We start from the raw sequence: 57,671 nt of genomic DNA, 5'->3' as shown, positions 1-57,671 counted from the left end.
CGGCGCTGGAAGCGCATCTGCGCGCGGTGGTGTCGTACCTCGATGCCGTGCAGGAGGCCGACGGCTACCTCGGCACGTATGCGCCGCATCGACGCTTCATGGTGCCGCAGCCGCCGAAGCCCGAAAGCTGGAACGGCGAGCCGGCGCTGCGCACCTGGGACGTCTGGACGCACAGCTATCTGCTGCTCGGCCTGCTCGATGTGCACCGCGCATTTCCGGATGCGGGCGCGCTCGATGCCGCGCAACGGATCGGTGCGCTGTGCTGGCGCACGTTCTGCGTCGACGGCATCGACATCACCAGCGTCGGCAACCACCACGGCATGTCGGCGACCGTGCTGCTCGATCCGGTCATGGATCTGCATGCACTGACCGGCGATGCGGATCTGCTCTCGCTCGCGCATCGCATCGTCGAACAGATGGACGCCAATCCGCGTCTGGCGCTGATCGAACGCGCGCTCGACGGCGCCGATCCGTCCGAAATCGCGACCGGCAAGGCCTATCAGCTGTGCTGGAATCTCGTCGGCCTGGCGAAACTTGCGCGCGTCAGCGGCGATCCGCGTCATCGCGATGTGCTCGACGCGCAGTGGCGGGCGATCGTCGACCACCACCTGAGTCTCGGCGGCGGGCCGTTCGGCGGTATCGGCCATCGCTCACGCGAAGTGTTCAATCCGGCGTTCGTGTTCGACCCGCAGGCCTACGTGGAAACCTGTTCGATCCTCGCCTGGCTGCAGCTCAACCGCGAGCTGCTGGCGATCACCGGCGACGCGCGCTACGCCGACGAGATCGAACGCACCGCCTACAACGATCTGCTCGGTGCGCAGGCGCCCAACGGCGAGGACTGGTGCTACTACTCCTATGCCAACGGCCAGCGCATCCACACCAACTACTGGCGCTGCTGCAAGTCCAGCGGCGCGATGGCGATCGAGGAACTGCAGGGCGTCGCCTATGCGGAACGCGACGACGGGCCGGTGGTGAACCTGCTCGGGCCGGGCGAGGCGACGTTCGATCGCATCGACGCCGGTCGCGTGCGCGTCGTGCAGGACACGCGCTACCCGTTCGATGGCGCCGTGCGCTTCGCGCTGGACGTGGAGCGCGCGGCGGACTTCGTGCTGCACATCCGGATTCCGGCATGGGCGCAGGACGCGACGCTGTCGATCAATGGCGCGCCCTCCGACGCGGCGCTCGTGGCGGGTGACTACGCCAGCCTCGCGCGCACTTGGCGCAATGGCGACGTGGTGACGCTCGATCTGCAGATGCCGCCGCGCGTGCATCGCCGCAGCTATCGCAACGTGCAGATCTCGCGCGCGCCCGATGGCAGTCCGGTGCGCCAGCAGGTGCTGCACTACGCCTGGATCGCATTCGGACGCGGCCCGCTGGCGTATGCGACCGGTCTGATCGACGGCTACAAGACATCGGAAATCGTGCGTCTGCCCGACGACGATGCGCAGATCCGCCTGGAGGCCCTCGCGCCGCAGGGCGACGATCCTGTCGTCGGCTTGCGCCTGCATCTCGATGACCGCGCACCGATCGATTTCGCCCCGTATTACGGCCTCGGCGCGCGTGCCGACCGTATCTGGCGGCTGACCTGGCTGGGCCTGGCGCCGACCGGCGACGGCGCGGACAGCGGAGATTGCGGAGCGCTTTGAGATGATGCCCGTGCGCAAGCAAGTTTCTGTGGCGCGAGAACATAGACAGGACGGATGGGTTGCGATGCCGTGCTTGCGCAGACTGCGCGCGGGCACCGCCGCAGCCACGAAAGGATGTCGGACGACATGACGGGTTCCATCTTCGACAGCGGTCGCAGCGGGCCGGCAGGACCGCTCAGCGGCGTGCGCGTGCTCGATCTCAGCGCGTACATCGCCGGCCCCTACGGTTGCGCGCTGCTCGCCGACCAGGGCGCCGACGTGATCAAGGTCGAGCCGCCGGACGGCGACAACCTGCGCAACTATCCCTCCACGCTCGCCGACGAAAGCCGTGCCTTCATCGGCGTGAACCGGAGCAAGCGCGGCGTCACCCTGAACCTGAAGGACGACGACGACCGCGCGGTGCTGTATCGCCTTGTGCGCGAGGCCGACGTGCTGGTGCACAACTTCCGCCCCGGTGTGCCGGAGCGGCTGGCGATCGATTTTCCCACGCTGTCGGCGCTGAATCCGCGGCTGATCTATTGCGCGGTCACCGGATACGGCGAGACCGGTCCGCTGAAGGACAAGGCCGGCTACGACCAGGTGCTGCAGACGATGACCGGCATGTGCGCGCTGCAGGGCAAGCGCGGCGGTGCGCCCGAGATCATCTACGGCTCGGTGGTCGACTACTACGCGGCCGCATTGCTCGCCGCCGGCGTGTCGTCCGCGCTGTTCGAGCGCGAGCGCAGTGGCGAAGGCCAGTTCGTCGGCGTGTCGCTGCTGCGCAGCGCGCTGACCATGCAGTCCGCGCGCATGGTCTGGGCCGAAGGCGAGGCGCTCGACATCGGCCGGGACATGCGCTCGGGCGGCGTGACCGGCCTGCATCCCACGCGCGAAGGTTGGCTGTATGTGTCGGCGAACACGCTGCGGTTCTGGCAGGCGCTGTGCGAGCTGACCGGCCTCGACGCGCTGGCCGCCGATCCGCGCTACGACAGCGTGCGCAAACGCGCCGTGCATGCCGACGAGATCCTGCCGCAGCTGCATGCGGCGCTGGCCACGCGCGACGCGCTGGAGTGGGAAGCGCATTTCGGCGACGCGGTGCCCTGCGCGGCCGCGCGCGCGGTCGAGGACATGTTCGAACACCCGCAGGTGCTGGCCGAGGAGATCGTCGCGAGCATCGACCACCCGCGCTTGGGCAGCTATCGCGGCGTCTCTCGGCCGATCCGCTTCGGCCGTACACCGGGGCCGGCGCCGTTCGCGGCCCCGGGACTCGGTGAGCACTCGGATGCCGTCAGGGTGGCCCTCGACGACGCCGGGCGCGACAATGACGGGCCCGCCTGATACGCGGCGCGCGTCCCGAACCCTGAGGTGTCCATGTCCGCTGCAACATCCGCGTCCAAACTCGAACAGCTGCGCGAGCTCTCCGTGGTCGTCGCCGACACCGGCGATGCCGACGCCATCGCCCGCCTGAAGCCGGTCGACTGCACCACCAACCCGACGCTGGTGCGCAAGGCGCTGGACCTGCCGATCTACGCCGATCTCGTCGAGCGCGAGCTCGAACGCGCCGAGGATCTGGACGGCGACATCGACACCATCGCGCGCAAGGTGGTCGACCGTTTGACGATCGGCGTCGGCCGCACGCTGTCCAGCCTGGTGCCGGGCCGCGTGTCGACCGAAGTCGATGCCGACCTGTCGTTCGACACCGAGGCCACGATCGCCAAGGCGCGCCAGTTCATCGAGATGTACCAGGACGCCGGCGTGTCGCGCGAGCGCGTGCTGATCAAGATCGCCGCGACCTGGGAAGGCATTCGCGCGGCGCGCGAGCTGCAGCGCGAGGACATCGACTGCAACCTGACGCTGATCTTCAACCGCACCCAGGCGATCGCCTGCGCGGAAGCGGGCGTGTTCCTGATCTCGCCGTTCGTCGGCCGCATCCTCGACTGGCACGTCGCGCGCGGCGACACGCCGGCGACGATCGACGACGATCCGGGCGTGCGCTTCGTGCGCGAGGTCTACACCGAGTTCAAGCGTCGCGGTTCGCCGACCGTGGTCATGGGCGCGTCGTTCCGTTCGACCGCGCAGATCGAAGCGCTGGCCGGTTGCGACCGTCTGACGATCGCGCCGGATCTGCTGGAAAAGCTGGACGCCGAGCATGGCGATCTGCCGCGCAAGCTCGATGCGGACGAGGGTGACGGCGAGATCGCGCCGCCGGTCGATGCCGCGCGCTATGCGGCCGACCTCGCCGCCGATCCGATGGCAGCCGAGAAGCTGCGCGACGGCATCGCCGCGTTCGCCAAGGATCTGGACGCACTGCGGGCGACCATCGCCCAGCGCCTGCAGGCCCGCTGACATGCGCCTGCGTGTGCGGGACGGTGTGCGCGTCGCCGTGTGCGGCGCGCTGCTCTCGATGCTGGTCGCCTGTGCGCTGCCCGCGCGCGAGGCGTCGCCCGGCACGGCCGTGGTCGTACCGGAAAGCCGGCCCGGGGTCACGATCGGCTATCTCGACGCGCCTGCGTTCGACAGCCGCGCGCTGCTGCCGGCGCCACCCGCGCCGGGTTCGGCTGCGCAGGCACATGACGATGCGATCGCCGCGCGCAGTCTCGCGCTGCACGACACCGCGCGCTGGCGTCAGGCCACGGTCGATGCCGATCTGACGTTCCCGGCCGCCGAGCCGCTGTTCGCCTGCGCGCTCGGCGTCGAGATCAGCGCCGACCGCACCCCGCATCTCGTGCGCCTGCTGCGGCGCAGCCTCGCCGATGCGTCGAATGCGGGCCGCGCGGCGAAGGATCACTGGCAGCGCGGCCGTCCCTTCGTGCGCAACGCCGCGCCGGTGTGCACGCCGGAAGACGTGGCGCGGCTGACGACCAGTGCCTCGTATCCGTCGGGCCACACCGCAATCGGCTGGGCATGGACGCTGGCGCTGGTCGAACTCGCACCCGAACGCAGCGACGCACTGCTGCAACGTGGTCGCGCGTTCGGCGAAAGCCGGCTGGTCTGCAACGTGCACTGGCACAGCGACATCGTCGAAGGCGAACGCGTCGGCGCGGCCACCTTCGCGCGCCTGCAGGCAGCGCCCGAATTCCGCGCCGACCTCGACGCCGCACGCGCCGAGATCGCCGCGCAACGCGCGGCAGGCGCGACGCCCGCGCATTGCGATACCGAAACCACTGGCCTTCGGCAGTCGCCGATCCCGGCCGCGGACGCGCGCGACTGACCGTGTCGAATCCGACGCATCCCGACCCGCGCCCGCAGCCGCCCGAACCGCCGCTGCCCAGCGACTGCTGCGACAGCGGCTGCGCGGTCTGCGTGCACGACACCTATTCCGAAGAGCTGCAGTACTACCGCGAGCAGCTCAAGGCGTGGCGGGCGCGGCATCCGGATGCAGACACCGGCGCCTGAGCGGCGCTGCGCGTTCTGCACGTGCGTACATCCGACGCACATCGGGTCCAATGTTCAAGCCTGCGCTGGGTGATCCGCTCGAATGCGTATCCAGGCGAGCGTGGGCATCCGGATATGCGTCAAGCATTGCAAGCCTGCGCGCCCCTGCTACCAGCGCAGATTGAAATGCGCGACTGTCGCGTAATCACGCTCCACGGTCCCATGGACGCCGGCGCGTGCCATCGATCCGAGCACGGCTTGCAGATCGGCATCGGTCAGGTCTGCGACATGCAGACTCCAGCTGAGATGGCGGACGCCGGCTCCAGTGCGCTGTCGGATTGCCGTCTTCAGTTCCCGCACCAGCATGCCGACGCTCTTGCGTCCTTGGCCAGACGTGCTTCGCTGCTGCGTCGATCCGGCCGCCTCACTCACGCCTGTGCCGTCGCAGTCGTCGGCGTAGCTCAAGCGGGAATGCGGTCGATGTCATAGCGAATTTTTTTCCAGTCATGACGTGTCAACAGCAGCGAATATTCGATAGACAGAGTGCGGCGCTCGAGAGGATATCCGAGCCCTCCGATCGATGTAGCGCTCCAAGGCTCATCCCGACATCGCACACGCCCGGGCCTGCGAACCGCGCACATTCTCGGGAAAACGCATGACGGATCATCCGGCTCACGCCACGAATCCATGCGTTCGACAGCCTCGCGCGGATCCTGCAGGGCGCTTGCGACCGCATGCTAATCTCGCGCGGAAGATGAGGCGGAACGATGGCAGACAGCAGTCCGATTTCCGAGATTCTGATCGTCGACGACGACACGAGCTTCGCCGCTTCCGCCGCTGAGCTCGCACGCGCGGAAGGCTATTCCCCGCGACTGGCGAGATCGGTCGCCGAGGGACGCATCGAACTGGATTCAGGATCCGATCTGCTGCTCCTCGATCTGAAGTTGCCGGACGGCTCCGGCCTGGAACTGCTTCCATGGATCGATCCGGCGCTGCACCGTCGCGTCGCGATCCTGACCGGAAACCCGAGTTTTGAAACCGCAACGCGTGCGGTCGGTGGCCTGGTCAGCGATTACCTGGTGAAGCCCTTCGACCCTGCGGTTTTCATTTCGCTTCTGCGCGAATCCCGCAACATTGCGAAGCATGTCGTCATACCGAGTGACGAGCCGATCCCCGGTGTAATCGCGACGAGCGCTGTGATGCGGGAGTCGACGCGTCTGGCCCGGACGCTGGCAGCGACCGACGCCTCGATTCTGCTGACCGGCGAGTCGGGAACAGGCAAGGCACTGTTTGCGCGCGCCATCCACACGATGAGCGGTTGCAGCGGCGCGTTCGTCACGCTGGACTGTGGTTCGATGCCGGCGCAGATGCTGGCGGACAGTCTCATCGGCGGCGTTCCGCACGCGGGAAACCAAACGCGTACGGACGCTCCGGGCGCAATCGACCGCGCTGCGGGCGGCACCTTGTTTCTGGCGGATATCTCCGAGATGTCGTTCGAGCTGCAGGGCTACCTCCTGCGCCTGCTGGAGAACGACGAAGCGCATGTCGGACAGCCTCGTCCAGGGTCTGCGCCCCGCATCATCGCGTCGACACGTCTCGATCTTCAGACCGCACTGGCGGATGGACGACTCCGGGACGATCTCTACTACCGCATCGCCGAGGTGCACATTCCGCTGCCGCCCCTGCGCCAGCGGGGCGACGACATCGTGCTGCTCGCGCGGCGCATGACCCAAGCGTTCAACCTGCGCTACGACCTCGACAAACGCCTGTCATCTCAAAGCATCCGCAATCTGCTCGCCCATCCCTGGCCGGGCAACTTCAGGGAGCTGCGCAACGCCGTCCATCGCGCGTACCTGCTGGCGTCCGGCGAAGAGATTCTGGTGGTGACGGAGGTGCGGCGATTGCCGCCGCCGGTCGAGACCCGCAATACGGTGGCGTTCTCTCTGGGTACGCCATGGGCCGAGATGGAGCGACGCATGCTGCTGAAGGCACTCGCGCATTGCGACAACGACAAGACCGCAGCCGCACGCTTGCTGGGCGTGAGTGTTCGCACGGTCCACAATCATCTGTCCCGGATGCGAGACGATGTCGGGGATTGAGGCTCACGAATCGCCGGACGCGGTCTGGCAGCACGATCTTCGCAATGCGGTGAACGCAGCAGCGCTTGCGATCGCAGCTGGAAAGCATCTGCTGGCAGAGGGGCACCACGAGCGCGCCATGGAGACGATGGATCGCGCGGAACTGGCGTTGCGTCGCATCGCTGTACTGGTCGACACGCTGCCTGCTGCGGGCGATGCGTCACCGGGCGGCACCGCGCTGGTCTGAGTGTCTTCGCAATCAGGCGCCGGTCTTTCTTTTTCGATCGATCGCTTCTTCGGCCGGTCAGCGCGTTCCGTTGTTTCTGCGGCTGACCCTGCGTAAAGACGGGCGACCGGCGGCGCTCTTGCGTGCCTGCACGGCTGTCAGGCGCTTGCTCCCAGGGTGATCGAAGCACGGCGAGCAGCGCGAAACGTCTGCTCCCCAGCGACACAGACACCGTGCGAGCGCGTCGAACGCGCAATTATCTGAAGGCTTGAAATTCTTGCCGTGGCCTGCAATTTGTGCGCCCGCAAAGACGGTGATGGCGTCATTTTGGACTCCGGTCACAAGCCGAATCACGACGGACACCGGGCGTGAAGCGTAGTCGGATGAAAGTGCGGATGCCGGTACCCCGGTCTGCGCACGCACCAGCACGGCAGCCGTGAAATAAATGCACGCCACCTCGTTCGACGCCGGGTGTCGCACGAAAGCCGCTGGAATTTCGCGGATTGAACGTCGATATGATCCGCTTCGCGGGTCGACGGGCGATGCGGGGAAAGCCCCGCGTTCGCCGGGAAATCGACAGTCGGAACGATGATCGGACGGGGCATCCGATCCTTGCGCCGCGAGAAGTGTCGTTGAAGCCGATGCGCTCTGGCGCTTGCGGCGCGATCACCGGAGTGCGTGATGCCGCAGACATACGATTGGCTGGAAGACATCCCGTTCTGGGAGACGTCATCGGGCGGGCAAGAGTCGCGAATGTTCTCGCTGGAAGATTTTCTGGCGCGCAGCAACCGGCCCACGGACGGCGCCTGGTTCGCGCATTTCAAACGCTGGAGTGGTGCGAGGCAGACGAGCCGTCTCGAACGCTACGACGCGCGCTCGATCGGCACTGTCTGCGGCGTGGAGATGGTCGTGATCCTGCGGGAGCGGGTCAGTACAGCCCGGAATTGACGACACGCTGGTCCGGCTGACATCGCAATCGACCAGTGCGTTTGCGTCGGGACGTCAGCCCCGCCGCACGCCCACCGCAGACTACTCCGCGGCGTGCGCGTGCAGCGCATCCGATGCGCGGACAGCGGTGTAGCCCTCGCGCCGCGCTCGCATCAGTTCGATCCCCCGAAGCCCTCCATGATTTCGCGCAGGCGTGCCAGCGATACGGGCTTGGACAGGTGCGCGTCGAAACCCGCTGCCTGCGTCCGCGCCACATCGGCCGCAGTCCCGTATCCACTGATGGCGACGCTGCGGAATGCATTGTCGGGGCGCAGCTCGCGCGCGCGACGCATGAAATCCAGCCCCGACATCGCACCCATGCTGATGTCCGAGAGCACGACGTCGTACGTGTGCGCCGCGAGCAGACGAAGTGCATCGACAGGATCGGTGACGGCATCGACGCTCGCACCATCCAGTTCGAGCACCTGGGCCAGGGAGGTCATCGATTCCAGGTCGTCGTCCACCATGAGGATGCGTCTGGGCAGGTGGCGCGGCGGTGCTTCGGCGCCGTCCGTTTCGTCGCGGCCCGAGCCCGTCAGCGGAAACCAGACCGTGAACGTCGAGCCCAGGCCCTTGCCCGGCGACGCCGCACGCACGCGTCCGCCATGGGCCTCGACGAGCTCGCGAACGAGCGCCAGCCCGATGCCCAGTCCTGCGTGGGACGAGGTGTACGCAGGACCGATCTCGTCCTGACTGAACAGTTCGAAGATGTGCGGCAGAAACTCCTTCGAAATCCCGATGCCCGTGTCGGTCACTTCGAGACGGGCCTCATCGCCCTCGGACGTCACCGAGATCCGGATCTGGCCGCCCTTGGGGGTGAACTTCCTGGCATTGCTCAGGAGGTTCCAGACCACCTGCTCCAGGCGCACCGGGTCGCCATCACACACCACCGCGTCCGCGACCTCGGTCACCAGGGTGATCCCGTTGCGCGCGGCGTCGGGGATGGCGGCCTTGCCCAGCAGTTCGACGATCTCGGCCAGATCGGTCGGCTGGCGTCGAAGCTGCAACTTGCCGGTATTGATCCGCGAGAAATCCAGCAGGTCGTTGACGATGGTTTCCTGCGCCGCCACCGCACGGATCAACGTGCCGCCGATCTTCTGCACAGCCTCGATTGATCGACATTCGGGCAAGCGGACGAGCAGCTCGGCATTGACCTGGATCAGGTTCAGCGGCTGCTTGAGCTCGTGCGACATCACGGCCAGGAATCGGTCCTTGAGTTCCGCGCTGGCCTTGAGCTCCGCGGCCGTTCTGCGCGCGGTCTCGATGGAGGCATCCTGGTTCACTTCCCGGATCTTCGATGCGGACACGTCGCGTGCGAGCGTGACGAAACCGCGACCGCTGCCCGTGTGCAGCGGCGTCGTGACGCCACTGCAGAAGAACGTCGTGCCGTCGCGGCGCAGCTGCCAGCGCTCGTCCGCCGCGCGTCCTTCCAGCAGCGCCACTCTGCGTTCCTGGTCGGGCACACCCTGCGCCCGATCCTCGGTCGTGAAGAGCCGGTCGATGGTCTGGCCCAGGATCTCGGCGGATGTGTAACCGAACGTGGCTTCCGCGCCCTCGTTCCAGGTGGTGATGATCCCGATTTCATCGGTACTGATGACGGCGAAATCGCGGCTGGCCGAGATCGCATCACGCAGCCGCTCTTCCGTCACGGTCACGCGGTGTTCCGCCCGGCGCAGTTCGGTGACATCGACGAACGTCAGCACGGCGCCGCCGATCTTGTTCTGGCTCGTGCGGTAGGGCTGGATACGCGCGAGGTAGTGACACTCGTCGATGCTCGCGACACTGCGCTCGATCGGCACCAGTTTCTCGAAGGCGGCCGTCGCGTCTTCGACGATGTTGTCGTATCGCAGCCGGTTCTTGACGTCCATCAGCGGTCGCCCGATGTCCGTGGCGATCAGCGAGAACAGCTTCCGCGCCTGCGGCGTGAAGCGTTTGACGCGCATGCCGGGATCGACGAAGACGGTCGCGATCTCGGACGCTTCCATGAGATTGCGCAGATCGTCGTTGTGCCGCTCCGCTTCGTCGACCTTGAGCCGCAGCTCGTAGTTCACGGTGGTCAACTCTTCGTTGACCGACTGCAGTTCTTCCTTGCTGGTCTCGAGCTCCTCCTTCGCGGACCGCAGCTCTTCATTGATGGCCTGCAGTTCCTCGTTGGAGGCCTTGAGCTCCTCGTTCGACACCGCCGAGCGGTCGAGCGTGTCCTGCAGATGCGTCTTGAGCGAGCGGTTCTCTTCTTCGAGCCGCTGCACGCTCTCTTCGAAGGCCGCGTTGTCCGTGGCCGTCGAATCGGGCAGGTACGACGCGGACTCCGCCTGCTCGTCGAAGAGCACCAGCCAGAACGTCTCGCCGGTTTCGGGATTGCCGATCGGCTGGACCGACAGCTTCATCACGGAACGTTGCCCGCTGGCGTCTGCAGCGCGGCGGAACGTGCTCTGGACGCGCGCCTGCGTTTCGCCTGCGCGGAAGAACGCGGTGCGCAGTTCCAGCCGGATGTCGGCCGCGACGTTGTTGAGCAGGTTGCGCGACGGGATGCCCTCGCCGAACGCGATGTAGCGCCCGGCGCCGGGGGAGACGCGTTCGATGTAGAGCTCGCCGTTGACCAGGACGCTGGGCGGTGAGGCGGCTGCCAGCGCAAGCTCGTGCATCGCCGCGAGCGGCTTGTCGCGACCGCGTGCGCCGGCGCGTTCCATCTGCACAAGCGGCGCGGTGGGCGCGGGCTCGTCCGCATCGAACGTCGGCGACGGGAAGCGTGCACGCACGTGGCTGGCGCCGCCGGCGCGCAGCCGATAGATGCGGTGCTCCTTGCTGACGGGCTCGAAGGCGCCCTCGGATGCATCGATGGATTCGGCATTGCCGAGGAACAGATACCCGCCCGGCTTCAGCGCGTACGCGAACATCTCCAGCACGATCGCCTGTGCGCTGCGATCCAGGTAGATCAGCAGGTTGCGGCAGCAGATCAGATCCAGTCGGGAGAACGGCGGATCGCCCAGCACGTTGTGGCGGGCGAAGACGACGAGTTCCCGGATCGACTGGCGGACGCGGTAGCCGCCGCCATCTTCGCGCTCGAAATAACCGAGCAGACGGGGCTCGGAAATGTCGGCCACGACGTTGGCCGGATAGCTGCCCAGGCGCGCCGCGCTGAGGGCCGCTTCGTTGATGTCGGAGGCGAAGATCTGGATGCGCGGCGGATTGTGCATCCGGTCCGCATATTCCTGCAGCAGGATCGCAACCGAATAGCTTTCCTCGCCCGAGGCGCAGGCTGGAATCCAGATTCGCGCCTCATCACCCGGGGCCACCCGATTCATGATGTCGGGGACGATGCGCTTGTCGAGCGCCTCGAATGCCTGCTGGTCGCGGAAGAAGCTGGTGACACTGATCAGCATGTCGGCCAGCAGCAAGGGCATTTCGTCGGGGTGGTCGCGCAGGTAGTCGCGGTAGGCCGACAGATCCCGCAGCCCGTGCACCTGCACGCGACGCTCGAGACGGCGCAGGACCGTCGCCCGTTTGTAATGGCGGAAGTCGTGGCGCATGCGGATACGCAAGGCGACGAGGATGTCCTGGAATGCGCGTTCCGGCGACTCGCGTTCCTCCAGCGCCTGGTCAGACGGTTCCGCCGCAGGCAGCCGCGCAATTCGAGGGAAGGCCGCCAGATCGATCAGGCGCGTGCCGATCTCGGCTGCGGTCAACACCAGATCCACTGCATCGGTGTCGATCGCGGCGCGCGGCATGTCGCCGTATTCGGCGTCTTCGGGCAGTTGCGCGATCGTCAGTCCCCCACATTCCTTGATGTGCGAGAGGCCGAGCGAGCCGTCGCGGCCGGTGCCCGACAGCACGATCCCGACGGAGTTTTCGCGATGCACTTCGCCCAGCGTGCGGAAGTACAGGTCGATGACGGTGGACGGACGTCCGGTATCGCCTTCGGACGGCTGCACGTGACCGTCTTCGGTCATCAGGTTCATGCCCGGCGCGATGACGTAGACGTGGCCGGCTTCCAGGCGCGTCCGCTTGCTGACCTGGGTGACCTTCATCGGCGTCGCGCGTTGCAGCACTTCGGCCGCGCTGCTCTCGTGGTCGGGCGACAGATGCAGCACGACAACGACGGCGACTGCGGCGTCGCCACCCAGCGTATCGAGCAAGGCCAGCACGGCAGGCAGCGCGCCCGCCGAGCCCCCGATACCGACGATCAGGGGGCTGGGAGCGGCCGTGCCGTCACTGGGCCCCGGCGGCAAGGCACCGCTTGGGTCATTCGCGTCTAGATGCATCGAAAACTCACTGTCGGGCCGGCAGGCAGCGCGTACCGTCGTCATTCGCGGATGCAATCGGACGGCGCTGTCGTTCATGGAATCAGCATGCAAGATACCAGCCGGATCATCGTGGTCGGCGCTTCCGCAGGTGGCGTCGCAGCGCTGTTGCGTGTCGTGCCCCACCTGTCGCCGACGATCGCCGCGCCCATCCTGCTCGTGCTGCACATCGGCGCGCATCGGAGTCAGCTCGCGGAACTCCTCGATGCCCGGGGGCCGCTGCACGCGATCACGGCTGAACACGGGGCGCTACCGCAGCCGGGGACGATCCACATCGCGCCGCCGGACCTGCATCTGACGCTCGAAGGCGGCCGGATGCAGCTGCACTGCGGTCCCAAGGAACACCACGCGCGCCCGGCCATCAATCCGCTCTTCCGCTCGGCCGCTCTGGACTACGGACCGCGCGTCGTGGGCGTGGTCATGACCGGCGCGATGGACGATGGAACCGAGGGGCTGCAGGCCATCAAGGCCTGTGGCGGCACTGCGGTCGTGCAGGATCCCGACGACGCCGCGGAGCCGGCCATGCCGCGGAGTGCACTCGCCAACGTCGAGGTGGATCACGTGCTGCGTCTGGATGCGATCGCCGGTGCGCTCAATGCGCTGTCCCGTCCTCTCAAGAGCCTGCCTCCAATCACGACGCCGCAGTGGTTGCCGGCCGAACACGCGATCAGCCTGGCGGCATCCGAAGCGCAGCGACTGGCGACTTCCGGTTCGGTCTCCGGACCCATGTGTCCGCGCTGCGGGGGCGTGCTGCTTGAAACAGACGAGGCGTACCCGGCGGGCGTCCTGTGTCACACGGGGCACGCCTTCGGCGCTGCACACAGTCCGTAGAAAAGTGCGTCAGTGGACGTCGGCTGCAGCGCCCGCGGAAACGTCCGTGTGCGCATGGCCGGCAGCGGACTCCGGTGCGTCCCACGGGGTGCAGGCAGACGACCCGACCGCTGCAGTGCTCAAGCGCAGCGTGATCAGCGCGCCGGTCGACGCGTCGCCTTGATCAGCCGCTCGCGCAGCGCCTCGCGATCCTCGACGGCCACGCCGGCCAGATCCGCCAGCCACACGCCGTCGGCGGCCATGCGCACCATCGTCAGCGCGACGCTGTCGTCGGTGTCGCGATGACGATCGACGCGGGCCTGGAACCATCCGGCCCAGAGCGCGCGCAGGCCGGGATCGGTCAGCCAGGACATCGACAATGCCGCCCAGGCGCCGCCATCGGTGTCGGGGTCCATGTCGAACACCGCTTCGACGTAGGCGCGCGAGAAGCGGCCGTGGGATTTCGGATCGGCGGCCAAGCGGGCGTCGAGATCGCGGTCGACGGTCTCCAGCAGTTCCTCGAACACCGCGGTCACCAGCGCCTGCTTGCTGGGGAAGTGGTGCAGGAATCCGCCCTTGGTCACGCCGGCCGCTTCCGAGACCGCCTGCACGGTGACCGATGCCACACCGCCTTCGACCGCCAGCCGCGTCGCGGCGTCGAGCAGGGCGCGGCGCACCTGTTCGGGCTGTTTCTTCCGCTTGTGGGGATTGTCCATGGCGCAGGTCGGGGTCGGTGGATCGGAGCCGGCAGGGCGGCGGACAGCATAGGCGTTCGGGTCGACTGGCGTGCCCCGCCGGGACTGTGCCCGCGCCGCGGGCTGCGCACAGCGCGCCTGAGAGCGGGCTGTACGCGGTCGGGCATCGTCACACCATTCGGGCACTTCCAAACATACCATTCGTCCGGTTTCCTTAGGACGACCCGACGATGAAGCCCACCCTGATTCCGCACAGCCCGTTCATGCCTTACGACAAGGACGTGTCGTTCTACAGCACTTCGTTCGGCCACCTGACGCCTTGGGAGTTCTCGGGCTGGAAGTCGGAATCCATGTCCTGGAAGACGGGCTGCTATCTGCATGCCGGCCTCAATCCGAACTTCCGCAACCGCGTCACCGGGCCGGACGCGTTGCGTCTGATCCAGGACGCGGGCATCAACGATTTCACCCGCTTCTCGATCGGCGCGTCCAAGCACGGCGTGATGTGCAACGCGCTCGGCAACACGATGGCCGAGGGCATGATCCTGCGGCTCGGCGAAGACGAGTTCGAGCTCATGGGCCACGGCCCCTATGTCGACTATCTGGTCGAATCGGGCGGTTACGACGTCAAGTCCGAGAACCTGGATGCGAAGACGTTCCTGTTCCAGATCGCGGGCCCACGCTCGCTCGACGTCATGGAGGCGCTGACCGGTGAAAGCCTCAAGGATCTGCGCTTCCTGTGGCACCGCCCGAGCCGCATCCGTCGCGACGGTCTGCTCAAGCGCGACATCGACATCCGCGTCTACCGCCTCGGCGTCTCGCGCACGCTCGCCTACGAAGTGCATGGCGACATCGCCGATGCGCAGGCGGTGTACGCGGCGATCCTGCAGGCCGGCGCGCCGTTCGGGATCGAGCGCCTCGGCATGCAGGGCTACGGCCTGAACCACACCGAGGGCGGCTTCGCCCAGTCCTTCATCCACTATCTGCATGCCTGGACCGAGGACGGCGAATTCATGCACTTCCTCGGCGAGCAGTTCGGCGAGATCACCGCCGTTCTGCCCGGCAGCGCTGGCCCGGACATCACCAAGCGCTATGCCAATCCCTACGAGCTGGGCATCGGCCACCTGATCACGTTCGATCATGATTTCCGCGGCCGCGAAGCGCTGGAGAAAATTGCCCGGTCACCACGCCGTCAGATCGTGACGCTGGAGTGGAACCAGGACGATGTGCTCGAAGTCTACGCCTCGCAGTTCCGCCCGGACGGCGACGTGCAGTTCATGGATTTCGCCGCCAATCCGATCTGGCAGGGGTATCTGTCGCAGCACTTTGCCGATGACGTATTCGTCGGTGAGCGTCTCGTCGGCATGTCGAGCGGCCGGATGTTCAGCTACTACTACAGGCAGATGATTTCACTGGCGATCGTCGAGACCGCGCACGCGAACCCGGGCGACGCGCTCGAAGTGCTGTGGGGCGAACCGGGCACGCGACAGAAGCGCATCCGCGCCGTGGTGCGGCGTTTCCCCTACATCGATCTGCCGTTCAACCGGAACATCGACACCAGCGTCGTCCCGCCCGCGGTCGAACAGGAATCGTGATGCAGAAGGTCATCGTCATTTTCGGTGCGGGCACCGGTCTGGGGCTGTCCGTCGCGCGCCGCTTCGGTCGCGAAGGCTACGCCGTGGCACTCGTCGCGCGACGCCTGGGGCCGCTCGACACGCTCGTATCCGCGCTCGAATCCGAAGGCATCACCGCTGCCGCATTCCAGGCCGATCTCGCGCAGGAAGAACAGATCTGGCGCGCCGTCAGCCAGGTTGAGGACCACTACGGGCACATCGACGCGATCTACTACGCGCCGGCCACGGCCAATGCGTTCGATCCCGCGCTCGACATGACACCGGCCATGCTCCGCGCGCAGCTGGAGTTCCTGTTCCTGGGGCTGGTCGCGAGCATCCAGGCCGCGTTGCCTTCGATGCGCAGCCGCGGTGGCGGCGCGATTCTCGCCGGCTTCGGCGGCACCGCGTCGCAGGGCCTGCCTTTCATGAGCGGGCCCGCGCCTGCGCAGGCGGCGGTCCGCAACTATCTGCAATCGCTGCATGGCGAACTACAGCCCGACGGCATCCACGTCGCGATGGCCAACATCTCAGCCGTCATCCGCGACAGCGCGTATCACCAGTCCATGGATGCGGCACCGGCGGCCGTGCCCGGCGACTTCGAGATGCCGATCGTCGATCCGGCCGACATTGCCGACGACCTCTGGCATGCCGCATCAATGCGCGAGGGGCTGGAATTCTTCTATCCGGCCCCGGCGCCTGCCGCGTAATCACGACCCCTCGCCGCACCACATTCTTCGAGTCTTTCCATGCCCACCCACAACCGCTGGCTCGTCCTGCTGATCGTCTCGACGGCACTGTTCCTGATCACCATCGACGTCACCGTGCTCTACACCGCGCTGCCGCGGCTGACCCACGACCTCGGCGCGACGAACGCGCAGAAGCTGTGGATCGTCAACGCGTATCCGCTGGTGATGGCAGGCCTGCTGATGAGCACCGGCACGCTGGGCGACCGCATCGGTCACCGGCGGATGTTCCTGGCTGGTCTCGCGGTGTTCGGCATCGCGTCGCTCGCGGCGGCGTACGCACCGAATCCGCAGCTGCTGATCGCGGCGCGCGCGCTGCTCGCAGTCGGCGCCGCGGCGATGATGCCGGCCACGTTGTCGATCATCCGCATCGTCTTCACCGATGATCGCGAACGCAATCTCGCGATCGGTGTGTGGGCGGCTGTGGCATCGGGCGGCGCGGCGTTCGGGCCGGTCGTGGGCGGCGTGCTGCTCGAATACTTCTGGTGGGGCTCGGTGTTCCTGATCAACGTCCCCGTGGTGTTGCTGGCGCTCGCGCTGACGCCGAAGCTGGTCCCTGCGATCCCGGGAAATCCGGACCGCACCTGGCAGATTTCGGGCGGCCTCGTCGTCATGGTGGGTCTGGTCGGCACGATCTACGCGATCAAGGAATTCGGCAAGCTCGAACCGTCGATGCTGACCGCGATCATCGCGGGCGTCGTCGGACTCGGCTTCCTCGTGTGGTTCGTGCGCATGCAGCGGGCGATGGCTGCGCCGATGGTCGACTTCGCGCTGTTCCGGCATCCGGTGTTCCGCGCGGGCGCGATCGGCGCGGCGATCTCGATGTTCGTGATGATCGGGGTGCTGCTGGTCTTCACCCAGCGCGTCCAGTTGGTATCGGGAATGACGCCGTTGCAGGCCGCGTTCGCGATCATGCCTTTGTCGCTCGCGTCCCTGTTCGCCGGTCCGTTGACCGGGCTCGTCGCCCAGCGGCTGGGCCACGCACGCGTGGTGTGGCTGGCGCTACTCGTGGCCGCGCTGGGCCTGCTGGGACTGATCTTCACCTACGACGGTTCGATGCTCGCCCGGTTCGTACCACTGGTCGCCATCGGGTTCGGCCTCGGCGCCACGATGACCGGCGCATCGGGCGCGATCATGCTCAACGCACCGGAACAACAGGCCGGCATGGCGGCGTCGATCGAAGAGGTGTCCTACGAGATCGGCAGCACCGCCGGCGTCGCGATGCTCGGCAGCCTGATGACGTGGATGTACGCGCGCAGCTTCATCCTGCCCGACGGCGTCGAGACACCGGCGCTCGCGCGTGACGGCATCGACCAGGCAATTCTCGCCGCCGAGTCGATGGCGCCCGATCTCGCAAGCCGTGTGCTGTCAGCCGCGCAGTTCGCGTTCGATCAGGGCTTCGTCGCGACGCTGTGGCTGTCGGTGATCGCGATTACCATCGCGGCCGTCGCGATCGCGGTGTCGGCCCGGAACGCCGGCACCGCGGGCCATCGCAGCCACTGACGGCCGCACACTTCAGTCGAGCCAGCGCAGCGCCGGAATGCGCGGCCGCAGCCAGCGGTCGATTACGAACACGACAACCATCGAAGCCGCGAGCAACGGCAACAGCAATGCGGTCGCGACGATCAAGCCGAGCAGCACGCGTGTCGGCGTGGGGCGCGCGGTCCGTGGCGCGCCGAGACGTCCGGCGGGTCTCCGGCGCCACCACATCACCAGGCCGCTGACCGCCAGGCCGACGACACCGATGCACGCGGCCAGCATCACGAGCTGGTTCGCGCGACCGAAGTAGTTGCCCATGTGCAGCTGCACGCCCAGCTCGATCGTCTGCGCCATGCGGCCGTAGTCGGCGAAACCGGCACTGACCAGCAGCGCGCCGTCGCGATCGAAGTGCCAGGTGATCTGTCCCTGCGGACGATCCGGGTAGGTGTAGGCCATCAACGCACCGCGCGCGTCGGCGGGCAGGAACACGCGCAGATCGTCCTGCGTGCCTGCGCTCCGCACGTGGGCGATGGCGCGCTCCAGTCCGTCCGGTGTCCATGCGCGCGGCGTGCCCGACTGCGCGGCGGGTGGTGCGTGATGGCCGTGATGCGTGTCCGGCGAGACCGATGGCAGTGGCGCCTGCTGCAGCGTCCAGGGCACGTCGTTGAAGTCGCTGCCGACCGTCGGCGCATCGACCGCGGCGTAGCGTCGATACACCGGCGGATAGCCTTCGCCGATCAGTTCCGCTCCGCCTCGGATCCAGCCGCCCCAGAACGCCGCCCACGGCAGACCTGTGAAGATCAGGAACAGGACCAGCAGCGCGACCCACAGACCGACCGCGGTGTGCAGCGACGTCCAGAACGCGCGTCCGCGCGCCCGCAGGTCCGGCAGCAACGCACGCCATGCGCGGCGGCCGTCGCTTGGCCAACCGAGATACAGACCAGACACGATCAGCAGCACGGCCCAGCACGCGGCGAGTTCCATCATGTAGCGGCCGAAGCTGCCGAGCATCAACGAACCGTGCAGCCGGTCCGCGATGCCGACCAGCGTGCGCGCCGGGACCAGTGTGCCCAGCAGCGTGCCGCTGCCGGGATCGACGAAGGCGACGCGCGTGTCGCCCTCGACCGTCGCCAGATGCACGCGCGCGCTGCGCGTGCGATCGCTCGGCACATCGATGCGCGTCGCGGTCGCGTCGTCGACGCCGGCTTCGGCGGTGTCGATCATCGCCGCGAGCGCAACACGCTCCGACCACGGCGCTGGTGCGAAGCGGAGTTGCGGATAGAGCGCGTCGTCGAGTTCGTCATTGAACAGATACACGGCGCCGGTCACCGCGAGGATGACCAGAAATGGTGCGACGAACAGGCCGGCGTACAGATGCCAGCGCCAGAACATCCGGTAGCGATCACCGGCATCTGCAGACTTCGGAAGACGGGCCATCGTCAGAACCGCGTGCGCAGGGTCATCTCGACGCTGCGCGGCGCGCCGAGATAGACGTGGGTGGCCGGATAGCCGGAATACTCGCCGTAGAGCGCGTCGCCGAGGTTGCGCACGCGCAGCGCCAATGAGGCGCGGCTCCAGTCGTAGCTCGCCCAGGCATCGAACGTGGTGCGGCCGCGGACATGGATCGTGTTCGCGTTGTCGGTGTAGAAGCCGCCGGCGTGATGGCCGCTGGCGCCGATCGACACCGGCACGCCTGCGAACCGGTAGGTGCCGACGAGCATCGCGGTGCCGTTGGGCACGTTGCCTGGACGGTTGCCACGGCGATCCACACCGCCGGCTTCGATCAGCTCGTCGAAGCGCGCGCGTCCCCATGTGGTCGATGTTTCCAGGCGCAGGCCGCGCGTGGCCTGCAGATCCGCCGACAGTTCGAGTCCCTGCGAGAACTGGCGTCCGCCCTGCACGCTGATCGACGGATTCGCCGGGTCGCGGGTCAGGATGTCGTCGCGTTCGATCCGGTACGCGGCGGCGGTCAGCGACAGGCGTTCGTTCCAGGCATCGGCCTTGATGCCGATCTCGGCGGACTTCGCGTCGGTGAGATCGAAGATGCCCGATGCGGTCTGGATCGTGAGCAGGCTCGACACCGGACTGGCCGCGGTGGAGAACTGGCCGTAGAGCTGCACGTGGTCGCGCAGATCGAGCACGCTGCCCACGCGCCACGACAGCGGCGAGTAACGCGGCGAGAAGATGGTCGTCGCACCGGTGATGCGGTTATCGATGCTGCGCTCCAGATCGATCCGCTCGTAGCGCAGGCCGCCGACCAGCAGCCAGCGCGGCGTGAAATTGAACGCGTTCTCGACGAACACCGCGCGCGTACGCAGATCGGTGCGGAACAGCTGGTCACTGGTGTAGACCGGCGAATCCGCATCCGGGAACACGCCCACATCCGGATCGACCGGCGTGACCGGCGTGGTACTGCCGCTCTGACGCGGATTGACGAAATCGGTGCCGTTGAGTTCGACGCCCGCGGTGAACCGGTTGCGGCGGCCTTTGAGCGGTCCGTCATAGGACAGCGCCAGACGCTCGTTCCAGAACCGGTGATCGTGGAACACACGTTGCGCGCCACGCGCGTACTGGCCGGTGCCGCGGTTGTAGAGCCAGTCGTCGGAATAGACGAAGTCGCGATCCGCCCGGTACCAGGCCAGATCGTTGCGGAGCTTCCAGTTGTGCGTCAGGTCCAATGCCACGTTCCAGCGCAGCAGATCGCTGCGTGCACCGGTGTGCGCGCCGATCGGGTTGTAGTTGACGTGGCGCGTGGCCGCGTCGATCACCAGTCCGTTCGCACTGCGCACCACACGCGACGGTGTGATGGCGTCCTCGATTGCCACCATCGGCGAGCCCTGGTAGGTGCCGGTGCTGTCGTCCTCGGCGTGTTGCCAGGACAGCAGCATCGACAGTGCGTCGTGCGGCGACCACGCCATGCTGGTCGACAGCGTCGACATCTCGACCCGGTTGTGTTCGATGTCGTAGAGGCTGTCGGACCGCAGACCACTGGCATCGAGTCGCAGCGCCAGCGTGTCCGACAGCGGCTGGTTGATGCCGAACCCCGCGCGGCGGGTATTGAAGCTGCCGAACCCGAGCATGGCGTCGATCACCTGTGATTCCGTGGTCGGCCGACGCGAGACCAGATTGATCGCGCCGCCCATCGTGCCCTCGCCGTAGAGCACCGAGGCCGGTCCGCGCAGCACTTCGACGCGCTCCAGTCCCCAGGTGTCGACATCGCGGGTGACGAAGGTCGAGGCGCCGATGCGCACGCCGTCGTGCAGTACCGAGATGGTGTTGCCGCTGAAGCCGCGCAGCGTCACCACCGCAGGATTGCCGGGGACGTTGCCGACCATCGCGCCATCGGCCAGCTCAAAGACTTCGCGGGTGGTGCGCGCGCCCTTGCGGGCGATCTCCTCGCGGCCGATCACCTGCAGCGATGCAGGTGTTTCACGTTGCGACAGCCCGAGCCGGCTGCCGGTTTCCTGCGGCGTGTCGAGCGTGCGCAGGCGCTGGCCCTGCACCTGCAGGGTGTCGAGCGTTGTCGCCTGCCGTGTGGCGTCTGTCGACGACTGGGCGGATGCCGGCGCCACCACTGCGGAGGCGATCAGGCTGGCGAGCAGGGAGACCGCAGGCGTTGTACGAAACAGGGTGTCGGCCGGCGCAGGCCGGTCAGTTGCGGAACGGAACATGTGGGCATCCAGTGCGGGTGCGGCGCGGCATGGACACGCGCGCACGGGCGAGACCACGCACGCGCGGTCATCGCAGGAAAAATGGCGACCGGAGCGGTCGCCGCAGCTCAGCTCAGGCCGCGAGTGGCGGGCCGCGTGAGCCGAGTCCGCAGGGATGGCGTTCGACCCGCCGGAACGCATGCACGACGCGTGCGCGCTGCGGCACATGCAGCAGGCGCGCGATCGCGAACCACAACACGGCGAGCAGCGCGGCGGCGAGCAGCGGGCAGTAGCCGCATTCCTGCATGTCGACATGCGCCGACGGCGCCGGGCGCGGCGCATCGTCGAGCAGGCTGTGGGGATCGACGATGCTGACGAGCTTGTCGCTGCCCATCGTGCACATCTCCATCAGGATCATGCGCGGCGCGCCGTCGTGCGCATGCGCGATGCGTCCGATCGACGGCAGCAACGCGAGCAGCAGCACGGCCGTCAGCGACAGCCATGCAAATGCCTTCCGGACTGAGCCCCCCGCAATCATCGCCGCAGTCTATCCGCTGCGATGCGGCGCGCCCGGCCGCTCTACTGCGACCTTTCGTCGCAGAGCTGCCACTCAGACGATGCTGATCGTCTTCACTTCCAGATAGCTGTGGAGGCCCTCTCGGCCCCCTTCGCGCCCCCAGCCCGAAGCCTTGAAGCCGCCGATCGGCATGGTCGGGTCGACGACGCTGCCATTGATCGTCAGGTTGCCGGTGCGGATGCGGCGGGCAACGCGCAGAGCACGCTCGGGATCGGAGGAGAACACCGAACCGCTCAGGCCGTAGGCGCTGTCGTTGGCGATGCGTACCGCATCGGCTTCGTCCTCATACGCCAGGATCGCCACCACCGGCCCGAATATCTCTTCCTGGGCGATGGTCATGTCCGGGGTGACGTCGGTGAACACCGTCGGCGCGATGTAGTAGCCGGTGTGGAGATGCGCCGGCCGGCCGCCGCCGAGCACGAGCGTCGCGCCTTCGGCCTTGCCGGTCTCGATGTACTGCAGCACGCGCTCGTACTGGCTTGCCTTCGACAGCGGCCCCATGAACACCTGCGGATCGGCCGGATCGCCGACGGTGAACATCGACAGCGCGCGGACGAGCAGTCCGGTGAATTCCTGCGCACGGGCCTTCGGTACCAGGATGCGCGTCAGCGCGAAGCAGACCTGGCCGGAGCTGGGCATCGAGTACATCGCGATGCTGGGCAGCGCCTTGTCGAAATCGGCGTCGTCGAGCAGCACGGCCGCCGACTTGCCGCCCAGTTCCAGGGTCACGCGGGCCAGGCGCTCGGCGCAGATCGAGGCGATGCGCTTGCCCGCCGCGGTGGAGCCGGTGAAGGCGACCTTGTCGATGCCCGGGTGACGCACGAGGTACTCGCCGACCTCCGCGCCCGCGGGCACCAGGTTGAACACGCCGTTCGGCAGGCCCGCGGCCTCGAGGCATTCGGCCAGCACATAGCCTTCCAGCGGCGTTTCCGGTGACGGCTTGGAGACGAAGGTACAGCCGGCGGCCAGACCGGCGGCGATCTTGTAGCTCATCAGCACCATGGCTGCGTTCCACGGCGTGACCGTGGCGCAGACGCCGACCGGTTCGCGGCAGACCAGGGTGCGGCCGCCGTCGAGCCGCGTGCGCTCGTCGACGAAGCCGAAGCCGTCGCTCTCGAGCAGATCGGCGTAGTAGTGGAAGATCTTCGCGTTGTCGGGCACCAGCAGCCGCCCGATCGCGATCGGGGCGCCGATCTGCATGGTCCAGTCCTGGGCGATCTCCTCGGCCCGGCGCTCGATCTCCAGCGCGGTCCGGCGCAGCACCGCGGCGCGTTCGCTGGGCGTGGTGTGGGGCCAGGGCCCCGAGTCGAAAGCCTCGCGCGCAGCCGCCACGGCGGCGTCGATATCGGCCGGCGAGGCTTCGGGATAGTCCATGAGCGGCTGTTCGGTGACCGGCGAGATGATCCGGATCCGGCGATCGGACAGGGGCGCAACCCACGCGCCATCGATGAAAAATGTGCGCGGGACCCGCACACTCGTGCCATTGCTGTTCATGACGTGACTACTCCTTGGGGGGCTGCTCTCGAGCGTGATTGCGGACGGTCCGTGCTGTGTATCCAGTGGCGTGGCGTGCAGGCGCCACGGCGCCCGATCGGCGGACCGGGTGTAATAGTGACATAACTGTCATCATGACAAAGGTGTTTTTATGAAAGATCATCGGACCGGTGTCGCAGCCCAGCGGCGTGCCCGGATGCGCGCCACGCTGCTGCGTGCGGGCCTCGAAGTGATGTCACGCAAGGGCGTGGCCGCGACGACCATCGACGATGTGATCCGCCAGGCCAACGTGGCCCGGGGCAGCTTCTACAAGTACTTCGGTGGGGTGCCCGAGCTGGCAAGCGCCATCGGCGTGGCGGTTGCGCAGGAGATGATCCTGGCGCTGGAGGACGAGATGGACCGGATCCCGGATCCCGCCGCGCGCCTCGCGACCGGCCTGACCGGTGTGTTCTCGATGGCCCGTCGGCATCCCTTGCTGGCCCGCTTCCTGGTCCGGTCGGGCTGGCCGGTGGACGATTTCGGCGGACTGTTCCCGGAGAAGATCGGCAGCGCGATCACCCAGGGCATCGCCGAGGGCCGCTTCGTCGACATGCCGCTGCATGTCGCGATGGCGCTCGTGGGCGGCATTGCGATGGGCTGCATGCACGCGATCGCCGAGGGCGTCGCACACGAGGCCGCCGCCAGCGCGGTCGGGGTCGTTCTGCGTGGACTCGGCGTCGACAGTGCGCAGGCCGCGCGGATCTCGGCCGCCAGCGATGGCCCACTCGAATGGAAGACGGGCCCGCTGCTGGACAGCCTGGTCGCCGCCGGACCGTGAGCGCCGGCCACGCGCGGCCGGCGTGCCGGCGTAGCGCCCTGCGGCCCTCCGATTGACGCCCGCGCGCGACCGGCGTAACGTCGGCGCCGCCTTGGTTCCATCTCTGTATCAAGATATGGCGATGGATTAAAAGGGAAGCCGGTGCGTCGCGCTCGTCGCGGCAATTCCGGCGCTGCCCCGCAGCGGTAATTGGAAACGAACTCCGTCATCGCACTGGCGCCGTCACGGGTCGGGAAGCGACGGACAGTAGGCCCGCCACGCCTGTGGCCCGTCCATGAGCCCGAAGACCTGCCCTGGCCGTCCGCGCATGACCGCGCGGACGTTCGACCTGGACCTCCGCGGGGAGGTGACCGGTGCCATGCCGCGCATCCTGCGTGGTCGGCTCCGCATGTCCGCGCGCAGGCCCGGTTCGCCCGAGGGGGCGAAGGTCGCCTGCACGGTCCGTGGCGCGCATGCGCAGCGGCGCGCGGTCCTTCGTTCCTCAAGCATCCATCGCATTGAGGAGCACTACACGTGACACAGATCGGCAATCTCGGTTTTCCCCGCATCGGCGCACGCCGCGAACTCAAGCGTGCAGTCGAGGCGCACTGGCGCGGCGGTGATGCTGCCACGCTACAGGCCACCGCCCGCGAACTGCGGCTGCGGCACTGGACCCTGCAACGCGAGGCGGGCGTCGACCTGCCGCCCAGCAACGACTTCTCGCTCTACGACCAGGTGCTCGACGCCGCGTTCTGCGTCGATGCCATTCCCGGGCGCTATCGCGCGCTGGCCGATGCCGATCCACTGGCCGGCTACTTCGCGCTCGCACGCGGGCATCAACGCGATGGCATCGATCTGCACGCGCTCGAGATGACCAAGTGGTTCGACACCAACTACCACTACATCGTCCCCGAGCTGCACGCCGACCAGGCCTTCGCACTGCGCGACGACAAGCCGGTGCGCGAGTACCTGGAAGCCCAAGACGCCGGCATCGAGACGCGCCCGGTACTGATCGGTCCGGTCACGCTGCTGTGGCTGTCGAAGACCACCGACGGCAGCGACCGCTTCGCACTGCTCGAGCGGCTGCTGCCGGTGTACGCGGCACTGCTGCGCAAGCTGCACGACGCCGGCGCTGGCTGGGTGCAGATCGACGAGCCGGCCCTGGTGCTCGATCTCGATGACACCATGCGCGCGGCCTACCGTCGCGCCTACGCCGCACTCGCCGACATCGTGCGTCCGAAACTGCTGCTGGCGACCTACTTCGGCGCACTCGACGACAACCTCGAACTCGCCGCATCGCTCCCGGTCGACGGCCTGCATGTAGATCTGGTGCGCGGACGCGAACAGCTCGACGCCGTGCTGCACGCACTGCCGGCCGGTCGCACGCTGTCACTGGGGCTGGTCGATGGCCGCAACATCTGGCGCACACGGCTGGACGACGCGCTGGTGCTCGCACGCTATGCCGTCGAAGCGCGCGGCGCCGATGCGGTGCAACTCGCGCCCTCGTGTTCGCTGCTGCACGTGCCGGTGGATCTGAAGCAGGAGAAGGCGCTCGATCCCGAGCTGCGCGGCTGGCTCGCGTTCGCGACGCAGAAGCTCGACGAACTGCGCCTGATCGCCGATGCGCTGACCGATGCCGATGCGGCAGAGCCCAGCCTGGCCGAGGCGCGCGCCGCGATCGATGCGCGTCGCCAGTCGGCGCGTGTGCATCGCGCCGACGTCGCCGCACGCCTGCAGGCGATCCGTCCCGTTGATGCGCAGCGTCTGTCGGCCTTCGGCACGCGTCGCGTGGCCCAGGATGCCCTGCGTCCGCTGCCTGCGTTTCCGACGACGACGATCGGCTCGTTCCCGCAGACGCTCGAAGTCCGCGAAGCACGCGCGGCGCACAAGTCCGGCACGCTCAGCGATGCCGACTACGACGCCTTCATCGCCGCCGAGACCGCGAGTTGCGTGCGCGAACAGGAAGCATTGGGTCTCGACGTCCTGGTGCACGGCGAGTTCGAGCGCAACGACATGGTCGAGTACTTCGGCGAGCAGCTCGACGGCTTCGCCTTCACCAAGCTCGGCTGGGTGCAGAGCTACGGCTCGCGCTGCGTGAAGCCGCCGCTGATCTGGGGCGATGTCGCGCGGCCGGCGCCGATGACGGTGCGCTGGTCGACGTATGCGCAGTCGCTGACCGATCGTCCGATGAAGGGCATGCTGACCGGGCCGGTGACGATCCTGCAGTGGTCGTTCGTACGCGACGACCAGCCACGCGCCGCCACCTGCCGGCAGATCGCGCTCGCGCTGCGCGACGAAGTGATCGATCTCGAAGCGGCCGGCATCGGCGTGATCCAGATCGACGAACCTGCGTTGCGCGAAGGTCTTCCGCTGCGTCGCGCCGACTGGGCGGCATATCTGGACTGGGCGGTCGAGAGCTTCCGCATCAGCGCATCGGGCGTGGCCGACACGACCCAGATCCACACCCACATGTGCTACTCGGAGTTCAACGACATCATCGAAGCCGTCGCCGCGATGGACGCCGACGTGATCTCGATCGAGACCTCGCGCTCACGCATGGAACTGCTGGATGCCTTCGTGCGCTTCCGCTATCCCAACGGCATCGGCCCCGGCGTCTACGACATCCACTCGCCGCGCGTGCCCGACGTCGACGAGATGACGCGTCTCTTGGAGCGCGCGGCCGACCGGATTCCGCCTGCGCAGCTGTGGGTCAATCCGGACTGTGGCCTCAAGACACGTGGCTGGCCGGAGACACGCGCCGCGTTGCAGGCGCTGGTCGAAGCCGCACGCCGGATGCGAGCGCACACACCGGTGACCCGGGCCGCGTGACACAAGCGATGCGGCATGCGCTGGCGCTCCGCTGGCGCGTGCCGCATCGTCCGTTGCTAGCGGCGCGCCGTCGACCCTGACGGATGCCCGGCATCGAGCCGCATCACGCCGGGTGTGGAGACATCGATCCGGATGGGATGCAGCTTTGCCAGCGCGCCGACGAACGCATGGGGCGCATCGCTGCGGAACACGCCGGTCAGGCGGATGCCGTTCAACGCGGCGTCGTCGACCACCAGGCGCGCGTGGCTGTAACGGTTGAACTCCGCGACCGCGTCGGCGAGCGCCGTGTCCTCGAATACAAGACGTCCCGACAACCATGTCGGCGGCGCTGTATCCCGCATGGCAACGACGCGCGGTGCGTGCCCCGGTGCCAGTCGTGCGCGATGACCGGCCACCATCGGGACCGCCGGCGCATCCGTATCGTGGCCGGACACCGGCAGCAGATTCACCCGGCCTTCGATGAGCGTGACATCGAGTGCATCCGCACGCTGGTCCAGTTCGAATGTGGTGCCGACCACGCGGACGCTGCCGTGTGCGGTCCGGACATACATCGGCCGCCGTTCGTGCGCCACCTGGAAGAACGCCCGGCCACGCTCGAGGAACAGGCTGCGCTCGGTGTCGTGGTACGCGACCCGCAGACGGGTGTCGGTATCGAGCGTGATGCGGCTGCCATCGTCGAGCACGATCTCCCGATGCGCGCCGACTGCCGTGGCGTAGAGCGTGTCCTGCAGCATCGGCGGTGCCGGTGTCCACCATGCGCCGAAGATCGCGACTGCCAGCATTGCGGCCATACCGAGCCGCACGGCCCAGCGGCCGCCACGGGCGCGCGGGGCTGCGGGTCCGGGGGCTGCCGTGACCGGCGTCTGCACCGCCGCGACCGCGGCAAGCCGGGCGGCGATTTCCGGTTGCGCCGCGTGTGCGCCCAGACCCGACCACAGGCGTTCCAGCCGGGCATAGGCCGCGCGATGTCGCGCGTCTGCCGCCAGCCACTGTTGCCAGGCATGCGTCTCCTCGATGGTGACGTCGTCCGCGCGTTGACGGGCGAACCACGCGGCCGCCTGGCGTCGCACGGGATCGCCGCCCTCGATCAGTTCGAGCTTTGCAGTCATGCCTCGCCCAGTGTCGCGTCCAGGTGCATCAGGGCCCGCATCATGTGTTTCTCCACCGCGCTTGTACTGATCCCGAGTCGCTTGGCGATGGCGCTGTAGGTCAGTCCATCATATCGCTGCAGCAGAAACACGCTTCGACACCGGGGTGACAATTCGTCGAGCGCCTGCAGGAATGCCTGCAATCGCGCCCTGTCTTCGTAGACGCGCTCGCTGGAAGGTTCCTCACCCCGCCAGCCCAGAATCGCGCCCTCGATGGGCACGTGGTAGGCGACATGATGGCTGCGGTCCCGGCGGAAGCGGTCGCGCAGCAGGTTCGACGCGATGCGCAGCAGGAACGCCTCGGCATTGACCAGACCTGCCAGGCGTTGCGCAGGTTGCTGGGACAGCCGCGTGAGCGCGTCCTGGGTGAGATCTTCCGCATCTTCCCGGGAGGTCAGATGGCGGGAGAAATAGCGCAGCAGCACAGGCCGGTAACGCTGCGCGAGTCGTTGGGTGGTCCGCACGTCCGTGTGCGGCAGGGCGTCTTCGGGCGCCTTGCCGGAGGCAGGGTGGGTCATCGAAATGTGTGGGGGCGAGCGACGGCTTGCTCACCCCCACCGTAGGACACCGGAGATGCGTCAGCAAGATGAGGGATTTGTGACGCGTTGCGTCTGCATGGATAGGGGGGGACACACGCCGCGTCAGGGACGGCCGGTATCCGATCACGACTTCAAGGGGTTTTTTCATGGCACGGGGATTGAACACACGCGGCATGCGCCGTTATTCGCGGCATCCACTGGTGCCGGCGCTGGCGATCGCGCTGGGTCTGGGGGGCGGCATGCTGGTCACCACCACTGCATGGGCGCAGGGCGCGCCGCAGGCGTACAGCATCGAAAGCCAGCCGCTGGGCGCGGCATTGAACCAGCTTGCACTGGCCGCTGATCGCCAGATCATGGTGTCGCCCGACCTGGTACGCGGCCTGACCGCGCCGGCCCTGTCCGGCCAGCACGCACTGGACGACGCACTTGCCCTCCTGCTTGCCGGGACCGGACTGCAGCACCGCCAGAACGCGGACGGCGTGATCCTCGTCTATCGCGCGGACGCCCCTGCGAACGAACCTGCAGCGGCGGCTGCCCCGCAGGCCGCGGTACAGGCGGACGGCGCGACCAATCTCGACGTGGTGCGGGTGTCGGGCTCGCGCATCGACCGCCCCGACTTCGTGTCACCGACGCCGATCCTGCCGATCAGCGCCGAAGAACTGAACCTGGACATGCGCACCAACGTCGGCGCCGCCCTCAACGACCTGCCGCAGTTCCGCGCGACCAGTTCGCCGCAGACCACCGGTTCGAACACGGGCGCCGGCAACGCGCCGGTCGACCTGCGCGGCCTGGGCATCAGCCGCACGCTGGTGCTGCTCGACGGCCGCCGCGTGTCGGGCGACAACGATCTCAACACCATTCCGTCGGTGCTGGTGAAGTACGTCGACGTGGTCACCGGCGGCGCTTCGGCGGCCTGGGGATCGGGCGCGGTCGGCGGCGTGGTCAACATCACACTCGACCACGATTTCGAGGGCCTGAAGCTCGGCGCGCAGGCGGGACGTTCCACGTTTTCCGACGGCGACGAGCGTCGTTTCGAAGGCGCGTGGGGCACCCGGTTCGCCAATGACCGCGGCCACCTACTGGTCGGTGGCGAGTTCCTCGACAACGACGGCATCGTGCCGCGCACTGCACGGCCACGCGCCGGACGCTGGTCGACGCTGACGATCAACGGCCAGCCCACACTGATGCCGGACGTGGGATTCGCCGACGCCGCGATCGGTGGCCTGATCGTCGGCGCCCGCGATGCCAACGGTGCCGTAGTGCCGGGGTTCGCGCTCAACGGCAAGGCCTTCAATCCGGACGGCTCGCTGCGTGACTTCGCATTCGGCACCCGTGTCGGTGCGCTGATGAGCGGCGGCGAAGGCCCGTCCAACGACAACTTCAGCCCGCTGAGCGCGCCGCAGAAGCGCTACTCCACGATGGCGAGCCTGCGGTACGACCTCACCGACGAGGTGCGCATGACCGCCGATGTCCGCCACTCGCGGATGTTCAACCACTACATCTGGTTCGGCGACCACAACCGCGGCAACCTCGCCATCGGCCGGGACAACGCCTTCCTGCCTGATGCCGTCCGCGCGGAGATGCTCGCTGCCGGTGCGACCACGCTGACGCTCGGCCGCTTCAACAACGACATCAACTATCCGCAGATCGATTTCGAGCGCAGGACCACCCAGGCCACGCTGGCATTCGATGGCTACGCCGGCGACAGCTGGCGCTGGAGCGCCTACTACTCGCATGGCGAGGCCGAGCAGAACTTCGACACGCCCGGCTTCGTGCTGCGCGACGAGTGGGCCAACGCGATCGACTCGGTGATCGATCCGGCGACCGGCAATCCGGTGTGCCGGGTGACGCTGGCCAATCCGGCGGTCGCCTGTGTGCCGATCAACGTGTTCGGCGAAGGCGCGCCCTCGCAGGCGGCGGCCGATTACGTGACCGGCACGCCCAGCCAGCGTTCGACGACCAGGCTCGACACCTTCGGCGCCAGCCTGCGCGGCGAACCGTTCCAGATGCCGGCCGGTGCCGCATCGGTCGCGGTGGGTGTCGAGGCGCGTCGCGAATCCATCGACCAGCGCGTCGGCGCGCTCGACGCGGCGAAGGCGTTCCGCTCCTTCAGCTTCAATCCGATGCAGGGCAGCTTCACGGTCAAGGAACTGTTCGGCGAGGTGCTGCTGCCGATCGCCAAGGACCGTCCGGTATTCAACGATCTCGGCATCAACGCCGCCGCGCGCGTGTCGGACTACTCCACCACCGGCGCGATCTGGTCCTGGAAGCTCGGTGCGACCAACGAGTTCTTTCCCGGCTTCCGCGGCCGCGTCGCACGTTCGCGCGACATCCGCTCGGCCAACCTGAGCGAACTGTTCACCACCAGCACCACCGGCTGGAGCTACGTGCTCGATCCGGTGACCCGCGACACCGTCTATGCGCTCAGCAACGGCGGCGGCAATCCGGACCTCGTGCCGGAAACCGCCGACACGCTGACCGCCGGCATCACTTGGTCGCCGCAGTCTGTCGAGGGACTCGATCTGTCGGTGGACTACTTCGACATCCGCATCCAGGACGTCATCACCACCGTGGGCTTGCAGGACATCCTCAACCGGTGCGCGGCAGGCAACGCGGCGATGTGCGCGCGTGTGGAGCGCGATGCGGGCGGCAACATCACCCGCATCGTGTCCACCTTCACCAATCTGTCGGAGTACAAGACCGACGGCGTCGATCTGGAAGTGGCGTACAAGCGGCCGGTCACCCTGTTCGGCACCGGCGGCACGCTGTCGGCCCGCACGCTGGCGAGCTGGATCAACAGCCTGACCACCGACGACGGCATCAACAGCATCGAGTACGTCGAGTCGCAGGGCTACGCGTTCGGACTGGGCGTGCCGAAGTGGCGTGCGGTGAGCAGCCTGGCCTTCAGCAGCGACCGCTTCTCGGCCAACGTGCGTGCGCGCTACATCTCCGCCGGCCAGTACGACCGCAACCAGGCGATCGTCAACGGCGCGATCGGCAGCTACGTCTACTACGACCTCGGCGCGAGTGCGCGTTTCGGCGAGGGTGGCCAGTTCGAGCTGTACGGCGCGATCAACAACGTCACCAACAAGCAGGCGCCGATCGCATCGACGTTCTCGCCGTACTACGACGTCATGGGGCGTTACTACACCGCAGGCCTGCGGCTGAAGTTCTGACCCTGCATCGATCACCCGGAGACAAGACATGAAGACCACGACCCGTGCGCTCTTCGGCCTTGCCCTGTCGGTGGCAGCGATGGCCGCGCAAGCGGCCGTCGCAGTCCCGGCAGCGGTGGTGGCCGATGGCGTCCCCGAGATTTCCGACGACATCGCCGCGCAGAGCCGGCCCTACCTGGAGTTCCGCAGCGCCGGCTTCCTGGGCTGGAACCCGGCCGACCGCTCGATGCTGGTCAAGACCCGCTTCGGCAGTACCGACCAGCTGTTCCAGGTGGCGCGTCCCGACGGCGCGCGTCGCCAGATCAGCTTCGAGAACGAGCCCACGCCCTTCGCGACGTACCCACCGGCCGGCAGTCCGGCGCTGGTGGTGCAGAAGGACGTCGGCGGCGACGAGTTCTACCAGCTCTACCGCCTCGACGCGGGCCGCCTCACCCTGCTCACCGACGGCAAAAGCCGCAACTGGTTCGGTGCGTGGAGCCATGACGGGCGCTGGCTGGGCTATTCGTCGACCCGACGCAACGGCACCGACGCCGATCTGTACGTGATCGACCCGCGCGATCCGTCGACCGATCGTCTCGTGGCCACGGTCAGTGGCGGCGGCTGGAACATCAGCGACTTCTCGCCCGATGGCCGCACGGCGCTGGCGATCAACCGCCGCTCGATCAACCATGCCGTGGTCGCCGAGATCACGCTCGCCGATGGCCGTCTGCGGCACCTCACCGACCCCGACGAGGCGGTGTCCTGGGCCGACGCGCATTACGCCAGTGATGGCGGCATCTGGGTGCTGTCGAACCGGGATTCGGATTTCGTCCGCCTGGGGCAGCTCGATCCCCGGTCGGGTGAATTCACCCCACGCAGTCCCGAGACACGCTGGGACGTCACCGACTACGCGCTCGCGCCGGACGGACGCTTCGTCGCCTACGCCATCAACGAGGCGGGCGTATCGCGATTGCGTGTGCTCGACCCGGCGCACGGCACGGTGCGCACCGTCGAGGACCTGCCTGCCGGTGTGCTGCACTGGAGCTTCGGCCAGCCACTGCAGATCGCGCCCTGGGGCGAGATCGGCCTGAGCCTGTCGGCTTCCGATGTGCCGGGCGATGCGTTCTCGGTGGATCCGGACACGCTGGCAGTGCGCCGCTGGACGGCGAGCGAAGCCGGCGGTCTGGACCTGTCGCACAACCGGGCGCCCGAGCTGGTCGAGATCGACAGCTTCGACGGCGAGTCGATGTCGGGCTTCCTCTACCGGCCCGACCCGGACCGGTTCCCCGGCAGGCGGCCGTTGATCGTCGACATCCACGGCGGCCCCGAGGGGCAGAGTCGCCCCGGGTTTCTCGGCACCGACAACTACCTCGTCAACGAACTCGGCATCGCGATCTTCCTGCCGAACGTGCGCGGCTCGTCGGGATACGGCACGCGGTTCCTCAATCTCGACAACGGCCCGTGGAAGCGCGAGGACTCGGTGCGCGACATCGGCGCCTTCCTCGATGCCCTGGCGCAGGATCCGACGCTGGATGCGGACCGCTTCGCGGTCTACGGATTCTCCTACGGCGGCTACATGTGCTACGCGTCCGCGGTCCACTACAGCGACCGGTTGCGTGCGGCGAGCTGCGCGGTGGCGATCTCCGATTTCGTGACGTTCTTGGAGAACACGCAGCCCTACCGCCAGGACCTGCGTCGGGTGGAATACGGCGACGAGCGGGAGCCCGACCAGCGCGCCAAGCTTGCCGAGATCTCGCCGCTGCGCAACGTCGACCGGATCCGCGTGCCGCTGCTCGTCGCCACGGGCGGCAACGATCCACGCGTCCCCGCATCGGAGGCCGAGCAGATCGTCGAAGCGGTCCGCGCCAACGGGGGTCTCGCCTGGCACGTGCTCGCGACCAACGAAGGTCACGGTTTCCACAAGCGCGAGAACCGCGACTACATCTTCTGGGCGGGCGTGACGTTCTGGCAGGACACGCTGCTCGGAGCCGCGGGCGACGAGTAAGCAGAACAAAACGCCGACGGCGCAAGCCGTCGGCGTCATCGCGTCGAACGGCGCGTCGATCAGAACGCCGGAATCACCGCGTCCTTGTACTTGCCCTGGATGAAGCTGCGCACGTCTTCGCTGGTCAGTGCGGCGATCAGCTTCTGCACGCGCGGGTCGTCGCGCTTGTCGGGGCGGCCGACGAGGAAGTTCACGTACGGCGAATCCTTGCCTTCGATCGCCAGCGCGTCCTTGCCGGGATCGAGGCCGGCATCGAGCGCGTAGTTGGTGTTGATCAGCGCGAGATCCACCTGGTCGAGCACGCGCGGCAGCATCGCGGCGTCGAGCTCGCGGAACTTGAGGTTCTTCGGGTTCGCGGTGATGTCACGCAGCGTGGCCAGCGCGTCATCCGGATCCCGCAGCGTGATCACGCCGCTGTGGTGCAGCAGGATCAGCGCACGGCTGTTGTTGCTCGGGTCGTTCGGGATCACCACGTCGGCGCCTTCGGGCACGGCATCGAGCGAGGTGTAGCGACGCGAGTACGCGCCAAAGGGCTCGATGTGCACGCCGACGAGCGTCGTCAGATCGGTGCCGCGGTCGCGGTTGTAGGCGTCGAGATACGGCTCGGTCTGGAAATAGTTGACGTCGATCTGGCCCTGCACGACCTGGTCGTTGGGCTGCACGTAGTCGTTGAAGATGCGCACCTGCAGATCGATGCCGTCCTTGGCCAGGAGCGGCTTCACCACTTCGAGAATCTCGGCGTGCGGCACCGCGGTCGCGGCGATCGTCAGACGTTCGCCATCGGCGCCGGACCCGGCACCGCCGCACCCGGCGAGGGCGGACAGCAAGAGGGCGGCAGTGGCGAGTCGGGGCAGCAGGGCCATGTCGGATCCGGTCGAGCGAGGGGCCGGCCAGTATCGGGGTCTGCGCGTGGGGATCGAGTGCGGGGGTGGAAATCAGTGTGTGGTGTGGCGGCGGCTCACGCTGGGGCGTGACGTTCGCAAGGTTCCCGTCATTCCGGCGAAAGCCGGAATCCAGCGGCTTGTGCGTTTCGCTGGGAGGCCCGAAGACACTGGATTCCGGCTTTCGCCGGAATGACGTGATGGGGGACGGCAGGCGACTGAGGCCCTAGCGCCGCGTGAACCGCGCCACCAGCCGGTCGCCGACCATCTGCAGTACCTGCACCATCACCAGCAGGGCGACGACGGTGACGACGGCCACATCCGTGCGCGAGCGTAGATAACCGTCGCGATATGCCAGATCACCCAGACCGCCGGACCCGATCGCGCCGCCCATCGCGGTGAAGCCGATCAGCGCGATCGTCGTCACCGTCGCGCCGGCGATCAGGCCTGGCAGCGCTTCGGGCAGCAGCACGCGCGTGACCAGCTGGCGCGTGGTCGCGCCCATCGCGAGGCTGGCTTCGACGACACCGCGATCGATCTCGCGCAACGCAGTCTCGACCAGGCGCGCGTAGAACGGCGCGGCGCCGACGACCAGCGGCAGGATCGCGCCGCGCACGCCGAGCGAGGTGCCCATGGCTTTGAGCGTGATCGGAATCAGCACGATCATCAGGATGATGAAGGGCACCGAGCGCAACAGGTTCACCACCAGCGAGAGCCCGCCATACAGCACCGGGCGCGCGTGCAACTGGCGCGGACCGGTGAGGTAGAGCAGCACGCCGAGCGGCAGGCCGATCAGCAACGTCAGCGGCAGCGAGCCGGCGAGCATCAACAGCGTATCGACCGTCGCCTGGCCGATCTCGACCCACTTGCCGGCATCGACGTTGGGCAGCAGCGGTGTGCTCATCGCGGCAGCTCCTGCACGTGCACGCCGGCGTCGGCGAAGCTTCGCGCGGCGGCGTCGAAGCGGTCGCCGGTCACCGCCAGCGTCAACTGGCCGTAGGGCAGACGTTTGATGCGGTCGATGCGGCCCGACAGGATCGTGTAGTCGATACCGGTCTCACGCGCGACGCGGCCGAGCAGCGGCTGCCACGTCGCATCGCCAGTGAAGGTCAGGCGCAGCAGACGGCCTTCGACATGCGCGATGTCGTCGTGCTGCGCATCCTCGTCGACGTCTTCGGATTCGGCGACGAAGCGCCGCGTGGTCGGATGCTGCGGATGCAGGAACACGTCGGTCACCGGGCCGCTCTCGACCAGATGTCCGGCATCGAGCACCGCGACGCGATCGCAGACCCGGCGCACGACGTCCATCTCGTGGGTGATGAGCACGATGGTCAGGCCGAGTTCGCGGTTGATGCCGTCGAGCAGCTGCAGTACCGAGGCGGTGGTCTGCGGATCGAGCGCGCTGGTGGCTTCGTCGCAGAGCAGGATCTTCGGCTCGGTCGCGAGTGCGCGCGCCACGCCGACGCGCTGCTTCTGGCCGCCCGAGAGCTGCGCCGGGAACTTGTCGCGATGCGCTTCGAGTCCCACGCGCACCAGCAGTTCCTGTGCACGCGTGCGCGCCTGCGCTTTCGACACGCCGGCCAGGCGCAGCGGAAACGCGATGTTGTCGATGACGGTCTTGGCCGACAGCAGATTGAAGTGCTGGAAGATCATGCCCACGCGCCTGCGCAGGGTGCGCAGGCCATCGCCGTCGAGCGTGTCGAGGCGCTGGCCGTCGACGGTCAGCACGCCGCCGCTCGGCGTTTCCAGCCCGTTGATCAGCCGCAGCAGCGTCGATTTGCCTGCGCCGGAATGGCCGACGATGCCGAACACCTCGCCGGCGTCGATCGTGAGATCGAGCGGATGCAACGCGACGGCTTCGCGCCCGGCGGCGGAATACGACTTGTGGATGCCTTCGAAACGGATCACGGGCGCTACGGGAGACTGCGGCCCGGCAGACTAGCAGGGCCGCGCGGTGGCAGCGTTTCGGCGGTGCGGGTGCTGCGTCCCGGTATCGGCACGGGCCTGTCCGCAAGGCGGTCGCAGCGGCAGGGCGGTATCATCGCGGGCCCGGGTTTCCCACCGATCGCACAGGACTCAAGCACGTGGCCGTGAATCAGGAACAACTGGACAGGATCAAGTCGGGCCAGGGCTTCATCGCAGCCCTCGACCAGAGCGGCGGCAGCACGCCCAAGGCGCTCAAGCTCTACGGCATCGACGAAACCGAGTACGCGGACGACGCGGAGATGTTCGGCCTCGTCCACGCGATGCGCACCCGCATCGTCACCAGCCCCGCCTTCACCGGTGAACGCGTGTTCGGCGCGATCCTGTTCGAGCGCACGCTCGACGACGCGTTCGAAGGTCAGGGCGCGGCCGAGTACCTGTGGAACACCAAGGGTGTCGTGCCGTTCCTGAAGATCGACAAGGGCCTGGAAGACGAAGCCGACGGCGTGCAGCTGCTCAAGCCGATCCCGGGCCTGTCGGAACTGCTCGCGCGGGCCAGGGCCAAGGGCGTGTTCGGCACCAAGGAACGCTCGGTCATCAAGCAGAACAACGCCGCCGGCATCGCCGCGGTGCTCGACCAGCAGTTCGAGCTCGGCCAGCAGGTGCTCGATGCGGGCCTGGTGCCGATCATCGAACCGGAAGTCGACATCAAGTCCGCCGACAAGGGCGACATCGAAATCACGCTGAAGCAGGGCCTGCTCGAGCGCCTCGACAAGGTGGCCCCGTCGACGCCGGTGATCCTCAAGCTCACGTTGCCGGAAGTCGATGGTTTCTTCCAGGAACTGGTCGAACATCCGAGCGTGCTGAAGGTCGTCGCGCTGTCGGGCGGCTACAGCCGCGACGACGCGAACGCGCGCCTGGCGAAGAACCCGGGCGTGGTCGCGAGCTTCAGCCGCGCGCTGACCGAAGGCCTGAGCGCGCAGCAGAGCGACGACGACTTCAACACCGCGCTCGACACGGCGATCGAATCGATCTATCGCGCTTCGGTGGCCTGAGTCGGCTTGGCCCGTCGTCCCGCGAAAGCCCTGGCCAAACTTCGCAGCGGTTCGTGCATCAATCCGTCGCCCCGGCGTAGGCCGGGGCCTAGGAGCGTGGGCGGCAGAAATGTTCGAGGCGAAAAGTTCGCTGCGCGAGGCCAGATTTTCGCCGGTTTGCAGGCTCGTAGTGGTGCTACGGGCCTGCAAACCGGCGAAAATCTGGCCTCGCGCAGCGGGCTTTGCAGCCCGGACGATTTCTGCCGCCCACGCTCCTAGGGACTTCCGTCCTGATCCCGCAAGTCACTGGATCCCGGCTTGACCAGACATGTGTCTGTTGAACGCCGCCGGGATGACGGGAAACATGCGTTCCCGATGCCTGCGACACCGTCGCCCCGCAAAAAGCTGGGGCCAGTTCGCAGCGGCTCGTGCATTCGCGCTCCGTCGCCCCGGCTTAGGCCGGGGCCCAGCGACTTCTGTCCTGATCCCGCAAGTCGCTGGATCCCGGCTTGACCGGACATGTGTCTGTTGAACGCCGCCGGGATGACGAGAAAGGCGCGGCGCGCGCTCTGCGTCCTCGTCCCGGCGAGGTCTTTTCCAAGGGCGGCCCGATCACTGGAAGACCGCCGCCGCTCCGATTTGCCGCCTACGCGCCCCGCGTCTGCACGAAGGCCTCGAACACCGCCAGGGTTTCCGGACTGACGTGGTGTTCGATGCCCTCGGCATCGCGACGCGCGATGTCGGGTGGCACGCCGAGTGCGACGAGGAAGGCCTCGACCGTCTGATGCCGCGCGCGACTGGCGCGGGCCAGCTTCTCGCCGGCGTCGGTCAGGAACGCGCCGCGATAGGGCTTCTGCAGCACCAGCCCATCGCGCACCAGGCGCTGCAGCATGCGCGCGACCGTCGGCTGGGCGACGCCGAGGCGCTCGGCGATGTCGACCTGGCGCGCCTCGCCGCCGTCGGCGATGAGATCCGAGATCAGCTCGACGTAGTCCTCCACCAGTTCGGCCCGGCGCGCCTCGCGCACCTGACGGAAGCTCTCGACCTGTACGTCGGCTTCCAGCAGGGGCGCGGGCTGGCCGGGTTTCGGTTTGCCGGGAGGGAGGGCTCTGACCATGAGGCGCCGTGTTCCGGCATTGCGTTCGATGGCGTGCATTGTCGCCAATTACGGCGGAAGGCAGGTCCAAATTTGAGCACATACTCATTTATGCAGTGCAATGCACACAATATAGCAATTGCTATAATATGGGCGTATCCACAACGAGGCCCGTCATGTCGACACGCTGCTCCCCCCTGCCGCGCAGCGGCTTCTCGCCGTTCCGTCCACGTTCCGGCCGTCACGCCCACGTGGGTGCCGCGTTGTCGCTCGCCCTGTCGGTGGGCGGTGCGGGCGCCGCCGAACGCAACGCGGTGGAGCTGGACCGCGTCCAGGTGGTCAGCACCGCGACGCGCAGCGAACGCCTGCTGGCGGATGTGCCGATCCGCACCGAAGTGCTGCGTGGCGAGGACATCGCGCTGCGCGCGGTGACCGACTTCTCGCGTGTCGCCGAGCTGATCACGGGCCTGCGGGTCGAAAGCAACTGCCAGAACTGCAATACCTCCGAAGTGCAGCTGCTCGGACTGGGCGGCGCCTACAACCAGTTGCTGTTCGACGGTGCGCCGCTGCTGTCCACGCTCGGCAGCGTGTATGGACTGGAACAGATTCCGGCGGCACTCATCGACCGCGTCGAGGTGGTCAAGGGCGGTGGCTCCTCGCTGTACGGGCCGGGCGCTGTCGCGGGCGTGGTCAATCTGATTCCGCAGCAGCCGGTGCGCAATGGCGGCTTCGTGCAGGTGGGTACCGAGGTGCAGCGCGGCGCGCCGGCGTGGAGCGTCGACGGCCGCGGCGATCTGGTATCGGATGATGGCCGCGGCGGGCTGTCGGTGGTCGGGCAGTGGTCGACGAGCGACGCCATCGACTTCAACGGCGACGGCTACAGCGAGATCGTCGACAAGGACCAGCGCGTTGCCGGTGCACAGGGCTGGTACGCGCCCAACGACACCGCGACCCTGCGCGCCAACTATCTGTTCACCCACGAAACGCGTCGCGGCGGCAACCGCTTCGATCAGCCCGAGTGGCTGGCCAACATCGCCGAGTCGCTGGACACCGACTACCACCGCGGCGGCGTGCACTGGGACCAGCGGCTCGGCGACGATGCCGACGTCACCTTCGGCTACTCGTTCGCCTTCATCAGGCGCACGAGCTTCTACGGCGGCCTGGGCGAGGTGGCGACCGACCCGGCCGATCCCGCGTTCGACCCGGACGCACTCGATCCGCGCGTGCCCGGGAGTGCAGCCGCGACATCGTTCGACCAGTACGGCTACACCGAGAATCCGCTGCATTACCTCGACAGCCAGTTCAACCTGCGCAGGGGCGCGCATGCGCTGGCATTCGGCGTGCAGTACAAGCGCGAATCGGTCCGCGACGATCGGCGCAATGCCGCTGGCGACACGCTGCTGCGTGGCGCGCGCGAGCGCTTCAGCAATCTCGGCGTGTTCGTGCAGGACGAATGGACGGTCGGCGAGGCGGTGGATCTCGTACTCGGCGCGCGCGTGGACAAGCACTCGGCGTTGCGCGATGCCATCGTCTCACCGCGCCTCGCACTGGCCTGGCAGGCCAGCGAGGCATGGAAGTTCCGTGCCGGCGTGTCCACCGGCTTCCGCGCGCCCGAGGTGTTCAGCGAAGACCTGCACGTGGACACCCTGGGGGCCGAGCCGATCCGCATCCGCAATGCCGATGATCTTGTCGAAGAGCGTGCGACCACGGCCATGCTGGGGCTCGACTGGCGGACGGGCGACGGGCGCCTGACCTGGGATGCGACGGCATCGCTGACCGCACTGCGCGACAGCTTCGTGCTCAGCGAGATCCGCGAGGATGCCGTCGGGCTGTACCAGGTGCGCGAGAACGCCGGCGGCGCGCAGGTGGCTGGATTTGAAACCAACCTCGGCTGGCAGGCGGGCGACACGGTGCGGCTGACCACCGGCGTCGCCTGGTACCGCTCGCGTTTCGACGCCGCGCAAACCGTGTTCGACGACAGTGAGGACGGCGGCGACACCGTGATCGCCACCCGCGACTATCTGAAGACGCCGCGCTGGAGCGGACAGGCGCAGCTCACCTGGTCGCCGTCTTCGCTGCTCGATGCCTACGTGGGTGTGAAGTACACCGGTGCGATGTGGGCGCTGAACAACAACAGCGCCCGCCTGGCGCGCACGCCCACGTTCTGGGTCGTCGATGCCGGCACCACCTGGCATCTGGGCCGGGGCGATCGCCACTGGGATCTCGCGCTGGGCGTGCGCAACCTGCTCGACCAGCGCCAGAAGGATCTGGAGACCGGGGCCGGCCGCGACAGCGACTATGTCTATGGTCCGCGCTTCGCGCGGTCGGTGTATGCCAGCGCGCGATTCAATTTCTGAGATGCAGCCGCAAACCTCGCGCGCTGTATCGCGTGTGCGCCGGTACGGGTGTCCGTGGCTGCTGACGGCACTGCTGCTGGCGTCCATTGCGCAGGCCGGCGAGCGTGCGCCACCCGATCCCTCGCTGCGCGGCGATATCGCGGCGGCCCTGGTCCGTCCCGACGGCGCGCGCTTCGTGCCGTACCGCTGGGCGCGCGAGCCGGAGATCGTCGCACTGTACTTCGGTGCCGACTGGTGCGCGCCGTGCCATGCCTTCGTGCCGACGCTGCGCGAGATCCGCGACACCCTGCGCGCAGCGGGCGCCGACACCGAAGTCGTCTACGTCAGCCTGGACAACGCCGAGTCGGACATGCGCCGCTACATGCGCCGGCAGGCGATGCCGTGGCCGGCCATCGAACATCGCCGTCTGCGCGCGCTGCCGGCGATCCGCGCACTCGGCGGGGTGGCGCCGCCGAATCTGGTGCTGGTCGATCGCCAGGGGCGGGTGCTGGCGAGCGCGTGGCAGGGGCGGCGACGGACCGGCCTGCAGGATGTCCTGCAGGTGTGGCGCGAACACGTCGCGCCGACGCCCGTGCACCCGGACGTCCCGCTGCCGTCATCGACGGGCGCCGGCAAGGATCGCGGTGCGGAAGGTGTCGACGTGGTGCCGTAGCGCCGCCGCCAGCCGTCGAGCCGCCATGCGGCGGATTCGCGCTCACGCCAGTGCGCGCATCATCATCCACGCCCCCAATCCACCGATGCCGCCGAAGAAGCAGCGCCGCAACAGCGTCGCCGACAACCGTGCGCGCAGCCAGGCGCCGAGCGCCATGCCGTGCAGGGCGGGCACCACCAGCAGCAGTGAGATCCCGAGCCGGCCAGCGGCCAGTGCATCGTGCATCGCCAGTTGCAGGCCCAGCGCCACCGTCGCCACCGTGAAGGCCAGCCCCATCGCCTGCACCAGTCTCGCGCGGGCGTCGATCCGGCCCTGCAGCCAGGGCACCGCGGGCACCACGAACACGCCGGTCATCGCGGTCAGCGCGCCGGTGACCAGACCGGCCGGCAGCCCACTGGCCCGCGTGGCGCTGCGCCAACGCCAGCCGCGCAGGCCGATCGCCGCGTAGGCCACCAGCACCATGCCCAGCAGCACGCCCGCCAACGCGCCGGCGGGCGCGCCCAGCCAAGCGCCGATCACCAGCGTGCCGAAGAAGATTCCCAGGTGCAGTGGCCAGGTATCGCGCAACAGCGCCGGCAGGCTGTGCCACGGCCGGCATTGCCAGACATTGGTCAGCAGTGAAGGCACCAGCAACAGCGCGGCGGCCTGCGCCGGCGACATGCCCAGCGCCAGCAGCGCCATCGCCACCGTCGGCAGACCCAGGCCGATGACGCCCTTGACCAGCCCGGCGAGCATGAACACCGCCGCGATCCAGATCCAGCCATCCAGGGTGGAGACCTCGGGCATCGCGGCGTTCCTGACGACGGGGCCGACACCGTGCACCGCACGCCGGCACCGCACCAGCGGGCATCGCCGCAGCCCGCCTCAGGCCTGGCCTGAGGCACGATGCTAGGCTGCGGCATGCGCTTCGACCTGACCGACCTGCGCCTGGTGGTGGCCGTCTGCAACGGCGGTTCGATCCCCCGTGGCGCCGACGACGTGGCGATGACGCTGGCTTCGGCCAGCGAACGCATCCGCCATCTCGAAGACACACTCGGCGCCGCGTTGTTCGAGCGACATGCGCGCGGGGTGCGTCCGACCGACGCCGGTCGCGTGCTGCTGGCGCATGCACGTCGCGTGCTCGCGCAGATCGCGCGCCTGCAGGCCGATCTCGCCCGTTTCGGCACTGCGCAGTCGTCACGCATCCGCCTGCATGCGAACACCGCGGCGATGAGCGAACTGGTGCCCGCGCGTCTCCCGGCGTTCCTGCAGGCGCAGCCCGCGGCCGAAGTCGACGTGGTGGAGCAGGACAGCCCCGGCATCGTCGCCGCGCTGCGCGGTCGTCGCTGCGACATCGGCATCGCGTCCGACGCGGTCGATGTCCGGGGGCTCGCTGCGATCGCACTGCGCGCCGACCCGCTCGACCTCATCGTGCCGTCATCGCACGCGCTCGCCCACCTGCGTGCGATCGATGCGGATGCATTGCCGGCAGGCGGCTACGTGGGGCTCGCCGACACGACCGCGCTGCAGCGGCACATCGCCTCGCATGCGCGCAGCCACGGCAGATCGCTGCGCTGGCGCCTGCGGGTGGCGGGTCTGGACGCGGTGTGCCGCCTGGTCGGCGAAGGCATCGGTCAGGCGATCGTGCCGCGCGCGACCGCGGTGCGCTGTCGCCGGCGCGACGGCTTCGCGCGCATCGCCATCGACGCGCCGTGGGCGCGGCGTCGCCTGCTGCTGCTCACGCGTGCCGGCGAACCGCTGCCGCGAGACGGCGACGCGCTGCTGCGCGCCTTGGCCGCGCGCTGACGCGCAGCTTCAGCGCTTGCGGTTGAGGAAGGCCAGTACCGCGCCGCAGGCGACGCCGATGAAGAGCCCCAGCGCGAGCCACTGCAGGATCGAGAGCTCGTTCACGGCGTGCTCCCCGGCAGCGCCGCGACCTGCGCCGGGCGACCCCGCGCATCGAGCGCGATCATCACGAATCGGCCGCGCGTGCACAGTTCGCGATCGCCACTGAGCAGGTCTTCGGCGACGAGTTCCACTTCCACCTGCATCGAAGTGCGGCCCACCTCGACCACGCTCGCGATGATCTCGACCAGTTGGCCCTGCTTGATCGGCAGCTTGAAGTCGACCTGTTCCGAACGCGCGGTCACCACCGTGCGGCGCGCGTAGCGCGATGCGGCGATGAAGGCGGCCTTGTCCATCCACGCCAGCGCGGTGCCGCCGAACAGCGTGCCGAGATGGTTGGTGTGGTCGGGGAACACGATCTCGAGCATCCGTGCTTCGGTCGTGGGGGTGTTCGAGGGAGGCGCCACGCTCAGACGTCCGCGGTGGCGAGATGCAGGCCCACCGCCTGCGAGATCTGGCCCGGGGACTGGAAGCCCGGCAGGCGCGCGGCCTCGCTGCCGTCCTTGAACAGCGCCAGCGTCGGCGTCTGGCGCAGGCCGAGGTCGCGAAAGAAATCCTCGCCGATCACTTCCAGCTTCACCTTCAACAGCGCGACGCCTTCGGACTCGGCGGTCGCGGCGAACTTGGCCAGCGACATGTCGAGCATCTTGCAGCCCGGGCAATCGTCCTTGTAGTAATCGACCAGCAGGCGCGAGTGCGCGGCCAGTGCGGCGGCGTAGTCGTCAGGCGTGGAGGCGTGGAGGGTCTGCATGGGTCAGGGTCTCGGTACAGGCAAGAATGTGGTCGGTCCAGCGTCGGATCTTGGTGGCGTCGTGTTCGCCGTGGGGCATCTGTTCGATCTCCAGCCGCGGATACCGCGTGCCGAAGAACGCGGCCATGCGCCGGGCCGCACCGCAGTAGTTCTCTTCGCCCCACTGCGTCTCGCCGGTGCCGAACACCGCCAGGCGTTCCGGCTTGCCGACCGCGGCGACGAGGTCCTCGATGAAGCGCTTCATCTCCGGCGGCGTGCGCCCGGCGTTGATGCTCCAGCTGCCGAGCACGTAGAGATCGTGTTCGGCACCATCGGGGCAGACCTTGGCGAGCGTCTGGATGTCGGCATCGATCCAGGTGACGGTATGGCCCATCTCTTCGCACCGCGCACAGATCGCACGCGCGACATCGCGGGTGTTGCCGCTGAGCGATGTGTGGGCGAGGAGGATGCGCATGTCAGAGAAGAAATCATTCAATAACGAGTTTCAGTTCTTCAAGGCGAATGGCCATTGCTTCGATGCTGACTCCAAAAGACTCGGACAACGATACGAAATGGCGGCCGTTGTAATATGTCGCGCCAGCGAGCTTCCTCGCGACGTGGCGACGAGTCGGAAGAGCTTCGATCACTTCGTAAATGGGCTTGCTGAGCAGAGCAAATGCGGTCTGTTCATTGAGAGCAAAAGGACCCAAGAAGCGAGACCTAAATTCTTCGGTGAGAAGTTTTTCTGGCAGCAGAAAATATGTCGCGAACTTGTCCGCTTCGAGTTCAGTGCGATTACGCGACTGTCGAACACCGTCGAGCGGCTGATCTCGATGTAGCCCTGTTTGATCGGGATGAAGAATTGCGTGTCCGATCTCATGAGCCGCAGTGAAACGCATGACCCTCGGATCAGCATCGGTTGCAATCTGAATCGATCGATTGGATTGATCAATCAACCCTGCAACGGAAACTCGACGACGGCCATTAACCATCCATCCAAGGCTGGGATGCAAGGTGAACTCGAAGCCGAGCAGTTCCGCGGCAAGCTGCGGATCCAGGACATCAATCGGGTGGACGTTCTGGCTCAGCCCGAGATCTGTCCTTTTTTTCCAGATAGCGCGTTGCAACTCTTTGGCCTGTGCCTCGATCGACTCGAAGCTATGGCTCTTTTTTGCAGAGACTGATTTCTCGTCCGAAGTCACAAAGCGATACGGATTCTGATAATTAGCCGCCTCCCAGCACTCTGCAATCTCTTCCATGTGGGCGTACGGGTTCTCCAGTCGCATGCGACTAGACGAGATGCGCGGATCCAATCGCTTGTTCATGGTGCCCCCGTACTTGAAGAGTGGAATGACAGAGAGGTGTTGGTAGTTCCCGAATCAGAGATCGTCGAACCCGTTGTCAGAATTCGTCTTCTTGTACGACGCGTTCCGCATCTCGAAGAAATCGGTCTTGGTCTCGGTGAAGTTGTCGGCGTAGGCCTTGATCCACGGCATCACGTTGTCGGTGGTGTCGGAGTACAGCTTCTCGATGCCCAGCATGCCGGCCATCTTGTTGGCGCGGTACTTCACGTAGCGGACCATCTCGTCGACGTCGATGCCGTCGATACCGTCGAGCACTTCGGCGGTCCAGCGGGTCTCGAGTTCGATCGCGTGTTCGAACGCGTCGTGCACGTACTGGGTGAGCTGGTCGCCCTGCAGCGACTGGTTCTCGCCGACGATGGCGCGGATCAGTTCGCTGATGAACTTGCTGTGCGCCAGTTCGTCGCGGTTGATGAAGCTGATGATCTTGCCGGTGCCGGTCATCCGGTTCTGGCGGACCAGGTTGTAGAAGTACGCAAATCCCGAATAGAAATTGATGCCTTCGAGGATCGACGACTGCACCAGCGAGCGGATCAGCGTCTCGGCGGACTTCTCGCGCATGAAGTCGTTGTAGGACTCCATGATCGGCTGGTTGCGCGCGATGATCGTGGGATGCGTGCGCGCGAGTTCGAACACGCGGTTCTGATCGGCGAGGCCGGTGATCGAGGCTAGCACGTAGCTGTAGCTCTCGTTGTGGATCACTTCCTGCTGGCCGATGATCGCGGCGTTGGCGTGCGCGGCCGGGTCGGTGATGTATTCGGCGACGTTGTAGATGTAGCGCGTCTGCGGCGAATCCAGCGTGGCCAGCAGGCCGATGATCGAATCGTAGGCGTTTTTCTCGCGCGCGGAGAGCTCGCCGTACTGCTTGGCGTCGCCCTTCATGTCGACCTCGTCCGGAATCCAGAAGTTGGTCGAGAGTTCCTTGTAGGCGCGATAGAACGACGGATACGGAATGTCGTTCCAGTTGAGGATGCCGCTGGTCTGGCCGTTGATGATGCCGGTCGAGCGGTTGGGATGACGCGGCTCGAGGATCTTGATGCGGTCGAGCGGGGTGGACGTGGCGGCCATGGATGTCTGTCTCGGAATTCGGTCTTGAGCCCCTCTCCCTGTGGGAGAGGGGTTGGGGTGAGGGCGGGGCTTTCTGCGTGCTGCGTAAGAGCGCCCTCATCCGGCCCTTCGGGCCACCCCGTATCAAGTACGGGGCAGGCTCTTCACCCGGAGGGGGAAGGGTTCGTTCAAAGCGATCGCGTCGCGATCAGCTACTGCACCACTCGCACTCGGCGATATCGATATCGTTCGAACGCACGTAGTACGTGGTCTTCATGCCGAGATTCCACGCGGTCATGTGCAGGTCGAGCAGCGTGCGGGCGGGGATGGTGCTGGGCACGTAGAAGTTGAAGCTGATCGCCTGGTCGACGTGGCGCTGGCGACGCGCGTTCTGGCGCACCGATGCGAACTGGTCGACCTTGTAGGCGCCCTTCTCGTAGTAGGGCCAGGTCTCGAGCGACAGGCCGGGGGCTGCGACCGGGCGACGGTAGTCCTTCTTCTCTTCGTAATAGAACGCGGAGTAGATCGGGTCGATCGACGCGGTGGAGCCGGCGATCTGCGCGGTGGACATGTTCGGGGCGACCGCCATCAGCCAGCCGTTGCGCATGCCGTTGACGCCGACCTGCGCGGCCAGATCCATCCACTCGGGCGAGTTGTAGCTGCGGTCGCTGAAGTACGCGCCGGTGTGCCAGTCGCTGCCGGCGAACACCGGGTAGGCACCCTTTTCCTTCGCGAGTTCCATGCTGGCCTGCACGGTCAGGAAATTGATGCGCTCGTACAGCGAATCACTGAAGTCCTCGGCTTGCGCATCGTTCCACTGGATGCCCTTCTGCGCCAGCAGGTGATGCCAGCCGAAGGTGCCCAGACCGATCGCGCGGTACTTCTGGTTGGTGATCGTGGCCTGCGGCACGGGCAGCATGTTGAGATCGATCACGTTGTCGAGCATGCGCACCTGGATCGGGATCAGGCGCTCGAGCACGTCGGTGATCAGATCGCTCTGGCCGGCCTGCGGCATGACCGCGCGGCCCAGATTCACCGACGACAGGTTGCAGACGACGAAGTCGCCGGCCTGCTTGGTGGTGACGATCTGGTTGCCGGAGATGATCTCCTGCATCATCTTCGTCGGGCTCATGTTCTGCAGGATCTCGGTGCAGAGATTCGACGAATACACGCGGCCGACGTGCTTGTTCGGGTTCTTCCGGTTCACTTCGTCGCGGTAGAACATGAAGGGGTTGCCGGTTTCGAGCTGGCTCACCATCACGCGCTTGAAGATGTCGATCGCCTTGACGGTCTTGCGCGAGATGCGCTCGTCGGCGACGACTTCCTCGTACTTGCGGCGGAAGCTGCCGTTCGGGTCACCCTTCTTCTCGTCGAAGAAATCCTGCAGGTGCCAGCCCTTGATCTTGTGGACCTCGTGCGGGTCGAACAGGTACCAGTCGCCGCGACGCTCGACGGCCTCCATGAAGATGTCGGGGATGCAGATCGAGGTGAACACGTCGTGCGCGCGCAGGCGCTGGTCGCCGTTGTTGAGGCGCAGGTCGAGGAAGTTCTCGATGTCGCGGTGCCAGATGTCGAGGTAGACCGCGACCGCGCCCTTGCGCTGGCCCAGCTGGTCCACCGACACAGCGGTGTTGTTGAGCTGCTTGATCCACGGCACCACGCCGCCGGAGGAGTTCGGCACGCCGCGGATCGCCGAGCCGCTGGAGCGCACGTAGCCCATGTACGCGCCCACGCCGCCGCCGCCCTTGGAGACGCGGGCGATGTCGGTGTTGGAGTCGTAGATGCCCTGCAGCGAATCGTCGACGGTGTCGATGAAGCACGACGACAGCTGGCCGCCGACCTTGCCGGCGTTCTGCAGCGTCGGGGTGGCGACGGTCATGTACAGGTTCGACAGCGCCCAGTAGGCCTCGCCGACGAGCTGCATGCGGCGCTCGCGGCCGCCCTTGGTCTCGTTCTGCATCAGGTACAGGGCGATGGTCAGCCAGCGCTCCTGCGGCAGCTCGAACACGGCGCGCGAGGTGTCGGTGGCGAGGTAGCGCGTGGCCAGCAGATACAGGCCGTTGTAGGCGAACAGCCTGTCGCGCTCGGGCTCGATCATGCGGCCGGCTTCCTGCAGCTCTTCCTTGGAATAGGCGCGCAGGATGTCGTTGGAATAGATGGTGCGGTCGGCCAGCGATTCCTGCAGGCCGACGTAGGAGCCGTACTTCTGCTCGGCGTCGTAGAAGCGGTTGCGGCTGGCGCGCTTGTACAGGCGGTGCAGGTACAGGCGGGCGGCGAAGAATTCCCACTCCGGCGCGGTGACATCGACGCGGGCTTCGGCCTCGCGGATCAGATGGTCGACCAGGTCGTCGGCGTTGACCGCGTCCTTGCGCTCGACGAAGCCGAACACGCTGCGCTTGTAGTCGACGATGTCGAGCTGCGGGAACTCGGCGTGGGTGCGGTCGATGCTGCGCTCCAGGCGCGCACGGTCGTACGGAATCCGGCGGTTGCCGGCTTCCTTGGTGATCCAGTTGGAAACGCCGGCATCGGCGTCGAAGACTTCTGCAATTGCGGTGTTCATGGCGGCACTCGGGGGCGGCGGCACCACGTCGTCGGGCTCGACGGCGGGCGGCGCAACGGAAATGGGGGATGGGGCAGGTGCGGTGGCGGTGTCCGGTGTGGCGTCTGCGGCGGCGGCCGGGGTCTCGGTCGCGAGGGTCTCGTGGCTGGTCATGCGTCCTCTCTGTGTCCAGTGCATTCGCGCACACGACCGGCCCACCCACGTGGGTCCGGCGGCTTTGGAGGGGTCCGAGGGTGATCGGGCGGCGTCGCAGGGATCGCGATCGGGCGCACAGCGCCATCGCCCCCACTCCGCAAACCCGCCCCCCACGGGACGTCCGCAGCCGGCACCGCGCGTTGTGCTCCACGCGGCTGTCGGCAGGTCTTCGGACTCATGGGCACGAAGGCAACGCCTTCTCCTCCCCTGCCGCTTCCCGGATCGCTCCAGTGCATTGGCAGGTTCGTTCCCAATTACCGCTGCGGGGCAGTGCCGGAGTGGCGCGAGGCGTCACCGGCTTCCCGTTTTAATCCACATTCCCTTGTGGGTCTGCGGAACCGACAGGCCCAAGATAGTGGGGTGCGAGAGCAGCGTCAACGCTAAATGTAGTGAACGGGCGGCAGGCCGCGCCGTGACGGGAATCGTCGTTCGTCAAGCCCTTCGTGCCGGCCCGGGGATGCAGATCGGGGTGCGGAGGGCAAGCCCTTCGGGGTGGTTTTTCTGGATCCTTCCCCCTCTGGGGGAAGGTGCCCGAGGGGCGGATGAGGGCGCTGCTGAACGTCCCTGTGGAGCCCCGGCCCTCACCCGACGCGCTTCGCGCGTCGACCTCTCCCAAAGGGAGCGGTGCTCACGGCCTGCCTGCCCAGGCGCCATCTCGTCAAAACCCCGAACCCCGCCACACACCCTGAACAATTTCCGGCGCAATCTGCGCCGAGCACGGCCAGTCCGGCCGCGGCACATCCGGAGGTGCCCCATGTCCGTCATAAGTCCCAGCGCGCTGGCCGCTGCCACGTTGTCGTTGTCCGCCCTGCTCGCGCCGTCGCTGGTATCCGCGCAGGATCCCGCACCCGGTCTCGGGGATCTGCAGGGTCTCGCCGACCGCACGGCGTCGCGCACGCTGGGGGCGCGCGGCTACGTCCGCCAGTCGGGGTCCGGTGACTACGGCAGCTGGTGGAACGCGCGCGACCGGCGCTGCGTGATGGTGCGCAGCGACGGCGGGCGGGTCGTTTCGGTGGTCAACACGCTGGCGCCCGACTGCGGACAGCAGGCCGGCGACGCGCCTCGCGAGCGCATGAGCGACGGTGCCAAGGTTGCCGTGGCGGCGGCCGCGATTCTCGGCATCGCCGCGCTCGCCCACCATGCGCATCACCACGATGACGGCGACCACGACGACGATCCGCGTCACGAAGCCGATTACGAACGCGGCTACCGCGACGCCCTGCACGGCTATCGCGCCGATTCCGATCGCGGCGCCTACAGTGACGGGTACGGCGCCGGCCTGCGCGAGCGTTCGGCCCAGGTGCCGTGGCAGTCGGGCAATACGGGTGGCGCGGGCGGCGGCCGGCTCGACGATCTGGTCGGCGCGCGTGCGGCCGGGGCCGATACCGAACTGCGTGCCCGCGGCTTCGTCGATCGCGACGCGCAGCAGCGCGATGGCCGTTCGATCGTGACCTGGTGGAACGCGCGCTCGCGCGAGTGCGTGCACGTGGCGACCGGCAACGGCCGCATCGAATCGATCCGCGGCGTCGACGCGTCCAACTGCCGCTGACGCGGCGCCCGGATCAGGCGCTTTCGGACGCCGGCGGTGGCGGCGGATAGATCGTCGCCGCCGCATGCGCCAGGCCGATGCCGCGCGCGAGCAGGGCGTCGTAGAGGCGGCCGACGAGGGCGCTGCGGATCGTGCCGGCGTCCTCGTACTCGTGGGTCCAGGCGCGGACGACGAACTCCATCGCCACGCTGCCCAGGCCGTCGAACAGCACCACCGGCGCGGGTGACGCGACCACGCCAGGCGTCGCGGCGGCGACCTCCGCCAGCACCGCTTCCACGTCGGCCGGTGCGCTGCCGTAGGCCACGCCGATGCGGACTTCCAGCCGGCGGCTGCGATCGCGCAAGGTCCAGTTGACCAGCTGCTGCGAGATCAGCTGGCCGTTGGGCACGACGACATTGGCGCCATCGAAGGTCGCGACCCGTGTCGCGCGCATGCCGATGTCGACCACGCGGCCGGTGGTGCCGCCCACTTCGACCACGTCGCCTGGCTGGAACGGCCGCTCGAAGATCAGCACCAGGCCGGAGACGAAGTTGTTGACCACGTTCTGCAGGCCCAGGCCCACGCCGACGCCCAGCGCGCCGAGCACGAAGGTCAGCTGGCTGGCCTTGAAGCCGGCCGCCGACAGCGCGCCGACCAGGCCCAGCATCAGCACTGCGTAATAGCTCAGCGAGGCGATGCTGTTGGCGACGCCGTGCGGCAGCGACATCCGCGACAGCACCTCACCGTCGAGCACCAGCCGCACCGTCTTCGCCAGCCAGAACGCGATCACCACGGTGAGCACGAACAGCAGCACGTGGCCGAGGCTCAGGCGCAGATCGCCCAGCGCCCAGCTGTAGCCCAGCAGCGCCGACAGCGAGGCATGTACCGGCGACAGCACGCGGAAGCGGTCGAGCGTGTAGACGATCCAGCCGACGATCGCCGCCACCGCCAGCACGTTGAGCAGCACCTGCACCGCCGGGCCGGCGTGGTCGCGCGCCAGCCGGAAGCGCGACACGCCCGGACGCTTGAGCAGCAGCTGGATCCACGTCGCGATGACGGTCAGGCCGGCGCCGAGCAGCAGCGCGAAGTACAGGCTGTCGATCACGCCGCCGGTCAGGGTTTCGGCCAGCGACACATTGCCGAAGGCATTCGCGATCACCGCCACCGCCAGCAGCAGTGCGCCGACGTGTACCGACGCGCGCAGCACCTGGCCGGTGCGTCCGGTGTGGGCGACATGGCCGTGCCGGTGCGCGCGCCACAGCAGCCAGCCTGCCGCGGCCAGGCCGAGCAGGGCCAGCGCGAGGATGTAGAGGCGATACGCCACTGCGCTCGACAGGAATACAAAGCCGAACCGAAGCAGCAGAAACAGCGCGCTGGCGACATACGGGGCCATGCCCAGCAGGCGTCGCCGCGACACCGGCAGCAGGCGCAGCACCGGCACCACCGCAGCCAGCAACGCGAACTGGTGGGTCAGCATCGGCGCGTCGGGCTGGAACACGAACACGCCGATCACCACCAGCAGCAGCCAGCACGACAGCGGGCGCGACAGCACGGTCGCCTCGGTATGGCTGACCTGCCCGGTCTTGATCGGCGCGCGGCTGCGCCAGGCCAGCCACAGCAGTAGTGGCAGCGAACAGAGCAGCAGCGTCTGCAAGGCGCGCAGCCCGCTGATCGCATCGCCCTGGGCATATTCGGCGGCGAAGCGCGATTCGATTTCGAGACCGCTGCGGATCACGTCGCCGGTATCGGCAGTGGGCGCGACGTTGCCGGCGTGCAAACGCCAGAGCGGTGGGGCGTCGATGCGCAGCAGACGGGCGTCGTAGGCGGCGACCGCATCACGCACGCGACTGCGCGCCGTCGCGATGCCGGCGTCGACTGCGTTGCCACGACGTCCGAGCGCGATCAGGCGCGCCAGCGGATCCGACAGCGCAGCCTCGGCCTGGGCGAGTTCGATCACGACTTCGTCCACCCGCTGGCGCAACGCGGCCGGTAGTTCCTGGCCGGCGGCCGCGGTGGTTTCCCAGGCGGCGCGGCGCGCGGCGAGACCGGCGGCATCGCCGGCCTGATGCGAGGCGCTCTGGCGCAGATCGTCCTGCCACTGCGCGAGCCGCCGCGCCTGGAAGGTCCAATGCCGCGACAGGCTTTCGAGCCGCGGGATCGGCAGCGTGCGCATTTCGGCGGAGGTGAAGCGCCAGAACGGGTCTTCGACCGAGGCCTCGATCACCGCCAGTCGTCGCGCGTAGGCATCGGCCGGTGATGCGGCGCCCGCTTCGGTGGCAGCGGCCTGGATGCGTTCGGCCAGACGCTGGTCGACATCGGCCTGCGCAGGAATGTCGGCGACATCGACGGCGGCCGTCGCGGCCGCGGCTGCGGGATCGATCGGTGCCGGATCGGGGGTCGTGGTGATCGCCGCGGCACCGGCCAACAACGGCGCGCGCGCGGCGAGCGGCTGCGCCAGCGCGAGGCTCGCCAGCAGTACACAGGCGAAGCGGAGGGCGACACTCATGACGTACCCGGAAAGCAGCCGGCGGATGTCCGCATGCTACCTGCCGCACCGGCGACTGCGGGGTGCGTCAGCGTGCTGTGGCGATGGCCGTCGATGCAACCGGTCGTGCGATGCGGGTGGCGACGCGCCACGCCTGCCAGTCGGGTGCGGGCTCCGGCAGCGGCTGGTCGTCGGCGATCAGGCGTCGCAGATCGACGACCGCGTGCTGCGGCGCGAGCGCTGCGAGCAGGGCGAAGCCGAAGTCGCGCAGCACGCGCGCGGGATGCAGCAGCAGCCACGTGGTGCACGACGGCAGCAGATCGGGTTCGATCGGCGGCACCACCAGATCGTCGCGCGGATCCAGCGCCATCTCCGCGACGATGCCGATCCCGAGCCCGGCACGGGTATACGCCTGGATCAGATCGCCATCGCGCGCGGTGACTGCGACATCGGCCTGCAGTCCGCGCTGCGCGAACGCGCGCTGCAAGGAAGAACTCGCCAGCTGGCTCGACGCGTAACTCACCAGCCGCCGCCCGGTCAGATCGTCGAGCCGCAACGGACGCTGCAGTTGCGACAGCGGATGTCCGGCCGGCACCACCACGCGGCGACGCCAGCGGTACAGCGGCACGGCGATGCAACCAGCGGGCGGCGCGCCGGTGCCACTGAGCAGTGCGAGATCGACGTGGCCGTCGATCAGTGCCTGCAGGCCGTCGGAATCCTCGCCGGGCACGACATGCACCGCGACCTCGGGCCATTCGCGTTCCAGCGCCTGCAACGCCGGCGGCAATGCGTGGCGCGCCTGGGTGTGGGTGGTCGCGATGCGCAGCACGCCGTGGCGTTCGCGGCGCAGGTTGTCCGACAGCGCCTGGATGTTGGCCGACTCGGCAAGCAGCCGGCGCGCATGCGCCAGCACCTGCGCGCCGGCTTCGGTCAGGCCGGTCAGTGCACGCGCACGGCGCACGAACAGGGTCATGCCGAGCGCGGCTTCCAGCTGCGCCAGTTGCTTGGACACGCCCGACTGCGTGGCATGCAGCCGTTGCGCGGCGAGGGTCACGTTGTGGCCGCAGTCGACGATCGCGATGAAGCTGCGCAGCTGGGTCAGGGTCATGCCGGCAGACCGGCGACGGAGGGCGGGGAGGGGCGCATGTGCATGGCTCCGATCCTCGCCCGGATGCGGCGGCGACATGTTCCATGCGGGACCACACTGTGTGGACTCGTATGGGACGACGCTCTCAGGCGCTTGTTTGGGGGTGGTCAGTGGCGTGTCCCGGTCGAGTCCGGACCTGCCGGAAACGGCTCCTTCTCGTTTGGGATCAATAGCCAATCCCGCCACCCGTCATTCCGGCGAAAGCCGGAATCCATCTTGATCTTCGTGACGAGAAATTCGGTGTCACAGAAGAGAGCAAAGTCCAATCAGGTTCCGGCTTGATCAGACATACGTCTGTTGAAAGCCGCCGGAACGACGGGGCCCTGGAAATCCTCGCGCCGAGAAGCACTGCAGGGTTCCCGGCCCAGGCAACACACGCACCACCGGCTGATGGCATCACCTCAGCGCCGCGGCGGCGCCGGCGCCAGTTGATCGGCGAAGAACAGCGCATTGACCAGCATGCGTTCGGTGCCGAGCCAGTACTTGCGGTGCGCCGGATCGTCGGCGAACAGCACCACGTTGCCGCTGCCCACGCGCGCCACCTGCGCCCAGACGGTGCCGGCCAGTGCGGCGCGCAGGTCGGCGCCGAGGTAGCCGTTGACCAGCGGGTCGTCGTCGATGCGCACGACGTTGGCGAACGCGTCGGGCAATGGCGCCAGCGTCACGTCGGTTTCCTTGTGGACGAAATTCGCGCGCTGCGGCACGCCGAAGGCGAGCGGATGCGTGGTGTCGACATCGACCGAGACCAGATTGCCGGCGCTGCGCTGTTCGGCCAGCGTGTCGCGGCGCGACGCGAAGTCGAGACGTTCCGTCGATGCCGGTGCGTCCTTCGCGGCCGGTGCGGGCGCGGCACCGGTCAGGCCCTTGGACTGCGCCCAGCGTGCGGCGCTGCCGAAGGTCACCAGCGAACCGCCGGCCTCGACCCAGCGCTTGAGTGCGGCGACGGTGGGCTCGGGCAGATCGTCGTAGCGGCCGCCGGCCAACACGATGCTGGTGTAGCTGCCGAGCGGTACACGCCCGAGCTGCGCGGGATCAAGTCGCGTCGCCGGATATTGCAGGCGTTCGCTGAGCGCGAACCAGGTCGAGCCGATCTCGGTCGCGTTGACCCCTTCGCCCATCACCAGCGCGATCGCAGGCTTGCGCACCGCGCGGATACCGTCGCTGCCCAGATCGATGCCGGACACACTCTGTCCGCTGGCAAGCCCGTGGGCGACGACGCCGGCGTTGCGCGCGGCGGTATCGATGGCGGCTCGCAGAGCAGCGACATCCAGCGTCTGACCGGCCACCGGAATCACCAGCGTGCCTTCGCCGAATGCGGTCTCGCCGGCTGCGGTGCGCGTGGTGAACGGCGAGAACGCGGTGCGCACGCGCACGTTCTGCGTCAGCAGGTCGGCGAGCACGCGTTGCGCGCCGAGATCACGCCAGTCGATCGCCCAGGCATACGCGGTCTCGCCGCGCACGCCGGTGTCGAGTGCCGGCACCTGCGTCACGGCCGCGCCGAGTCGTGGGGCGCGACGCAGACGATCGTTGCGCAGACCGTAGGCATGCGCGATCGCATACGAGGTGCTGCCGTAGACGCCGCCGCCGGTGTCGGGCGTTTCCTCGAAGATCGAATGCACCAGCCGGAACTGCGGCTGCGCGGCCGGCACCACCCAGGCGCTGCCGGGGGAATAGGTACGACCGTCGACGGTCAGCGCCGCGTCGAGCGCATGCACCTGGATGCGATGGGTCAGCAGCAGATCGAGCAGACGTCGCGATGTCGTCGCATCGGCCGAGTCACCGAACACGTAGGCCGAGTGCGCGTTGCGTCGGCCCTGCTCGCGCGCCGAGCGGAAGAAGTCCTTCTGCAGCTCGAACAGCCCCGCATGTTCTTCGACCGCGCCGCGGATCGTCGCCAGGCCCACGGCCAGCTGGTTGCGGATCGTGAAGCGGAATTCCAGCGGGCCGTTCGCGGTGTCCTGCACCAGACCGCGCGAACTCGCCTGCTCGACGGTCACGCCTACACCGCCGTGGAAATCCGGATAGGTCGAGCCGTAGACCGGCGAGAAGTTGTCGAAATTTTCCTTCGTGTAATAGAGCGAACCCAGGCTGTCGAGCGCCTGTGCGTGGTAGCGCGCCAGCGTAACGTTCCAGTCGTAGGACGCCTGCGGCAGCAGCGGGCTGTGCATGCTGCTCGGCGAGGGTTCGAAGTAATACGTGCTGCCCGAACCCATTTCGTGGAAGTCGATCTGGATGTTCGGCAGCCACGCATGGAACACGTCGAGCTTGGCGCGCGTCTCGCGCTGGCTCACCGCCAGCCAATCGCGGTTGAGATCGGTGAAATAGTGGTTGCTGCGGCCGTTGGGGAACGGTTCGACGTGTTCCTTGTCGAGCGGATCGGCGATCGCCGGATTCGACTTCCACGCGTTGTGCCAGTTCGCCGCGCGGTCGCGGCCGTCGGGGTTCTGCGCCGGATCGATCAGCACGATCGCGTTGTCGAGCCAGCGCGTGACGTCGGGATCCTTGCTCGCCGCCAGATGCCAGGCCGTCAGCACCATCGCTTCGCCGCTCGAGGTCTCGTTGCCGTGCACGCTGTAGTACAGACCGACGACGACCGGCACCTGCGCCGGATCGACGGCCGGTGCATCGGGATCGGCCAGCGTCGCGTGCGCGGCGCGCAGCTGTTCGCG

At 67.6% G+C, this 57,671-nt stretch carries 44 protein-coding genes and 2 riboswitches (2 of these 46 cut by a window edge); of the genes, 21 read left to right on the top strand and 23 right to left on the bottom strand.

The window, feature by feature from the left end; all coding sequences use genetic code 11:
- The 5 genes from LU699_RS07685 to LU699_RS07665 form a co-directional block, all read left to right on the top strand.
- A protein-coding gene (locus LU699_RS07685; RefSeq protein ID WP_232136331.1) for a glycoside hydrolase family 127 protein crosses the window boundary here: on the top strand, window positions 1-1,646 show its 3' portion. 265 nt of this gene lie to the left of the window's left edge; only the last 1,646 of its 1,911 coding nucleotides appear in the window; its start codon lies beyond the left edge, outside the window; its stop codon occupies window positions 1,644-1,646.
- Window positions 1,647-1,772: 126 nt separating this feature from the next.
- A complete protein-coding gene (locus LU699_RS07680; protein ID WP_232136330.1) occupies window positions 1,773-2,963 on the top strand; it encodes a CaiB/BaiF CoA transferase family protein in 1,191 nt (396 codons plus the stop codon).
- A gap of 33 nt (window positions 2,964-2,996) precedes the next feature.
- Entirely contained in the window at window positions 2,997-3,971 is a 975-nt protein-coding gene (locus LU699_RS07675) for a transaldolase (RefSeq protein WP_232136329.1), read from the top strand.
- Between the two features lies 1 nt (window position 3,972).
- Window positions 3,973-4,836 carry an acid phosphatase gene (locus LU699_RS07670; RefSeq protein ID WP_232136328.1) on the top strand — a complete coding sequence of 288 codons (864 nt, stop codon included), beginning with the start codon at window positions 3,973-3,975 and terminating at the stop codon, window positions 4,834-4,836.
- 2 nt (window positions 4,837-4,838) lie between these two features.
- Window positions 4,839-5,021, top strand: coding sequence for an oxidoreductase-like domain-containing protein (locus tag LU699_RS07665; protein ID WP_232136327.1), 183 nt, complete (start codon window positions 4,839-4,841; stop codon window positions 5,019-5,021).
- A 147-nt stretch (window positions 5,022-5,168) separates the two neighbouring features.
- On the opposite strand, the gene LU699_RS07660 is transcribed toward LU699_RS07665, so the two are convergent.
- Window positions 5,169-5,465, bottom strand: a complete 297-nt coding sequence (locus LU699_RS07660; RefSeq protein ID WP_232136326.1) for a hypothetical protein — start codon at window positions 5,463-5,465, stop codon at window positions 5,169-5,171.
- Window positions 5,466-5,767: 302 nt separating this feature from the next.
- Here LU699_RS07660 and LU699_RS07655 point away from each other — a divergent pair, with 302 nt between their 5' ends.
- Window positions 5,768-7,099, top strand: coding sequence for a sigma-54-dependent transcriptional regulator (locus LU699_RS07655; protein ID WP_232136325.1), 1,332 nt, complete (start codon window positions 5,768-5,770; stop codon window positions 7,097-7,099).
- An 886-nt stretch (window positions 7,100-7,985) separates the two neighbouring features.
- Window positions 7,986-8,252 carry a hypothetical protein gene (locus LU699_RS07650; protein WP_232136322.1) on the top strand — a complete coding sequence of 89 codons (267 nt, stop codon included), beginning with the start codon at window positions 7,986-7,988 and terminating at the stop codon, window positions 8,250-8,252.
- Between the two features lie 152 nt (window positions 8,253-8,404).
- Here the strand turns inward: LU699_RS07650 and LU699_RS07645 are convergent, their stop codons facing one another.
- On the bottom strand, window positions 8,405-12,553 hold the full coding sequence (locus tag LU699_RS07645) for a CheR family methyltransferase (RefSeq protein WP_232136321.1): 4,149 nt from the start codon (window positions 12,551-12,553) through the stop codon (window positions 8,405-8,407).
- Window positions 12,554-12,640: 87 nt separating this feature from the next.
- Here LU699_RS07645 and LU699_RS07640 point away from each other — a divergent pair, with 87 nt between their 5' ends.
- Window positions 12,641-13,423, top strand: coding sequence for a chemotaxis protein CheB (locus LU699_RS07640; protein WP_232136320.1), 783 nt, complete (start codon window positions 12,641-12,643; stop codon window positions 13,421-13,423).
- A 134-nt stretch (window positions 13,424-13,557) separates the two neighbouring features.
- Here the strand turns inward: LU699_RS07640 and LU699_RS07635 are convergent, their stop codons facing one another.
- Entirely contained in the window at window positions 13,558-14,118 is a 561-nt protein-coding gene (locus LU699_RS07635; RefSeq protein ID WP_232136319.1) for a TetR/AcrR family transcriptional regulator, read from the bottom strand.
- Between the two features lie 209 nt (window positions 14,119-14,327).
- Between LU699_RS07635 and LU699_RS07630 the strand changes: the two genes are divergently transcribed.
- Genes LU699_RS07630 through LU699_RS07620 form a run of 3 tightly spaced genes read left to right on the top strand, consistent with a single transcriptional unit; the run spans window position 14,328 to window position 17,953 of the window.
- On the top strand, window positions 14,328-15,689 hold the full coding sequence (locus tag LU699_RS07630; RefSeq protein ID WP_232136318.1) for a hypothetical protein: 1,362 nt from the start codon (window positions 14,328-14,330) through the stop codon (window positions 15,687-15,689).
- Window positions 15,689-16,414, top strand: coding sequence for an SDR family NAD(P)-dependent oxidoreductase (locus LU699_RS07625; protein WP_232136317.1), 726 nt, complete (start codon window positions 15,689-15,691; stop codon window positions 16,412-16,414). The genes LU699_RS07630 and LU699_RS07625 overlap by 1 nt, the downstream gene beginning before the upstream one ends.
- A gap of 39 nt (window positions 16,415-16,453) precedes the next feature.
- Window positions 16,454-17,953 carry an MFS transporter gene (locus LU699_RS07620; protein ID WP_232136316.1) on the top strand — a complete coding sequence of 500 codons (1,500 nt, stop codon included), beginning with the start codon at window positions 16,454-16,456 and terminating at the stop codon, window positions 17,951-17,953.
- A gap of 12 nt (window positions 17,954-17,965) precedes the next feature.
- Here LU699_RS07620 and LU699_RS07615 read toward each other — a convergent pair whose 3' ends face one another.
- The 4 genes from LU699_RS07615 to LU699_RS07600 form a co-directional block, all read right to left on the bottom strand.
- Window positions 17,966-19,366: a PepSY-associated TM helix domain-containing protein gene (locus LU699_RS07615; RefSeq protein WP_232148510.1), complete on the bottom strand. Its 1,401-nt coding sequence runs from the start codon at window positions 19,364-19,366 to the stop codon at window positions 17,966-17,968.
- 2 nt (window positions 19,367-19,368) lie between these two features.
- Window positions 19,369-21,600 (bottom strand): TonB-dependent receptor, encoded by a 2,232-nt coding sequence (locus LU699_RS07610; RefSeq protein ID WP_232136313.1) that lies wholly within the window; start codon window positions 21,598-21,600, stop codon window positions 19,369-19,371.
- A gap of 112 nt (window positions 21,601-21,712) precedes the next feature.
- The gene (locus LU699_RS07605; protein WP_232136312.1) at window positions 21,713-22,117 is read right to left on the bottom strand and encodes a DUF2946 family protein; all 405 of its coding nucleotides are present in this window, start codon (window positions 22,115-22,117) and stop codon (window positions 21,713-21,715) included.
- A gap of 72 nt (window positions 22,118-22,189) precedes the next feature.
- Window positions 22,190-23,650 (bottom strand): aldehyde dehydrogenase, encoded by a 1,461-nt coding sequence (locus tag LU699_RS07600; RefSeq protein ID WP_232136310.1) that lies wholly within the window; start codon window positions 23,648-23,650, stop codon window positions 22,190-22,192.
- Window positions 23,651-23,846: 196 nt separating this feature from the next.
- Between LU699_RS07600 and LU699_RS07595 the strand changes: the two genes are divergently transcribed.
- The 3 genes from LU699_RS07595 (at window position 23,847) to metE (ending at window position 27,275) form a co-directional block, all read left to right on the top strand.
- Complete coding sequence (locus LU699_RS07595; RefSeq protein WP_232136309.1) at window positions 23,847-24,467, top strand: TetR/AcrR family transcriptional regulator; 621 nt, start codon at window positions 23,847-23,849, stop codon at window positions 24,465-24,467.
- A gap of 75 nt (window positions 24,468-24,542) precedes the next feature.
- A riboswitch (cobalamin riboswitch) is annotated at window positions 24,543-24,777 on the top strand.
- Window positions 24,742-24,984, top strand: coding sequence for a hypothetical protein (locus LU699_RS07590; protein WP_232136308.1), 243 nt, complete (start codon window positions 24,742-24,744; stop codon window positions 24,982-24,984). Its footprint overlaps the riboswitch before it by 36 nt.
- A complete protein-coding gene (gene metE / locus LU699_RS07585; protein WP_232136307.1) occupies window positions 24,981-27,275 on the top strand; it encodes a 5-methyltetrahydropteroyltriglutamate--homocysteine S-methyltransferase in 2,295 nt (764 codons plus the stop codon). Before LU699_RS07590 ends, metE begins: the two co-directional genes overlap by 4 nt.
- 56 nt (window positions 27,276-27,331) lie before the next feature.
- Here the strand turns inward: metE and LU699_RS07580 are convergent, their stop codons facing one another.
- Complete coding sequence (locus LU699_RS07580) at window positions 27,332-28,384, bottom strand: FecR family protein (protein WP_232136306.1); 1,053 nt, start codon at window positions 28,382-28,384, stop codon at window positions 27,332-27,334.
- Window positions 28,381-28,941 carry an RNA polymerase sigma factor gene (locus LU699_RS07575; RefSeq protein WP_232580540.1) on the bottom strand — a complete coding sequence of 187 codons (561 nt, stop codon included), beginning with the start codon at window positions 28,939-28,941 and terminating at the stop codon, window positions 28,381-28,383. Before LU699_RS07575 ends, LU699_RS07580 begins: the two co-directional genes overlap by 4 nt.
- 194 nt (window positions 28,942-29,135) lie before the next feature.
- Here LU699_RS07575 and LU699_RS07570 point away from each other — a divergent pair, with 194 nt between their 5' ends.
- Window positions 29,136-32,138 carry a TonB-dependent receptor domain-containing protein gene (locus LU699_RS07570; RefSeq protein WP_232136304.1) on the top strand — a complete coding sequence of 1,001 codons (3,003 nt, stop codon included), beginning with the start codon at window positions 29,136-29,138 and terminating at the stop codon, window positions 32,136-32,138.
- Between the two features lie 28 nt (window positions 32,139-32,166).
- Window positions 32,167-34,122: a prolyl oligopeptidase family serine peptidase gene (locus tag LU699_RS07565; protein ID WP_232136303.1), complete on the top strand. Its 1,956-nt coding sequence runs from the start codon at window positions 32,167-32,169 to the stop codon at window positions 34,120-34,122.
- A 59-nt stretch (window positions 34,123-34,181) separates the two neighbouring features.
- Here LU699_RS07565 and LU699_RS07560 read toward each other — a convergent pair whose 3' ends face one another.
- The 3 genes from LU699_RS07560 to LU699_RS07550 form a co-directional block, all read right to left on the bottom strand.
- Window positions 34,182-34,985 carry a MetQ/NlpA family ABC transporter substrate-binding protein gene (locus LU699_RS07560; RefSeq protein ID WP_232136302.1) on the bottom strand — a complete coding sequence of 268 codons (804 nt, stop codon included), beginning with the start codon at window positions 34,983-34,985 and terminating at the stop codon, window positions 34,182-34,184.
- 244 nt (window positions 34,986-35,229) lie between these two features.
- Window positions 35,230-35,907 (bottom strand): methionine ABC transporter permease, encoded by a 678-nt coding sequence (locus LU699_RS07555; RefSeq protein WP_232136300.1) that lies wholly within the window; start codon window positions 35,905-35,907, stop codon window positions 35,230-35,232.
- Entirely contained in the window at window positions 35,904-36,911 is a 1,008-nt protein-coding gene (locus LU699_RS07550; protein ID WP_232136298.1) for a methionine ABC transporter ATP-binding protein, read from the bottom strand. The genes LU699_RS07555 and LU699_RS07550 overlap by 4 nt, the downstream gene beginning before the upstream one ends.
- Before the next feature lie 176 nt (window positions 36,912-37,087).
- On the opposite strand from LU699_RS07550, the gene LU699_RS07545 reads away from it, so the two are divergent.
- Complete coding sequence (locus LU699_RS07545) at window positions 37,088-37,981, top strand: fructose bisphosphate aldolase (protein WP_269781354.1); 894 nt, start codon at window positions 37,088-37,090, stop codon at window positions 37,979-37,981.
- Window positions 37,982-38,606: 625 nt separating this feature from the next.
- On the opposite strand, the gene mntR is transcribed toward LU699_RS07545, so the two are convergent.
- Window positions 38,607-39,077 carry a manganese-binding transcriptional regulator MntR gene (gene mntR, locus LU699_RS07540; RefSeq protein WP_232136296.1) on the bottom strand — a complete coding sequence of 157 codons (471 nt, stop codon included), beginning with the start codon at window positions 39,075-39,077 and terminating at the stop codon, window positions 38,607-38,609.
- Window positions 39,078-39,232: 155 nt separating this feature from the next.
- On the opposite strand from mntR, the gene LU699_RS07535 reads away from it, so the two are divergent.
- Together LU699_RS07535 and LU699_RS07530 are read left to right on the top strand one after the other, a co-directional pair.
- Window positions 39,233-41,413: a TonB-dependent receptor plug domain-containing protein gene (locus LU699_RS07535; protein ID WP_232136295.1), complete on the top strand. Its 2,181-nt coding sequence runs from the start codon at window positions 39,233-39,235 to the stop codon at window positions 41,411-41,413.
- 1 nt (window position 41,414) lies between these two features.
- Entirely contained in the window at window positions 41,415-42,065 is a 651-nt protein-coding gene (locus tag LU699_RS07530) for a thioredoxin-like domain-containing protein (protein ID WP_232136294.1), read from the top strand.
- A 42-nt stretch (window positions 42,066-42,107) separates the two neighbouring features.
- On the opposite strand, the gene LU699_RS07525 is transcribed toward LU699_RS07530, so the two are convergent.
- Complete coding sequence (locus LU699_RS07525; protein WP_232136293.1) at window positions 42,108-42,851, bottom strand: sulfite exporter TauE/SafE family protein; 744 nt, start codon at window positions 42,849-42,851, stop codon at window positions 42,108-42,110.
- Window positions 42,852-42,965: 114 nt separating this feature from the next.
- Here LU699_RS07525 and LU699_RS07520 point away from each other — a divergent pair, with 114 nt between their 5' ends.
- Window positions 42,966-43,850, top strand: a complete 885-nt coding sequence (locus LU699_RS07520; protein ID WP_232136292.1) for a LysR family transcriptional regulator — start codon at window positions 42,966-42,968, stop codon at window positions 43,848-43,850.
- 101 nt (window positions 43,851-43,951) lie between these two features.
- Here LU699_RS07520 and LU699_RS07515 read toward each other — a convergent pair whose 3' ends face one another.
- From LU699_RS07515 to LU699_RS07490, 6 genes are all read right to left on the bottom strand, one after another.
- Window positions 43,952-44,317: an acyl-CoA thioesterase gene (locus tag LU699_RS07515; protein WP_232136830.1), complete on the bottom strand. Its 366-nt coding sequence runs from the start codon at window positions 44,315-44,317 to the stop codon at window positions 43,952-43,954.
- Window positions 44,318-44,358: 41 nt separating this feature from the next.
- Window positions 44,359-44,700 (bottom strand): thioredoxin family protein, encoded by a 342-nt coding sequence (locus tag LU699_RS07510; RefSeq protein WP_232136291.1) that lies wholly within the window; start codon window positions 44,698-44,700, stop codon window positions 44,359-44,361.
- A complete protein-coding gene (locus LU699_RS07505; RefSeq protein WP_232136290.1) occupies window positions 44,672-45,154 on the bottom strand; it encodes a flavodoxin in 483 nt (160 codons plus the stop codon). Before LU699_RS07505 ends, LU699_RS07510 begins: the two co-directional genes overlap by 29 nt.
- 13 nt (window positions 45,155-45,167) lie before the next feature.
- Window positions 45,168-46,004 (bottom strand): ImmA/IrrE family metallo-endopeptidase, encoded by an 837-nt coding sequence (locus LU699_RS07500; protein ID WP_232148530.1) that lies wholly within the window; start codon window positions 46,002-46,004, stop codon window positions 45,168-45,170.
- 54 nt (window positions 46,005-46,058) lie between these two features.
- Window positions 46,059-47,108: a ribonucleotide-diphosphate reductase subunit beta gene (locus tag LU699_RS07495; RefSeq protein ID WP_232136288.1), complete on the bottom strand. Its 1,050-nt coding sequence runs from the start codon at window positions 47,106-47,108 to the stop codon at window positions 46,059-46,061.
- 187 nt (window positions 47,109-47,295) lie between these two features.
- On the bottom strand, window positions 47,296-49,800 hold the full coding sequence (locus LU699_RS07490) for a ribonucleoside-diphosphate reductase subunit alpha (RefSeq protein ID WP_232136286.1): 2,505 nt from the start codon (window positions 49,798-49,800) through the stop codon (window positions 47,296-47,298).
- A gap of 185 nt (window positions 49,801-49,985) precedes the next feature.
- A riboswitch (cobalamin riboswitch) is annotated at window positions 49,986-50,200 on the bottom strand.
- A 396-nt stretch (window positions 50,201-50,596) separates the two neighbouring features.
- On the opposite strand from LU699_RS07490, the gene LU699_RS07485 reads away from it, so the two are divergent.
- Entirely contained in the window at window positions 50,597-51,391 is a 795-nt protein-coding gene (locus LU699_RS07485; RefSeq protein WP_232136284.1) for a hypothetical protein, read from the top strand.
- 13 nt (window positions 51,392-51,404) lie between these two features.
- Here the strand turns inward: LU699_RS07485 and LU699_RS07480 are convergent, their stop codons facing one another.
- From LU699_RS07480 to LU699_RS07470, 3 genes are all read right to left on the bottom strand, one after another.
- Window positions 51,405-53,876, bottom strand: a complete 2,472-nt coding sequence (locus tag LU699_RS07480) for a mechanosensitive ion channel domain-containing protein (RefSeq protein WP_232580539.1) — start codon at window positions 53,874-53,876, stop codon at window positions 51,405-51,407.
- Between the two features lie 67 nt (window positions 53,877-53,943).
- Complete coding sequence (locus LU699_RS07475; RefSeq protein ID WP_232136281.1) at window positions 53,944-54,963, bottom strand: LysR substrate-binding domain-containing protein; 1,020 nt, start codon at window positions 54,961-54,963, stop codon at window positions 53,944-53,946.
- Window positions 54,964-55,403: 440 nt separating this feature from the next.
- On the bottom strand, window positions 55,404-57,671 hold the 3' portion of the coding sequence (locus tag LU699_RS07470) for a M14 family zinc carboxypeptidase (protein ID WP_232580538.1). Its footprint extends 312 nt past the window's final position; only the last 2,268 of its 2,580 coding nucleotides appear in the window; the start codon falls outside the window, past its right edge; it ends in the stop codon at window positions 55,404-55,406.

The sequence above is a fragment of the Luteimonas fraxinea genome (genome assembly GCF_021233355.1).
In the GTDB taxonomy this organism is placed as follows: Bacteria; Pseudomonadota; Gammaproteobacteria; order Xanthomonadales; family Xanthomonadaceae; genus Luteimonas; species Luteimonas fraxinea.
Note: the sequence above shows the minus strand (reverse complement) of the source record. Positions and strands in the feature narration are given on the sequence as shown.

Bases quoted from the DNA above. Each gene is read 5' to 3' on its own strand.
- LU699_RS07680 (WP_232136330.1), top strand. From the start codon at position 1,773: ATGACGGGTTCCATCTTCGACAGCGGTCGCAGCGGGCCGGCAGGACCG.
- LU699_RS07675 (WP_232136329.1), top strand. From the start codon at position 2,997: ATGTCCGCTGCAACATCCGCGTCCAAACTCGAACAGCTGCGCGAGCTC.
- LU699_RS07670 (WP_232136328.1), top strand. From the start codon at position 3,973: ATGCGCCTGCGTGTGCGGGACGGTGTGCGCGTCGCCGTGTGCGGCGCG.
- LU699_RS07655 (WP_232136325.1), top strand. From the start codon at position 5,768: ATGGCAGACAGCAGTCCGATTTCCGAGATTCTGATCGTCGACGACGAC.
- LU699_RS07650 (WP_232136322.1), top strand. From the start codon at position 7,986: ATGCCGCAGACATACGATTGGCTGGAAGACATCCCGTTCTGGGAGACG.
- LU699_RS07645 (WP_232136321.1), bottom strand. From the start codon at position 12,553: ATGCATCTAGACGCGAATGACCCAAGCGGTGCCTTGCCGCCGGGGCCC.
- LU699_RS07640 (WP_232136320.1), top strand. From the start codon at position 12,641: ATGCAAGATACCAGCCGGATCATCGTGGTCGGCGCTTCCGCAGGTGGC.
- LU699_RS07635 (WP_232136319.1), bottom strand. From the start codon at position 14,118: ATGGACAATCCCCACAAGCGGAAGAAACAGCCCGAACAGGTGCGCCGC.
- LU699_RS07630 (WP_232136318.1), top strand. From the start codon at position 14,328: ATGAAGCCCACCCTGATTCCGCACAGCCCGTTCATGCCTTACGACAAG.
- LU699_RS07625 (WP_232136317.1), top strand. From the start codon at position 15,689: ATGCAGAAGGTCATCGTCATTTTCGGTGCGGGCACCGGTCTGGGGCTG.
- LU699_RS07620 (WP_232136316.1), top strand. From the start codon at position 16,454: ATGCCCACCCACAACCGCTGGCTCGTCCTGCTGATCGTCTCGACGGCA.
- LU699_RS07615 (WP_232148510.1), bottom strand. From the start codon at position 19,366: ATGGCCCGTCTTCCGAAGTCTGCAGATGCCGGTGATCGCTACCGGATG.
- LU699_RS07610 (WP_232136313.1), bottom strand. From the start codon at position 21,600: ATGTTCCGTTCCGCAACTGACCGGCCTGCGCCGGCCGACACCCTGTTT.
- LU699_RS07605 (WP_232136312.1), bottom strand. From the start codon at position 22,117: ATGATTGCGGGGGGCTCAGTCCGGAAGGCATTTGCATGGCTGTCGCTG.
- LU699_RS07600 (WP_232136310.1), bottom strand. From the start codon at position 23,650: ATGAACAGCAATGGCACGAGTGTGCGGGTCCCGCGCACATTTTTCATC.
- LU699_RS07595 (WP_232136309.1), top strand. From the start codon at position 23,847: ATGCGCGCCACGCTGCTGCGTGCGGGCCTCGAAGTGATGTCACGCAAG.
- LU699_RS07590 (WP_232136308.1), top strand. From the start codon at position 24,742: ATGAGCCCGAAGACCTGCCCTGGCCGTCCGCGCATGACCGCGCGGACG.
- LU699_RS07580 (WP_232136306.1), bottom strand. From the start codon at position 28,384: ATGACTGCAAAGCTCGAACTGATCGAGGGCGGCGATCCCGTGCGACGC.
- LU699_RS07575 (WP_232580540.1), bottom strand. From the start codon at position 28,941: ATGACCCACCCTGCCTCCGGCAAGGCGCCCGAAGACGCCCTGCCGCAC.
- LU699_RS07570 (WP_232136304.1), top strand. From the start codon at position 29,136: ATGCGCCGTTATTCGCGGCATCCACTGGTGCCGGCGCTGGCGATCGCG.
- LU699_RS07565 (WP_232136303.1), top strand. From the start codon at position 32,167: ATGAAGACCACGACCCGTGCGCTCTTCGGCCTTGCCCTGTCGGTGGCA.
- LU699_RS07560 (WP_232136302.1), bottom strand. From the start codon at position 34,985: ATGGCCCTGCTGCCCCGACTCGCCACTGCCGCCCTCTTGCTGTCCGCC.
- LU699_RS07555 (WP_232136300.1), bottom strand. From the start codon at position 35,907: ATGAGCACACCGCTGCTGCCCAACGTCGATGCCGGCAAGTGGGTCGAG.
- mntR (WP_232136296.1), bottom strand. From the start codon at position 39,077: ATGGTCAGAGCCCTCCCTCCCGGCAAACCGAAACCCGGCCAGCCCGCG.
- LU699_RS07535 (WP_232136295.1), top strand. From the start codon at position 39,233: ATGTCGACACGCTGCTCCCCCCTGCCGCGCAGCGGCTTCTCGCCGTTC.
- LU699_RS07530 (WP_232136294.1), top strand. From the start codon at position 41,415: ATGCAGCCGCAAACCTCGCGCGCTGTATCGCGTGTGCGCCGGTACGGG.
- LU699_RS07525 (WP_232136293.1), bottom strand. From the start codon at position 42,851: ATGCCCGAGGTCTCCACCCTGGATGGCTGGATCTGGATCGCGGCGGTG.
- LU699_RS07520 (WP_232136292.1), top strand. From the start codon at position 42,966: ATGCGCTTCGACCTGACCGACCTGCGCCTGGTGGTGGCCGTCTGCAAC.
- LU699_RS07515 (WP_232136830.1), bottom strand. From the start codon at position 44,317: ATGCTCGAGATCGTGTTCCCCGACCACACCAACCATCTCGGCACGCTG.
- LU699_RS07510 (WP_232136291.1), bottom strand. From the start codon at position 44,700: ATGCAGACCCTCCACGCCTCCACGCCTGACGACTACGCCGCCGCACTG.
- LU699_RS07505 (WP_232136290.1), bottom strand. From the start codon at position 45,154: ATGCGCATCCTCCTCGCCCACACATCGCTCAGCGGCAACACCCGCGAT.
- LU699_RS07500 (WP_232148530.1), bottom strand. From the start codon at position 46,004: ATGAACAAGCGATTGGATCCGCGCATCTCGTCTAGTCGCATGCGACTG.
- LU699_RS07495 (WP_232136288.1), bottom strand. From the start codon at position 47,108: ATGGCCGCCACGTCCACCCCGCTCGACCGCATCAAGATCCTCGAGCCG.
- LU699_RS07490 (WP_232136286.1), bottom strand. From the start codon at position 49,800: ATGACCAGCCACGAGACCCTCGCGACCGAGACCCCGGCCGCCGCCGCA.
- LU699_RS07485 (WP_232136284.1), top strand. From the start codon at position 50,597: ATGTCCGTCATAAGTCCCAGCGCGCTGGCCGCTGCCACGTTGTCGTTG.
- LU699_RS07480 (WP_232580539.1), bottom strand. From the start codon at position 53,876: ATGAGTGTCGCCCTCCGCTTCGCCTGTGTACTGCTGGCGAGCCTCGCG.
- LU699_RS07475 (WP_232136281.1), bottom strand. From the start codon at position 54,963: ATGACCCTGACCCAGCTGCGCAGCTTCATCGCGATCGTCGACTGCGGC.